Source organism: Pandoraea commovens, assembly GCF_024704525.1.
Lineage (GTDB): Bacteria > Pseudomonadota > Gammaproteobacteria > Burkholderiales > Burkholderiaceae > Pandoraea > Pandoraea commovens.
This window is the reverse complement of the sequence record NZ_CP102780.1, coordinates 2933123-2987651: the sequence shown is the minus strand read 5'-3', so window position 1 is coordinate 2987651 and position 54529 is coordinate 2933123. Positions and strand designations below refer to the sequence as shown.

At 60.3% G+C, this 54529-nt stretch carries 63 protein-coding genes and 1 pseudogene (2 of these 64 cut by a window edge); 29 read left to right on the top strand and 35 right to left on the bottom strand.

Annotated features, from left to right (window positions below):
* Positions 1-773, bottom strand: the 5' portion of a protein-coding gene (locus NTU39_RS13755) for an IclR family transcriptional regulator (RefSeq protein WP_246184381.1). It extends 49 nt beyond the left edge of the window; 773 of the gene's 822 nt are visible here — the first part of the coding sequence; it begins with the start codon at positions 771-773; its stop codon lies beyond the left edge, outside the window.
* A gap of 271 nt (positions 774-1044) precedes the next feature.
* Between NTU39_RS13755 and NTU39_RS13750 the strand changes: the two genes are divergently transcribed.
* Positions 1045-2538 (top strand): lyase family protein, encoded by a 1494-nt coding sequence (locus NTU39_RS13750; RefSeq protein ID WP_150662640.1) that lies wholly within the window; start codon positions 1045-1047, stop codon positions 2536-2538.
* An 89-nt stretch (positions 2539-2627) separates the two neighbouring features.
* Here NTU39_RS13750 and NTU39_RS13745 read toward each other — a convergent pair whose 3' ends face one another.
* Positions 2628-3344, bottom strand: coding sequence for an SDR family oxidoreductase (locus tag NTU39_RS13745; RefSeq protein ID WP_150662639.1), 717 nt, complete (start codon positions 3342-3344; stop codon positions 2628-2630).
* A 129-nt stretch (positions 3345-3473) separates the two neighbouring features.
* On the opposite strand from NTU39_RS13745, the gene NTU39_RS13740 reads away from it, so the two are divergent.
* Positions 3474-4400 carry a LysR family transcriptional regulator gene (locus tag NTU39_RS13740; RefSeq protein WP_150662638.1) on the top strand — a complete coding sequence of 309 codons (927 nt, stop codon included), beginning with the start codon at positions 3474-3476 and terminating at the stop codon, positions 4398-4400.
* A gap of 237 nt (positions 4401-4637) precedes the next feature.
* Here NTU39_RS13740 and NTU39_RS13735 read toward each other — a convergent pair whose 3' ends face one another.
* Entirely contained in the window at positions 4638-5975 is a 1338-nt protein-coding gene (locus NTU39_RS13735) for an MFS transporter (RefSeq protein WP_150662637.1), read from the bottom strand.
* A gap of 76 nt (positions 5976-6051) precedes the next feature.
* Complete coding sequence (locus NTU39_RS13730; protein ID WP_257960027.1) at positions 6052-6747, bottom strand: DJ-1/PfpI family protein; 696 nt, start codon at positions 6745-6747, stop codon at positions 6052-6054.
* A gap of 50 nt (positions 6748-6797) precedes the next feature.
* Here NTU39_RS13730 and NTU39_RS13725 point away from each other — a divergent pair, with 50 nt between their 5' ends.
* Both NTU39_RS13725 and NTU39_RS13720 read left to right on the top strand, forming a co-directional pair.
* Complete coding sequence (locus NTU39_RS13725) at positions 6798-7799, top strand: GlxA family transcriptional regulator (protein WP_257960026.1); 1002 nt, start codon at positions 6798-6800, stop codon at positions 7797-7799.
* 289 nt (positions 7800-8088) lie between these two features.
* The gene (locus NTU39_RS13720) at positions 8089-8346 is read left to right on the top strand and encodes a hypothetical protein (RefSeq protein WP_257960025.1); all 258 of its coding nucleotides are present in this window, start codon (positions 8089-8091) and stop codon (positions 8344-8346) included.
* Between the two features lie 7 nt (positions 8347-8353).
* On the opposite strand, the gene NTU39_RS13715 is transcribed toward NTU39_RS13720, so the two are convergent.
* Complete coding sequence (locus tag NTU39_RS13715; protein ID WP_150662633.1) at positions 8354-9181, bottom strand: MBL fold metallo-hydrolase; 828 nt, start codon at positions 9179-9181, stop codon at positions 8354-8356.
* A 143-nt stretch (positions 9182-9324) separates the two neighbouring features.
* On the opposite strand from NTU39_RS13715, the gene NTU39_RS13710 reads away from it, so the two are divergent.
* Complete coding sequence (locus NTU39_RS13710) at positions 9325-9834, top strand: DUF4822 domain-containing protein (RefSeq protein WP_257960024.1); 510 nt, start codon at positions 9325-9327, stop codon at positions 9832-9834.
* 127 nt (positions 9835-9961) lie between these two features.
* On the opposite strand, the gene NTU39_RS13705 is transcribed toward NTU39_RS13710, so the two are convergent.
* From NTU39_RS13705 to NTU39_RS13695, 3 genes are all read right to left on the bottom strand, one after another.
* A complete protein-coding gene (locus NTU39_RS13705; RefSeq protein WP_150662631.1) occupies positions 9962-10669 on the bottom strand; it encodes a cysteine hydrolase family protein in 708 nt (235 codons plus the stop codon).
* 253 nt (positions 10670-10922) lie between these two features.
* The gene (locus NTU39_RS13700) at positions 10923-11216 is read right to left on the bottom strand and encodes a DUF1488 family protein (protein ID WP_150662630.1); all 294 of its coding nucleotides are present in this window, start codon (positions 11214-11216) and stop codon (positions 10923-10925) included.
* Positions 11206-12621: an MBL fold metallo-hydrolase RNA specificity domain-containing protein gene (locus tag NTU39_RS13695; protein ID WP_257960023.1), complete on the bottom strand. Its 1416-nt coding sequence runs from the start codon at positions 12619-12621 to the stop codon at positions 11206-11208. Before NTU39_RS13695 ends, NTU39_RS13700 begins: the two co-directional genes overlap by 11 nt.
* A gap of 240 nt (positions 12622-12861) precedes the next feature.
* Between NTU39_RS13695 and NTU39_RS13690 the strand changes: the two genes are divergently transcribed.
* The 5 genes from NTU39_RS13690 to NTU39_RS13670 all read left to right on the top strand — a co-directional run bounded on the left by NTU39_RS13690 (position 12862) and on the right by NTU39_RS13670 (position 16545).
* Positions 12862-13365, top strand: a complete 504-nt coding sequence (locus tag NTU39_RS13690; protein ID WP_150662628.1) for a universal stress protein — start codon at positions 12862-12864, stop codon at positions 13363-13365.
* A gap of 4 nt (positions 13366-13369) precedes the next feature.
* A complete protein-coding gene (locus tag NTU39_RS13685; protein WP_257960022.1) occupies positions 13370-13837 on the top strand; it encodes a universal stress protein in 468 nt (155 codons plus the stop codon).
* Between the two features lie 113 nt (positions 13838-13950).
* The gene (locus NTU39_RS13680; RefSeq protein ID WP_150662626.1) at positions 13951-14595 is read left to right on the top strand and encodes a response regulator; all 645 of its coding nucleotides are present in this window, start codon (positions 13951-13953) and stop codon (positions 14593-14595) included.
* A gap of 254 nt (positions 14596-14849) precedes the next feature.
* Positions 14850-15521: a cyclic nucleotide-binding domain-containing protein gene (locus tag NTU39_RS13675; RefSeq protein ID WP_257960021.1), complete on the top strand. Its 672-nt coding sequence runs from the start codon at positions 14850-14852 to the stop codon at positions 15519-15521.
* Between the two features lie 28 nt (positions 15522-15549).
* A complete protein-coding gene (locus NTU39_RS13670) occupies positions 15550-16545 on the top strand; it encodes a zinc-dependent alcohol dehydrogenase family protein (protein ID WP_257960020.1) in 996 nt (331 codons plus the stop codon).
* Positions 16546-16559: 14 nt separating this feature from the next.
* Here NTU39_RS13670 and NTU39_RS13665 read toward each other — a convergent pair whose 3' ends face one another.
* Positions 16560-18488 (bottom strand): PAS domain-containing sensor histidine kinase, encoded by a 1929-nt coding sequence (locus tag NTU39_RS13665; protein ID WP_257960019.1) that lies wholly within the window; start codon positions 18486-18488, stop codon positions 16560-16562.
* Positions 18489-18760: 272 nt separating this feature from the next.
* On the opposite strand from NTU39_RS13665, the gene NTU39_RS13660 reads away from it, so the two are divergent.
* On the top strand, positions 18761-19603 hold the full coding sequence (locus NTU39_RS13660; RefSeq protein WP_174984189.1) for a universal stress protein: 843 nt from the start codon (positions 18761-18763) through the stop codon (positions 19601-19603).
* Between the two features lie 24 nt (positions 19604-19627).
* Positions 19628-20671, top strand: coding sequence for a zinc-dependent alcohol dehydrogenase family protein (locus NTU39_RS13655; protein ID WP_150663438.1), 1044 nt, complete (start codon positions 19628-19630; stop codon positions 20669-20671).
* 49 nt (positions 20672-20720) lie between these two features.
* Here NTU39_RS13655 and NTU39_RS13650 read toward each other — a convergent pair whose 3' ends face one another.
* Both NTU39_RS13650 and NTU39_RS13645 read right to left on the bottom strand, forming a co-directional pair.
* The gene (locus NTU39_RS13650) at positions 20721-21605 is read right to left on the bottom strand and encodes a ribose-phosphate diphosphokinase (RefSeq protein ID WP_246184380.1); all 885 of its coding nucleotides are present in this window, start codon (positions 21603-21605) and stop codon (positions 20721-20723) included.
* 23 nt (positions 21606-21628) lie between these two features.
* Complete coding sequence (locus tag NTU39_RS13645) at positions 21629-23167, bottom strand: thymidine phosphorylase family protein (protein ID WP_257960018.1); 1539 nt, start codon at positions 23165-23167, stop codon at positions 21629-21631.
* 597 nt (positions 23168-23764) lie between these two features.
* Here NTU39_RS13645 and NTU39_RS13640 point away from each other — a divergent pair.
* From NTU39_RS13640 to NTU39_RS13630, 3 genes are all read left to right on the top strand, one after another.
* Entirely contained in the window at positions 23765-24280 is a 516-nt protein-coding gene (locus tag NTU39_RS13640) for a hypothetical protein (RefSeq protein ID WP_150662620.1), read from the top strand.
* A gap of 67 nt (positions 24281-24347) precedes the next feature.
* A complete protein-coding gene (locus NTU39_RS13635; RefSeq protein ID WP_246184379.1) occupies positions 24348-25379 on the top strand; it encodes an Acg family FMN-binding oxidoreductase in 1032 nt (343 codons plus the stop codon).
* A gap of 39 nt (positions 25380-25418) precedes the next feature.
* Positions 25419-26726 (top strand): NRAMP family divalent metal transporter, encoded by a 1308-nt coding sequence (locus NTU39_RS13630; protein ID WP_150662618.1) that lies wholly within the window; start codon positions 25419-25421, stop codon positions 26724-26726.
* A gap of 51 nt (positions 26727-26777) precedes the next feature.
* Here the strand turns inward: NTU39_RS13630 and NTU39_RS13625 are convergent, their stop codons facing one another.
* Positions 26778-27605 carry a universal stress protein gene (locus tag NTU39_RS13625; RefSeq protein WP_150662617.1) on the bottom strand — a complete coding sequence of 276 codons (828 nt, stop codon included), beginning with the start codon at positions 27603-27605 and terminating at the stop codon, positions 26778-26780.
* Positions 27606-27838: 233 nt separating this feature from the next.
* Here NTU39_RS13625 and NTU39_RS13620 point away from each other — a divergent pair, with 233 nt between their 5' ends.
* Genes NTU39_RS13620 through NTU39_RS13610 form a run of 3 tightly spaced genes read left to right on the top strand, consistent with a single transcriptional unit; the run spans position 27839 to position 29532 of the window.
* Positions 27839-28492, top strand: coding sequence for a BON domain-containing protein (locus NTU39_RS13620; RefSeq protein WP_257960017.1), 654 nt, complete (start codon positions 27839-27841; stop codon positions 28490-28492).
* A gap of 58 nt (positions 28493-28550) precedes the next feature.
* Positions 28551-29024, top strand: a complete 474-nt coding sequence (locus NTU39_RS13615; RefSeq protein WP_150662615.1) for a pyridoxamine 5'-phosphate oxidase family protein — start codon at positions 28551-28553, stop codon at positions 29022-29024.
* Between the two features lie 46 nt (positions 29025-29070).
* Positions 29071-29532 (top strand): universal stress protein, encoded by a 462-nt coding sequence (locus NTU39_RS13610; RefSeq protein ID WP_174984183.1) that lies wholly within the window; start codon positions 29071-29073, stop codon positions 29530-29532.
* Between the two features lie 28 nt (positions 29533-29560).
* Here the strand turns inward: NTU39_RS13610 and NTU39_RS13605 are convergent, their stop codons facing one another.
* A complete protein-coding gene (locus tag NTU39_RS13605) occupies positions 29561-30520 on the bottom strand; it encodes a universal stress protein (RefSeq protein WP_257960016.1) in 960 nt (319 codons plus the stop codon).
* Positions 30521-30698: 178 nt separating this feature from the next.
* Between NTU39_RS13605 and NTU39_RS13600 the strand changes: the two genes are divergently transcribed.
* The 6 genes from NTU39_RS13600 (at position 30699) to NTU39_RS13575 (ending at position 36164) form a co-directional block, all read left to right on the top strand.
* The gene (locus NTU39_RS13600; RefSeq protein ID WP_257960015.1) at positions 30699-31955 is read left to right on the top strand and encodes an MgtC/SapB family protein; all 1257 of its coding nucleotides are present in this window, start codon (positions 30699-30701) and stop codon (positions 31953-31955) included.
* A 118-nt stretch (positions 31956-32073) separates the two neighbouring features.
* Entirely contained in the window at positions 32074-32502 is a 429-nt protein-coding gene (locus NTU39_RS13595; protein ID WP_257960014.1) for an Hsp20/alpha crystallin family protein, read from the top strand.
* 139 nt (positions 32503-32641) lie between these two features.
* Positions 32642-33493: a polysaccharide deacetylase family protein gene (locus NTU39_RS13590; RefSeq protein ID WP_257960013.1), complete on the top strand. Its 852-nt coding sequence runs from the start codon at positions 32642-32644 to the stop codon at positions 33491-33493.
* On the top strand, positions 33486-34763 hold the full coding sequence (locus NTU39_RS13585) for a putative glycoside hydrolase (RefSeq protein ID WP_257960012.1): 1278 nt from the start codon (positions 33486-33488) through the stop codon (positions 34761-34763). The genes NTU39_RS13590 and NTU39_RS13585 overlap by 8 nt, the downstream gene beginning before the upstream one ends.
* 187 nt (positions 34764-34950) lie before the next feature.
* The gene (locus tag NTU39_RS13580; RefSeq protein WP_308340666.1) at positions 34951-35457 is read left to right on the top strand and encodes a BCAM0308 family protein; all 507 of its coding nucleotides are present in this window, start codon (positions 34951-34953) and stop codon (positions 35455-35457) included.
* Between the two features lie 53 nt (positions 35458-35510).
* Positions 35511-36164 (top strand): nitroreductase family protein, encoded by a 654-nt coding sequence (locus tag NTU39_RS13575; RefSeq protein ID WP_257960011.1) that lies wholly within the window; start codon positions 35511-35513, stop codon positions 36162-36164.
* Between the two features lie 2 nt (positions 36165-36166).
* Here NTU39_RS13575 and NTU39_RS13570 read toward each other — a convergent pair whose 3' ends face one another.
* From NTU39_RS13570 to NTU39_RS13545, 6 genes are all read right to left on the bottom strand, one after another.
* Positions 36167-36574, bottom strand: coding sequence for a universal stress protein (locus NTU39_RS13570; RefSeq protein ID WP_373275384.1), 408 nt, complete (start codon positions 36572-36574; stop codon positions 36167-36169).
* On the bottom strand, positions 36504-37055 hold the full coding sequence (locus tag NTU39_RS13565; protein ID WP_373275383.1) for a rhomboid family intramembrane serine protease: 552 nt from the start codon (positions 37053-37055) through the stop codon (positions 36504-36506). The genes NTU39_RS13570 and NTU39_RS13565 overlap by 71 nt, the downstream gene beginning before the upstream one ends.
* Positions 37056-37073: 18 nt before the next feature.
* Positions 37074-37427 (bottom strand): hypothetical protein, encoded by a 354-nt coding sequence (locus NTU39_RS13560; protein ID WP_150662607.1) that lies wholly within the window; start codon positions 37425-37427, stop codon positions 37074-37076.
* A 126-nt stretch (positions 37428-37553) separates the two neighbouring features.
* Positions 37554-38027, bottom strand: coding sequence for a carboxypeptidase-like regulatory domain-containing protein (locus tag NTU39_RS13555; protein ID WP_150662606.1), 474 nt, complete (start codon positions 38025-38027; stop codon positions 37554-37556).
* 47 nt (positions 38028-38074) lie between these two features.
* The gene (locus NTU39_RS13550) at positions 38075-38731 is read right to left on the bottom strand and encodes a BON domain-containing protein (RefSeq protein WP_150663435.1); all 657 of its coding nucleotides are present in this window, start codon (positions 38729-38731) and stop codon (positions 38075-38077) included.
* 139 nt (positions 38732-38870) lie between these two features.
* Complete coding sequence (locus tag NTU39_RS13545) at positions 38871-39821, bottom strand: universal stress protein (protein ID WP_150662605.1); 951 nt, start codon at positions 39819-39821, stop codon at positions 38871-38873.
* A gap of 337 nt (positions 39822-40158) precedes the next feature.
* Between NTU39_RS13545 and NTU39_RS13540 the strand changes: the two genes are divergently transcribed.
* On the top strand, positions 40159-40596 hold the full coding sequence (locus tag NTU39_RS13540) for a hypothetical protein (RefSeq protein WP_257960009.1): 438 nt from the start codon (positions 40159-40161) through the stop codon (positions 40594-40596).
* Positions 40597-40607: 11 nt separating this feature from the next.
* Here the strand turns inward: NTU39_RS13540 and NTU39_RS13535 are convergent, their stop codons facing one another.
* A complete protein-coding gene (locus NTU39_RS13535; RefSeq protein ID WP_150662603.1) occupies positions 40608-41501 on the bottom strand; it encodes a sulfurtransferase in 894 nt (297 codons plus the stop codon).
* 136 nt (positions 41502-41637) lie between these two features.
* Complete coding sequence (locus tag NTU39_RS13530; protein ID WP_174984181.1) at positions 41638-41865, bottom strand: hypothetical protein; 228 nt, start codon at positions 41863-41865, stop codon at positions 41638-41640.
* Positions 41866-42084: 219 nt separating this feature from the next.
* Here NTU39_RS13530 and NTU39_RS13525 point away from each other — a divergent pair, with 219 nt between their 5' ends.
* Entirely contained in the window at positions 42085-42459 is a 375-nt protein-coding gene (locus tag NTU39_RS13525) for an ElaB/YgaM/YqjD family protein (protein WP_257960008.1), read from the top strand.
* Positions 42460-42608: 149 nt separating this feature from the next.
* On the opposite strand, the gene NTU39_RS13520 is transcribed toward NTU39_RS13525, so the two are convergent.
* Entirely contained in the window at positions 42609-43127 is a 519-nt protein-coding gene (locus NTU39_RS13520; RefSeq protein WP_257960007.1) for an aspartate carbamoyltransferase, read from the bottom strand.
* Positions 43128-43336: 209 nt separating this feature from the next.
* On the opposite strand from NTU39_RS13520, the gene NTU39_RS13515 reads away from it, so the two are divergent.
* The gene (locus NTU39_RS13515; RefSeq protein WP_150662599.1) at positions 43337-43876 is read left to right on the top strand and encodes a cytochrome b; all 540 of its coding nucleotides are present in this window, start codon (positions 43337-43339) and stop codon (positions 43874-43876) included.
* Between the two features lie 79 nt (positions 43877-43955).
* Here the strand turns inward: NTU39_RS13515 and NTU39_RS13510 are convergent, their stop codons facing one another.
* Together NTU39_RS13510 and NTU39_RS13505 are read right to left on the bottom strand one after the other, a co-directional pair.
* Positions 43956-44435 carry a nuclear transport factor 2 family protein gene (locus NTU39_RS13510; RefSeq protein WP_150662598.1) on the bottom strand — a complete coding sequence of 160 codons (480 nt, stop codon included), beginning with the start codon at positions 44433-44435 and terminating at the stop codon, positions 43956-43958.
* A gap of 23 nt (positions 44436-44458) precedes the next feature.
* Positions 44459-45037 carry a TetR/AcrR family transcriptional regulator gene (locus NTU39_RS13505; protein WP_150662597.1) on the bottom strand — a complete coding sequence of 193 codons (579 nt, stop codon included), beginning with the start codon at positions 45035-45037 and terminating at the stop codon, positions 44459-44461.
* 241 nt (positions 45038-45278) lie between these two features.
* Here NTU39_RS13505 and NTU39_RS13500 point away from each other — a divergent pair, with 241 nt between their 5' ends.
* Positions 45279-45473: a YqaE/Pmp3 family membrane protein gene (locus tag NTU39_RS13500; protein WP_150662596.1), complete on the top strand. Its 195-nt coding sequence runs from the start codon at positions 45279-45281 to the stop codon at positions 45471-45473.
* A gap of 334 nt (positions 45474-45807) precedes the next feature.
* Here NTU39_RS13500 and NTU39_RS13495 read toward each other — a convergent pair whose 3' ends face one another.
* Both NTU39_RS13495 and NTU39_RS13490 read right to left on the bottom strand, forming a co-directional pair.
* Positions 45808-46101: a DUF1488 family protein gene (locus NTU39_RS13495; protein WP_107337584.1), complete on the bottom strand. Its 294-nt coding sequence runs from the start codon at positions 46099-46101 to the stop codon at positions 45808-45810.
* Positions 46091-47047, bottom strand: a complete 957-nt coding sequence (locus tag NTU39_RS13490) for an MBL fold metallo-hydrolase (protein ID WP_246183946.1) — start codon at positions 47045-47047, stop codon at positions 46091-46093. The genes NTU39_RS13495 and NTU39_RS13490 overlap by 11 nt, the downstream gene beginning before the upstream one ends.
* Before the next feature lie 164 nt (positions 47048-47211).
* Here NTU39_RS13490 and NTU39_RS13485 point away from each other — a divergent pair, with 164 nt between their 5' ends.
* On the top strand, positions 47212-47742 hold the full coding sequence (locus NTU39_RS13485) for a hypothetical protein (RefSeq protein ID WP_257960005.1): 531 nt from the start codon (positions 47212-47214) through the stop codon (positions 47740-47742).
* Positions 47743-48623: 881 nt separating this feature from the next.
* Here NTU39_RS13485 and NTU39_RS13480 read toward each other — a convergent pair.
* The 9 genes and pseudogenes from NTU39_RS13480 to NTU39_RS13435 all read right to left on the bottom strand — a co-directional run.
* Positions 48624-48805, bottom strand: a pseudogene (locus tag NTU39_RS13480) (integrase); the annotation flags it as partial.
* Positions 48806-49058: 253 nt separating this feature from the next.
* Positions 49059-49397, bottom strand: coding sequence for a rhodanese-like domain-containing protein (locus NTU39_RS13470; protein WP_107338532.1), 339 nt, complete (start codon positions 49395-49397; stop codon positions 49059-49061).
* A 524-nt stretch (positions 49398-49921) separates the two neighbouring features.
* A complete protein-coding gene (locus NTU39_RS13465; RefSeq protein ID WP_150669392.1) occupies positions 49922-50254 on the bottom strand; it encodes a hypothetical protein in 333 nt (110 codons plus the stop codon).
* A gap of 200 nt (positions 50255-50454) precedes the next feature.
* Entirely contained in the window at positions 50455-50652 is a 198-nt protein-coding gene (locus NTU39_RS13460) for a hypothetical protein (protein WP_107338534.1), read from the bottom strand.
* Positions 50653-51260: 608 nt separating this feature from the next.
* Positions 51261-51473, bottom strand: a complete 213-nt coding sequence (locus NTU39_RS13455) for a cold-shock protein (protein ID WP_107338536.1) — start codon at positions 51471-51473, stop codon at positions 51261-51263.
* A 511-nt stretch (positions 51474-51984) separates the two neighbouring features.
* On the bottom strand, positions 51985-52215 hold the full coding sequence (locus tag NTU39_RS13450) for a hypothetical protein (protein WP_107338537.1): 231 nt from the start codon (positions 52213-52215) through the stop codon (positions 51985-51987).
* A gap of 193 nt (positions 52216-52408) precedes the next feature.
* A complete protein-coding gene (locus tag NTU39_RS13445) occupies positions 52409-52612 on the bottom strand; it encodes a cold-shock protein (protein WP_107338538.1) in 204 nt (67 codons plus the stop codon).
* A gap of 760 nt (positions 52613-53372) precedes the next feature.
* Complete coding sequence (locus tag NTU39_RS13440) at positions 53373-54176, bottom strand: transglutaminase-like domain-containing protein (RefSeq protein ID WP_150669391.1); 804 nt, start codon at positions 54174-54176, stop codon at positions 53373-53375.
* Positions 54177-54481: 305 nt separating this feature from the next.
* On the bottom strand, positions 54482-54529 hold the final stretch of the coding sequence (locus tag NTU39_RS13435; protein WP_107338539.1) for a hypothetical protein. It continues 192 nt past the right edge of the window; the window shows 48 of its 240 coding nt (coding positions 193-240); its start codon lies off the right edge, out of view; the stop codon is at positions 54482-54484.

Here is a 54529-nt window from a genome sequence, read left to right as displayed (position 1 = left end):
ACTTCTTTTTGCAGGAGTCTGGCCATCTCGATGCGTCGCGCGCCGGAAAGCCGCGATTCGATAGCCGCAATGCTGATCGCCGCATACGGTGCACCCTGACGCGGACGGATCGACAACCCGATGGCCGACACGCCCGGCAGCACATCTTCCTCGTTGATTGCATAGCCGGCGTCCGTCGATGCTGCAATCGCCTTTTCCAGTCGTGACTGAGTGAAATTGCCAAACGTATTGAGACGTCCTGCATTGGTCGACATGACACGCTCGCGTTCGTCGGGCGGCAGCGAGATGAGCAGGGCCAGACTGCCCGCACCGACACCCAGCGGGCGTCGACCGCCAATTTCCAGCGTGCGCGTCTGAATCGGGTAGCTGCCTTCGAGCAGATCGATGCAGACGGCGTCGAGGCCGCTACGCACCATCAGGAAGACGGAATCGCCCGACTTGTCGGCCAGTGTTTGCAGTGTGGGCTGACAAAGCTCGCGCAAGCTGAAATGCGGCGACGCAGCGAGTCCCAGTTCGTAGACGACGTGGCCGAGATGATAGTGCCGCGTCTCCCGGTTCTGCATCAGCATGCCCTGCGCGACAAGTCCTTTGACGATACGGTGGGCGGTCGGACGTTCGAGCGAGAGCGCGTCGGCAATGTCGGACAGGCGCAAGCCCTTCATGCCGTGCGCGGCGATTTCTCGCAGAACGGTCACGGCCCGATGGACGCTCTGAGTGCCGAGCGGCGGTGCGTTGCCGACGGGCTTCCCAGTGACCTTGTTGGCAGCTTTCACGGGTTGACCGGAGGCGCCCGCCTTGGCTTTCGCATTGGCGGACTTGGGCGCTATTTCGACGCTTTTCGTGGGCACGATGAAATGGGGCAGGGGAGTGAGCGCAATATTGAGATCCTACTATATCGGCGCAGCCGAATGTGGCGCGCAAACGTCGACCAGAGTATCGTGGTCGACTGCACAAAACATCGGCGCCGATCCCCCTTCGGACGCCGTCAGGATCAGGAGACACGCAGTGCGCAAGACAAGAATTGCCGGACTAGGAGTGTGCCTTATGACGATGCTTTGCGCGCCGGGCATGGCGCAGACCTCAACCGATACCACGGCGGCGACGGCGCCTCAGCGAGACGCGTTTTTCTGGCTGGGCGAAATCAACAAGGCGTCGCTCGTCATCAACACTCGCCAGGGGTTGCTGGATGCGAAGCTGGCGCCGCACATCGCTCAGGGACTCGATACGGTGCTGCGCGCGGGCGATCAGCCGGGCGGCGCGCGTCCGGATCTGGTGATCACGTTCGAACCGTTGCTGATCAAGGCGGCGGGCGTCGAAGCGACACTGCTGCATGCCGGACGCTCCAGCCAGGACATGCTCGCGACAGTGCGCGCTGCAATGTATCGCGACCGGTTGCTCGTCCTCGCCGCCCAATTGCGTACGACGACCGCCACGCTGCGCCGGCTCGCGCAACAGTACGAATCGACCGTCGTGCCCAACTATACGAATGGCGTCGCAGCGCAGCCGAACAGCTACGGGCACTATTTGTTGGGTCATGTGGCCGGATTGCAGCGAGACGCTCAACGTCTGCATGAGCTGTATGCACGGGTGGATCTGTCGCCGATGGGCACCACCGTGCTCAATGGCACCAGTTGGCCGCTCGATCGCGACAAGATGGCGCACGCACTCGGCTTCGCCGACAAGGTCGACAACGCGTACGATGCCGCCCAGATCGCGGCGACGGACTTGCCGGTGGAGATTGGCGCACTGTCGACAAGCATTGCGCTGCATACCTCCGCGTTTGTGCAGGATGTGATGGTGCAGTACGCGCAGCCACGTCCGTGGATCTTGCTGCGCGAAGGCGGTGGCAACACCTACGTCTCCAGCGCCATGCCGCAAAAGCGTAACCCTGGGCTGCTCAACGACACCCGAACGGCGGCGTCGATGGTCGTGACGCTCGGCGTCGGGCGTGCGATCACCGCGCACAACATCCCGCCCGGGATGAGCGATGCAAAGCACATCGACGAAAACATGGCGGTACTCGACAAAACGACGGCGCTGCTCAAGCGCTGGGATCGTGTGCTCAACGCACTGGTGATCGATCCGCAGCGCGCGCTCGACGAACTCGACAGCGACTGGACGGCGTCGCAGGAAGTCGCCGACGTGCTGATGCGCGACTACGGACTGCCATTCCGCGTGGGGCATCACTTTGCGTCGGAGATCGTCGATTACGCCAAGGCCAACGACCTGCGTCCAAGCCAGTTTCCCTACGTCGAGGCGCAGCGCATCTTCAAGCAGACGCTCAGTGAGATGAAGGTGAGCGGGGGAGACCTACCGATGAGCGAGGCGCAATTCCGCGCGGCGCTCGATCCGGTCGCCATCGTCAAACATCGTGCAACGTCCGGTGGCCCGCAACCGGCCGAAATGAAGCGCATGCTGGCGCGCACGGATAGCGAACTTAGCGCCGACGGCAAGTGGATCGATACCCATCGTCAGACGATCGACCGGTCGCTCGCGTCGCTGGACGGGGATTTTCGGAAGTATTTGACGGCGAATTAAGGCTTGAGAAGCCGTCGCCATTGCCGGACGATCGCCGCGTCGTCCGGCATATCATTTAGACGCATGCGACTCGGGTGCGGAGGTCGCTATCACCAGCGAACCGTCTGCCCCCGGTAATCCCGATACTCCAGCCCCGGTCGCCCACGTTTCGCGAGAAGCACGTCCACGACACCGGGGACACTTTCGTCAATCGACAGTCGCCCCTCGGGGCCGCCCAACTCGGTACGCACCCAGCCCGGTGCGACGAGCAACATGGCGCGCTGCGTGGCCGCTGCCTGACGTGCCGCAAAGCTGCGCATGAACTGGTTCAACGCAGCCTTGGTGCCGCGATAGAGTTCGCGCTGGCCGGATTCGTTATCCGCGATGCTGCCTTGCCCCGACGACATGATGCCGATGAGACCATCCGTGGGCACAAGGTCGCACAGTCGTTCTACGACCCGCATCGGACTTAACGCATTGGTGATCATGAGGTCCACGAAGTCCTCGGTCGACACCTCACCGATGGTCTGCGTCGGATCGGGGTTCGTCGTTCCCGCATTGACGAAGAGAATGTCGAATTTCCGTTGATCAAGCCGCTCACGCAGAGCCGTGATCTGCTCCGGGCGCGTGATATCGAGCGTCTCGATGTCGACTTGTTCGGGGTGCGCGGCGGCCAGATCGTGGAGGCGCGTGCCGTGGCTGCCCGCTCGTACCGTCCCCACAACGCGCCAGCCGCGCTCGACGAATTCGACGGCCATCGCATGCCCGAGGCCGCGCGACGCGCCAACGAGCAAAATGGTGGGTACGGAGTCGATGGATTTATGCATGGTGTTCTTCCTTGACGGGTTGACCTGGTGAATTTTCCAGCGCTCCCTTCGGTTGCACAAGACGCCTCACCTGCAATCATCGTTTGCGTCTGACGCCATCCGTCGCGGATTTTGGCTTATCCTGAGCGAATGTCACGTATCGACCTCAACCTTCTGACTGCGCTGGATGCCCTGCTGAGCGAACGTAGCGTTACGAAAGCGGCTGAGCGCATGAAAATCAGTGTGTCCGCCATGAGCCGGACGCTCACACGCTTGCGCGCGACGACCGGCGACCGCCTCTTGTTGCAGGCAGGGAGAACGCTCGTGCTGACGCCGTACGCGGAGCGTTTGAGTCAACGCATCCCGGCACTGGCCCGCGAAGCCGAAGCAGTACTGAGTCGGGCCGAATATCGATTTGATCCGGCCACGCTCGAACAGCGCTTTACGTTGCGAGCGGGGGAAGGGTTCATCGACTTGCTTGGCGCGGCGTTGGTGGAACGGATTCATCGTGCAGCGCCGGGCGTGCAGTTGCGCTTCGCGCCCAAGCCGGACTGGAACGCGCAGCCGTTGCGGGAGGGTTTGATCGATCTGGAAATTGGCGTCGTCAAAGTGTCGGCACCGGAGGTGCGCGCGCGTCGGCTCTTCCGCGACCGATATGTCGGCGTGTGCCGCAAGGGGCATCCGTTGCGGGGCAAGAAGCCGATCACCATCGAGCGATGGCTGGCGTATGGCCATGCGATGGTTTCACGCACCGGCGACGCTGAAAATCCGGTCGACGCGGCATTGGAACTTGGTGGGCGGAGGAGGGCGCTGCCTATCGTCGTGCCGTCCTACACGAGTGCGATGCAACTGGTGCGCCAGTCGGACCTGCTCACAGTCATTCCCCATTCCTGTCTGGGCCATTCGCGTTCGCCAGACTATGCGGCGGAACAAGGCTTGCAGTCATTTGTTCTGCCAATCGAAGCACCGGAATTCAACGTCTCGGCAATCTGGCACCCCCGCCTCGATCATGACCCCGCGCAGTGCTGGCTTCGCGCGCAGGTCATGGCGGTGTGCGCTGCGCTTTATCCGGAGTGAGGAAGGAGCGAGGAGGAGTCAGTGGAGCAAACGAATGATGTCGTTGGCGATTGATCCTGCAAGACCATAGAGGGCAGCGGCAATGACGATCGGGTTCATGATGTCTTCTCCTTGATCCGTGATTCGGTGGGTGTGTCGACTTTCGACGTGTCGCGTCAGTCGGTGAATGAAGTATCGGCATTCGCCTTAACATCCGAAACTGAGACAAATACAAGTGCGTGCTCAGCCGCATTGCGCTTAGGTCAGGGTCGCCTTGCCACCACCATTCCGCCGTTTCGCCACAAGAATCGCGACGACCGAAACCACACCGACGACCGATACCGCAGCGATGAAAATGCCCGGCGCGGCGTGGTCTTGTGTGAGGCCGGTCAGCAATGAAGTCACCAGCGGCGTAAATCCCCCGAGCAGCGCCGCAGCGGCGTTGTAGGCAATGGCAAGTCCGCTGAACCGCAGGTTCGTTGGAAACAGGTCGGCAGCCAGCGAACCGAACGTTCCTGCAATCAGCGATACGATCAGTGCCGCCACGCCAAACAGCAGATATGGACTGATGGCACCGTTCGCTACCGTGACATAGAACGGATAGCCGCCCGCCGAAATCATCACGGCCCCGATCAGGTAAAGCGTCGGCTTACCAAGGAAATCGCTGAGATACCCCACGATCACGATGAAGATCGACAAGGTGGCAATGGAGAACATGACAAGTTTGCTTGCCACGTCGGGCGAATACATTGCGACTTGCGTCAGATATGGGACCATCGCGACGCTCAGCAGTGCGATGAGGGCTTGATTGAGCCCGACGATGCCAATCGTGGCGATGACCTGAAACCAGTGACGCTGCAAGACCTCGACCGCCGGAAGCTTCGTGCGCTTGTGCTGTCTGATCGACAAGAAGAGTGCCGTCTCCTTGAGTCCGCTACGCATCAACGCACCGGCAGCCCCGAGTGCGCCGCCCACGAGAAATGCCGTCCGCCATCCGTAGGCCAGCATTTCCGCGTCCGTCAGCCAGGCGTGCAAACCGATACTGACGATGGCCGCCAGCAGGCTCCCCGAGTTCACACAAGCAAACATGACCCCGCATGCCAATCCGCTTTTCCTGGGGGCCGACTCGACAACATAGGCAATCGCGCCAGGCAACTCTCCGCCAATACACGCGCCCTGTAGAAAACGTAACGCCACGAACGCGATGCTCGCCGTCACGCCAATCGACTGATAAGACGGCATGAGGGCCATGCCCGCCGTGGTCGCGGTCATCAGCACGAGCGAAAGCTGGAAGGCCATCCGACGTCCGAACTTGTCCCCAATGTGACCGAGAATGATCCCGCCAAGCGGGCGCGCTAGATAGCCCACGGCAAAGGCAGCAAACGTCGCGATCATCGACGTCGCCCCGTTGCCCGTCGGGAAAAAGGACTTCGCCACATAAGGGGCAAAAATGCCGTACACGATGAAGTCGTAGAACTCCAGTCCACCGCCAACACTAGCCAGGAAAATCGTTCGCCAGTCGACCGGCTTTTCGGACACCCCTTCCGCGCCGTGCGGAAATGTCTGATCGTCTAACACCATGTCATTTGCTTTCATTTGACGCTTCCTGTCTGCCGTGTCGTATGCGCTTCGGTGCGCTTGTCGTTATCAGCCATCAAATCCTGCATTGCCGTTATGCGAACCCGGCAGCTTTCGATGCGCTTAGTACGGCTTGCAATCGACGCTCCCGACGCGCCGTGGTGGCCGCCTTAAGTCGCTCGACGACAGCAGCAGGGGCTGTCTCGGGAACGCCCGCCTGAAACGGCGGCTCCGGGTCGTATTCGATGAGCAGTTGAATGCCCTGTGCGACGTCAACGCCCGCCAGTTCGCCGACGACTTTGAGGGCCATGTCGATGCCCGCAGTCACACCGCCGGAGGTAAAGAAACGACCGTCGATCGTCATTCGATCCCGGCTCGGGATCACACCGAAGTACGTCAGGAATTCGACGGCTTGCCAATGACAACTGGCGCGACGCCCGGTCAGGCATCCGGCGGCCGCGAGGAGCAGGGAACCGGTACAAATGCCGAACACGTAACTGCTGTGGGCGGCCTGCGTCTGCACGAACGCGACGATGGACGGGTCAAGCATCGCGTCGTCTACGCCGGGACCGCCGGGCACAACAAGCAGGTCGTACTGGGGAGCGTTCTCGAAGTCGACAGTCGGCGTGAACGCAAACCCTCTGCCACAGAGTACCGGCGACATCGTCGAGGCGACGAGATCGACCGTCCAGCCGGGCACGGCGCTCAGGACCTCCAAAGGCCCGGTCATATCGAGCTGGGTCATGCCCGCAAACATCACCACACCCACACGGAGTTGCGCATTCGTCATAACATCGGTCTCTCGTCGAAAGTGAACGATCCGATTCTAGGTAGCGAGGAATGGAAAAAAACTCAAAAACCCCGCCTTTTCCGTCACCGCCGACGCGTCGCGTCGTTTTTCTTGTCTACGACGGCTACCAGCCACTCGATCTGGTCGGTCCGATGCAGGTCTTCGCGCTGGCGAACCGGGACGTTCTCCATCCGCCTTACGAACTGACGACGATCACGGCGACACCCGGCCGGGTGCATGCCAGCGCAGGACCGGACATTCTGGTGGAGGAAGGGCTGGAGAGGCTCTCGCAAGCAGATACCGTCATCATTCCGGGCGGCCCCGGCGTCGACGCGGCTTGTACCGACATTGGCATCACCGACGCGATTTCCCTCGCGCAACCCACTGTCCGGCGGCTCTGCTCTGTGTGCACCGGTGCCTTTCTGCTGGCGGCCACCGGGGTGCTGGACGGACGTCGCGCGACGACCCACTGGGGGCGTTGCGATGCACTTCAGGCCGCCTATCCAAACATCGACGTTCAAACGACACCGATCTTCGTCAATGACGGCAACGTCTGGACATCGGCGGGGGTCACGGCGGGCATCGATCTCGCGCTGGCGCTGGTGGAGCAGGACTGCGGCTACGGCGTTGCTGCGTCGATTGCCAGAAAGCTGGTCGTCTATCTGAGACGCCCGGGAGGGCAGGCGCAATTCAGCGAAACACTGTTGATGCAGGAAAGCGCCGGTGCACAGGAGTTCTCCGCGTTGATGACAAAGGTCTCCGTAAGCCCGAATAAGCGCTGGAGTGTGGAGGAGCTAGCCGCCGAGATGGGCCAGACACCGCAAACATTTCAGCGACGCTTTAAGCTTGCCACGGGATGTTCACCATACGCTGCCGTACAGGATGTACGGCTTGCGCGGGCCAGATTGATGCTCGAGACGACAACCAGCGGTATTTCACTCATCGCTGACCGGTGTGGGTTCGCGTCGGAAGAGCAAATGCGTCGGGCATTCCAACGGAAATTCGGATTGCCACCTGCGGCGTTTCGAAGTCATTTTGGGATTGAGGGGTGAATCATGCGACTTTCATTACACTTAGTGCTTGCGACGACTTTGATGACTATGGTCACGAGCAGCTTTGCCGTTCTCCCACCCAAATACCTTGGGATTAAGGATTTCGACAAGTGCCTGACTGACAGGCAAGTCGACACATACAGGGCGCTGTGCATACCGGCCAGCAAACCCAAAGCCTGTCCGAGATTAAGCTGGAAACAACTACGTTCATTGAAGGGCCAGGACCGCATCCCCCGATGTTCGGAAAAGTGATTGCTATATTGAGTACGTTTTTAGATAGGAAAGCACCATGGCCAAGAAGAGCGATGGCGAAGTACAGGCTGAAATCAACGCGCTGACGGAGTTGCTACCGAAACTTCCGCAGCGCGCCCGGCAGGCAGTCGAAGCCGCCATTGAAGTTCTGCGAGACGACTTGTCGAACGACGCGATCCACGAGAAGTTCGAGGAGGGCACCGAGGAATTTGAGGACGCATTGACGGCATGCCTGTGGCGCAACGGCGTCGCGGGTAGCGACGCGCTTTCGGCGTGGTATCGGGAACTGATGTGATCATGAATTACGGCGAGGGCACGGTGCCGCACCCGGCGACAGCGTGAAACGCAAATGCCCCATCGCGTTCGGTGACGCGTCCGATGCCGGGAAAGTCCAGGTGCGCACCGGCCACATATAGATTCGGTTGCGTCTGACGCTGAAGCAGCGATTTACGCGATGCCACTGCCGTGGTCGGGTCATCGTCGTATTCCCAGGCGATGTCCGGATGAAAAAACTGCACGGACGGCACATGAACGAGATCGCCCCAAGCCAGCAATCGGCCCGCGCTGCTTGTCGCTTCGTAAGCGGTGTGACCGGGGGAATGGCCGACCGCACGGATTGCCGAAACGCGATCCGTAATACGCGCGCCATCTTCAACCACGCACACGCGGCTGCGTAGCGGCGCAAGCCGTCCGGTGAAGACGGATATCTCCTCCTTGGCGACGAACACCTGCTTTAGCCTCGGAAAGGCTTCCGAGCCGTCGGGCGCGATCAGTCCATTGACATGGTCTTCATGGGTATGAGTCAACGCCACGTACGACACCGAGTCTCGTTCCACACCGGCCTCTTTCAGACCTTCCAGAAGTGTGCCCGTCGTGTCGTGCCAAGTATTCGATGCGCCGGTATCCACGAGGACCGAGACGTCCTTGTCGATAATCAGAAACGCATTGACCGACAAGCGCAGATGTCCGTCGACTAGCTTCAGGCCAACGGGCGACGTACTCAGAAGAGCACCTGAACCAGTGCGCAAGCGAGTCGGCGGCAAGTCGGCATATCCGTCGCGAAGCGCAATGATCTGCAGCTCACCGAAGTCGAACGACGCGTGGTTCTTTCCCTGAGATTTGAGCTTCATTTGTTTTGTGTGCACACAAGAGGAGGGCGCCCCGATGATGGCCTCGCGGCCACCGTCACAAAAGGGCTATGGGCCGACGCTCTTGATGCGCAGAAAAGTGGTGTATAGATGTCGATCCGAAATCGGCAGACAGACAACTATCCATGAAGCGCATATCGACGTACGGCTTGTTGCTATGGTTTGCGACCGTTATGTTACCGGCTGCCCACGCCGAACGTGCGGCAGACATCGATCCTGCCGCGTTGACCTCGACAGTCTGGCAAACCACAGCGGTGTATGAAGGGGAAGATCGATCTCGGAACGTGATGGACCGTTACCCGGGCGTCGTGGGGATTTCGATCTGGGATGCGAGCAGCAACCGATTTGAATACTTTGATCCGGCGACAGGGCTATCGAGGCGCACTCAGGGCGGCGAGGGCTACTTTCTCATCACTGGCGACCGACGCCATCAGATCAACGCCTTCGACGCTGGGGGCAAGCCGCTGGTGCGCCGCCTGGAAGTGCTGAACGAGCACGAGTTTACCTATTCCAGAGTCGTGCCACGGAACATGGTCGACGGGAATCCGAATGTCACGATTCGTGTCGTCCATACCCCGTATGTCGGCTCGTTTAGCATTCACTTCAGCGAGCGAGAGTCCACGTCCACGCGTTGATGCGTGATGACATCGACACAATGCCGGTGATAACGCTCACCGGCATTGGTCAAGGCGAAAGGCGTGTGCTGCGGTTGACCAGCGCCACGCCCGGCGTCGCCTCCGTCCGCTTGAGGCGAGACGTATTTCAGCGCTGCGGCAACTTCAGGATCTGGGCCGTCGTCAGCACATCGCCGAAGGTGTCTTCGATCTCCGAGAGGGCCGCCTGATGAAGCGCGGCGCTCTTGACGCGGGTGCCGTCGAGGCGCTGAATGTCACGGGTCGCGGACGCGTCCGATGCCACCACGACGCGATAGCCCAGCGGTGCGGCGTCACGGGCGGCACCGGCGACGCAGGCGTGCGTCATCAGGCCTGCGATCACCACCGTATCGATGCCCTTGGCCTTGAGGCGTTTGTCAAGGTCGGTGCTCGCGAATACGCTCACGGTCGTCTTCTGCAAAACGGTGTCGCGAGCACGCGGTTCGGCACCGGGTGCGAAGTCGACGGTCTTGCCGCCCAACGCAAAGACGGCGGAACCGGCGGGGGCCACGTGCTGAACCTGATAGACCTCGATACCGGCACGGTCGGCCATGTCGATCAGCTTCTTCGTATTGGCCAGTGCCTGTGCACGATCCGGGATCGGCATACGACCGGTGAAGTACTCGTTCTGGAAATCAATCACGATCAGGGCCGTACGCTTCGGGTCCAGATGGTCGATCGGTGTCGCGCCCGACATGGCACGGATGGTGGGCGCAGCGGCGGCCTTGTCTGCTGCGTGTGCAGTGGCGGACACGGCGGCGGACAGCGAGAGACCGAACGTTACGAGTTTTAAAGTCTTGAGTAGCAAATGCGTCATGATGAGGCTCCTGGGTTGTCGGTTCAAAGGAGCGCCCAGTCTAGGGACGTGCGCCCATACCGACCAGATGTCGCCGCACACATCATATGTGCATCCGCTGCACAAATGGATTTGGGGAATCGGGCGCTCATGGCGACTTGTGATGCGCCCTGAGACTGAATGTACAACCCGGTCGGACGCGGATTTCCGACGCACCCAAACTCGTTGGGGCGAAGGTATTGCGCGCGATATCCTCACACAGACGCTCCGGCTTCTATTCACCGGGCCTGCGACCTGACTTCCATCGAAAGTGCCCACTACGCAGCAGAACCGGGGCGCCGTGACACAACAGCAGATAGCGTTCAGCGGTCTTTTCGATGGAAGCTCTGTGCGCTTTGAAGGCAACCATCAGATCATCGACATGGCACGACTTTGCGTCGAAATGATCTTCCAGTGCTTCCGCTGAGATCGCACACACAATTCGCTTACGCTCACAGTCCGCAGCAAATTCGATCGTCATGTCGTCTGCGTTATACGCGGGCGCGACGTGCGGGAATTCAATCTTCACGGTGTTCGCCATCGAAATAGGAATCGCCAGTCGGAGCGACGGTGCTGTCATCCAGGCAAACGCTTTGCATCGGCTCTACCACCTGACAGGGCCATCCAAAGCGATCGGCAATACGCCTGCGCAAGCTGTCGGCTGCGGCAGGCTCGCCATGATTCAGGAAGATGCCGCCCACCGGTTTGCGAAACTTCGAAAGCCAGTTCAAAGTTTCGACGTAGTCTGCGTGAGCAGATAGCGTGTCGAGTTGAACGACTTCCGCATTGACGTGAACGTAATCACCAAATATTTTGACTTCGCTGCCGCCGTTCACCATGGTCGAGCCGCGCGTACCCGGCGCCTGAAACCCGGTGAAGAGCACCGTGTTTCGCCAATTGCCGCTCATCACCTTGAGATGGTGCAGGACACGTCCGCCCGTGGCCATGCCGCTTCCCGCGATGATGACGGAAGGCATCGCGCGCGTGTCCAGCCATTTGGACTGATCGACGCTGGTGACGAACGTGGCTGCGCCGCACATTTGCGCGCACTCCGACGCACTCAAGCGCTGGTCGGCAAGATGTGAAGAGTAGGTTTTCGTCACATTGATCGCCATTGGGCTGTCCAGATAGACGGGCACATCGGGCATCTCTCCGGCCGATTTCAGCCGGGCAATCCAGTAAAGCAGGCTTTGCACCCGTCCAACGGCAAACGCGGGGACGATGACACTCCCTCCGCGTGCAAACGTCCGATGCAGTATCTCCGCCAACTGAGCCCCGGGATCGGTGCGGTCATGCAGACGATCCCCGTATGTGGACTCAAGGACGAGGAAATCCGGCGTTTCGGGATTGGCCGGTGCGGGCATGATCGGATCGTCGGTGCGACCAAGATCGCCCGAGAAGAGAATCCTCCTCCCGTTGGCATCCACCTGAGCCATCGCGGCCCCAAGGATGTGCCCCGCATGCCAAAAGGTCACTTGAACTTCCGGGCAGACCTCAAACGGGGTGTCGAACGCTCGCGGCGTCAATCGCTCAATGGCTCGCCGGGCATCGCCCGTCGTGAAAAGCGGCAGTGCAGGGTGGTGTTTCGACTTGCCGTGACGGTTCAGGAAGTCGGCTTCCTCCTCTTCAAGATGCGCACTATCGAGCAACAGAATCTCGCATAAATCTCGTGTCGCGGACGTGCAATAGATCGGCCCGGCATACCCTTGGCGAACGAGCACCGGAAGATAGCCACTGTGGTCGATATGGGCGTGTGTCAGCACAACCGCATCCAGACCCCGGACATTGAACGGCGGGGGCGCCCAATTGCGGTTGCGTAGATTCTTGACACCCTGAAACAGGCCGCAATCCACCAGCACATTCCTGTCCGCGACGCGAAGTAGCGTCTTCGATCCGGTTACCGTGCCCGCAGCACCGAGGAAACTCAATTCCATGAAGGCACCTCTCGCGTCGACTCGGCAACGGAATGTCGCCGGGCAATCACAGCATAGTCGTCCGGTACCTGGAGACACGATTTCAGAACCTGCCACGTTGATGTGCGTCAAGGAGGTGGCTCATGCCAGCGCACGCTCAGGCGACGTTGGGCTACCGTCTAATCGCAACATTGACCGTCGCCGCGTAGATCGACATCTGCGGCACAGTCCGAACGCGTCAAACTCAGCGAGGACGACACAATGTCTCATCGAATCCTGCTCGCCATCGACGGCAGCGAAACCTCATGGCACGCCTTGCGCGAAACGATCCGATTCGCCATGCCGGACGACGTCGTCCGAGTCGTCAACGTCATCGACGATCCGTTCGCCCACTATCAATCTGCGTTTTCTTCGTACATCGACCTCGAAGCCGTAAGAGAGTCTTTGATTGCGGAGAGCCAGGAGATATTGAGCACCGCTTACAAGCGGCTGCATGAAGAAGGTATTCAAACGGATACCCGCTCCATCGACCTACGGACGTGGGGCGGCACCATCGCTGGCGCCATTATTCGTGAAGCCCGGCGTTGGCAAACCGACCTTCTGGTCCTTGGCACGCATGGACGCAAGGGCGTTCGCCGCATGCTGCTCGGCAGTGTGGCTGAGCAAGTCTTGCGGCACTCGCATCGCCCCGTCATGCTGGTCAAAGAATCTACGACGCTGCCTACGGGGGCGGCCAGCGTACCGACTGCTGTCGCGGAGAACTGACACCATGTATGAACGAATCCTGGTTGCCATCGATGGCAGCCCCACGGCGGACACCGCCTTCGACTATGCGCTGTCGCTTGCCAAAGCGCGTAAGGCGAAATTGCATGTGTTGTTTGTCGTCGATATTCCCGTGGCCTACATCAGCGACGCGGATCCGTTTCCCTTCATCGAAGCTTTGCGAATTCAGGGGAACAGCATCCGGGAGCAAGCCACGAAGCGCCTGAAGGACGAGAAGGTCGCGGGCGACGTGGAGATCCGTGAACTCCTGCCGCTCGGCGGCGATGTCGCGTTTCAGATCAACGCCGCAGCGCAAGAATGTCAGGCCGACCTGATCGTGATCGGGACCCACGGTCGGCGCGGCGTGCGACGTCTGACGCTGGGCAGCGTGGCGGAAAACTGCGCCCGGCAGGCGCAGCGGCCCGTCATTCTTATCCCGCCGCCAGGAACCGAGGGATTCGCCGAAGTGTTGTAATCCGCCAGTGCGCGAAGACTTGCGCCGCCCGGGAGTCGCGCGTGTAGAATCGATTTCATGGATGTCCGGGCATGGACATCCCGAAACGACGTACACGATCCAAAGGCGGACGCATGATTCGCATCATCGTGACAGACGACCACACGTTGGTACGTGCCGGATTGCAACGCATTCTGGCAGGCACCGGCGATATCGAAATCGTTGGGGAAGCCTCGAACGGCGCGCAAGCGCTGGCGCTGCTCGCGGATACGCCGTGCGATGTCTTGTTGCTCGATCTGTCGATGCCCGGGCGTAGCGGCGTCGACCTCATCGCGCAGATCAAGGCGTCGTTTCCCCACCTGACCATTCTTGTCCTCACGATGCACGGCGAAGAGCAGTACGCCGTGAGAGCGCTCAAGGCCGGGGCGGCAGGCTATCTGACGAAAGAGAGTGCGCCGAACGAACTGGTGAGCGCCGTACGCAAGGTCAATGACGGTGGGGTTTACCTGAGTCCCTCGATGGCGGAGCGAATCGCCCGGGATCTCTCATCTGCCGCCATCGAAGGCCCAAGTTTTCGTCAACTGTCCGACCGTGAGTTCGATGTTTTTCTGATGCTTGCCCGTGGTCTGACATTGGGTGACATCGCTAGTCGCCTTTGCGTGAGCGCCAAAACGGTCAGCACGTACAAGGCACGCGTACTGCAGAAGCTTCAACTCAAGAACCAAACCGACCTGGCGCATTACGCGATCCGCCACGATCTGCTGCGCGATAAGCTCTGAGGCGCGTCTTGTAGTCCGTTGCCTACAGGCTGTCATACCGGCTGACATCAGATCGCGCCCGTCGCTTATTTTTTTTCCCCGCTTCGTCTCCGATACTTCAGACGTGATGACACGATGCTGAATTGCCGGAGTTTGCCATGCATGCCATTTCCCGCCAGTTGGACACCGTCCCCGTCGAAGCCCCTCAACACGTGAGGGTGCATCGCGCCTTCGACGTCGTCGAATCCGCAAGCCCAAGATGTAGCACTTGTCTGATGCGCCGGTTCTGTCTGGCCGAAGGACTCAATGATGAGTCGATCCGCCGTCTGGACGGTGTGACACGTGTTCGGCGCACGGTTCGCCGCGGCGAAGTGCTGTTCCGACCGGGGGACACGCTCGAGTACATCTACGCCGTGCGCGCCGGTTCGTTCAAGACGGTGCTGACACACCCCGACGGACGCGAGCAAGTCACAGGCTATCTGCTTGGCGGAGAGCTACTGGGTCTGGGAGGCATTGCCAGCGGCCGATATGTCTCCGAAGCCGTGGCCCTCGAAGACAGTCAGGTCTGCGCAATCCAGTTCGCAGAACTGGAGGCCGTTGCCGCGAAGGTGCCGGTCGTGCAGCATCAGCTTCATCGGCTGATCGCCGCGGGCATCGTGCGTGAACAACAACAATTACTTCGTCTGGGAACGGCTCGCGGGGAGGCCCGACTGGCGAGTTTTCTGCTGGACGTGTCATCGCGGCTGGCCGCGCGGGGATACTCACCGAACGCGTTCCTGCTTCGCATGACGCGCGAGGAAATCGGCAGTTTTCTTGGACTACAACTTGAAACTGTCAGTCGCATGTTCTCCCGCATGCAGGCACAGGAAGCGTTGCGGGTACGCCAACGCGAAATCACGCTGCTCGATACGCAGCGACTGAGTCAAATGGCGAACGCCGTTCAGTAATCGCGTTACATTCACGGAGCACGACGGCATGCGAGCGATGCAACTCTCCAAGTCTGACGGCACGCTCAGACTCGTCGACATTCCTGTGCCGACGCCAACCCCCACACAAGTGCTGATACGTGTCAGTGTGTGCGGGGTTTGCCGCACCGACCTGCATGTCGTGGATGACGAATTGCCCGGCGTGCCCGACGGCATTGTTCCCGGCCACGAAATCGTGGGGATCGTCACGGCCACAGGGGCGAGTGTAGGGGATTTACACATTGGCGACCGTGTCGGTGTGCCGTGGCTGGGATCGACCTGTGGCCGCTGCCGTTTTTGCCTGAACCACAAAGAAAATCTCTGCGAAGCGGCGCAATTTACCGGGTATACGCTCAACGGTGGTTACGCCGAATATGTCGTCGCCGAAGCGCAGTTCACCTTCAGGCTCCCTGATGCCTATGATGACGCGACTGCCGCGCCGTTGCTGTGTGCTGGCCTCATCGGCTACCGATCACTCAGCATGACCGGCGACGCGCGGCGTCTGGGGATCTACGGTTTTGGCGCTGCGGCCCATCTCATTGCGCAGATCGCGAGCGCTCAGGCGCGCGAAGTGTATGCCTTCACCCGGCCGGGCGACGACGAAGGCGCGACGTTCGCCCTCTCGCACGGCGCCCGTTGGGTTGGCCCGAGCGATGCGGATCCGCCCGTTCCGCTGGATGCCGCCATCATCTTCGCGCCGGTCGGCTCACTGGTGCCTCAGGCGCTCGCGGCCGTCGACCGGGGAGGCGTCGTCGTGTGCGCCGGCATTCATATGAGCGACATCCCGAGGTTTGCTTACCGACTGTTATGGGGCGAGCGTCAGGTGCGCTCCGTCGCGAATCTGACGCGCGCAGATGGTCTGGCATTTCTCGCCCTTGCCGAGAGGATCGCGTTGAAAGTGGCCACGACAGCGTACCCGCTCGAAAAGGCCAACGCAGCACTCGACGACCTGCGTCGCGGTGCCATCTCGGGCGCTGCTGTGCTCCGAGTGCGGGCGGCTGCCTAGATATCCGCCTGCGTTCAATGCGCTGCAGGCGGCGTCGAAGCCGAGGGTTCCAGCGGAATGATGGTGGTAACCACGGTGCCGCCCTCCAACGGGCTGCGGACTTCCAGCGTCCCACCAAGCAGGCGTGCCCGTTCCCGCATGCTGATCAGCCCCAGGGAATCCGGTTTCGGACGCGTCGGCGGCAATCCTCGCCCGTTGTCGGAAATACGAAGTCTGTACTCCCGGTCGCAGGTCAATTCGACCGTAATCGCGGTGGCATGCGCGTGTTTGGCGACGTTGTTCAGGGCCTCCTGCACGATACGGAACAAGGTCGTCGCCACTGCCGGTGCGACAGCGGGTAACCCATGGGTGCCCGTCACATCGACGGCCATGCCATAGCGACGTGAAAACTCCTGCGCATACCATTCGATCGCCGGACCGAGCCCCAGATCGTCGAGCATCGGCGGACGCAGATCCGCCGCCATCTGGCGAACTGCACTGACCATGCCGTCGATCGATTGCTCGATGCGCTTGACGTCTGCCGACACTGCGGGCTGCCCGTCCAGCGCTTGTCTGAGCATCGCCGCGTCCATTTTCAAGGCGGTGAGACGTTGGCCGAGATCGTCATGCAGCTCTCGCGCGATACGGGACTTTTCGTCTTCGCGAACCTCCTGAAGGCGCGCGTTAAGTTTCTCGAGTTCGTGGCGGGATGTTTGCAGAGCGCTCGCCATCTGACGTTGTTCCGTGACGTCACGCAACACGACCGTAAAGAACTTGCCTCCGGCGTCGGCACTCTGTGAAATGGACGCCTCCATCGGAAATTCCTCACCGTCCGCTCGCAGCCCCCAGAGCGCACGACCGCGTCCCATCAATCGCTCCGACACCCCGGTCGCACCGAAGCGTTCGATGTGCTGAAAGTGGGCGCCGCGGAATCGTTCGGGAATGAAGCGTTCGATCGGTTCGCCGATCACCTCCATGGCGCTGCACTTGAAAATGCTCTCGGCGGTCGGGTTGAAGATCTGGATTCGCTGCTGGGCGTCGATGGTGATGATCGCCTCCCGCACCGATTGGATGACGCTGAATAACCGACTTTCGGAGCGTTGCTTGTCGATGGCCTCTCGCTCGTTGACCGCCATGGCGTGCCGACGGGAGAGCAGGGCGACGACCCAGGCGAGTACCGTGATGACGCTCAGCAAGATGCCAAAGGCAAGCGCCCAATTGGCGACGCCCGCGCCGCGCAGTGCAGCAAACTCGCCCGAGGCCGTGTAGGCCAGTTCCAGCGCTGGCCGGTCCGCGTAAGTCACGTTTGCGACCGTCCGATAATCGACCGGCGGGCGCGGCTCTGCTGGCGCGCGAGGCGAGAGGCTGTCGAATATCAGTTGCCCGGGCCCTTTGTCGCCGTCCACGGTAATTGTCAATGTCAGGTCATGAAGCAGCGGTCCGATGGCCGCGTGAACCAGCGTATCGACATTGGCGATGGCATAAGTACAGTCAGGCGACGGCCCCTTGCTCGTCAGAAAGACAAGTGATGGCGGAGTACCGGACACGGTGGCGCTGGCAAACAGGCGTTCCCGAACATCAGGGCCGGAGGGAAGGCGCACGCGGTCTCGGGTGCCGAGCACTGACTCCCCGCTCGGTGAGTAGCCGGACGTTCTAACGATGTCCCCACCTGATTGCTCGCACTTGCCGAAACTTGTGAGACCGGGCAAACGTTCCGACAGCTTCATCCCTTTGACGTAATCCATCCAGCGGGCGTCGCCGGGCTTGGGCGTAGCGGACAGGAGGTCGGACGCGCCATGCAAGGCGTCCCGGTAGGCGGTCAGTGCAATCGAAAGCTTGTCGGTGGCCGCGCTCGTGCGCAAGGCAAATCGCGCATCGACATTGCTCTGAAGCGCTGTCCGGACTGAGAGCCAGTTGGCCAGCGCAACAACCACACACATCACACAGAGCATGGCGACGACCACGGCATCCGCCCGGCGGCGCGAAGGGAATTGCGTGCTGCGAAGCGTTCTGACCATCGATCGCCCCGATTCAAGAGTGATTCAATTGTTCTAGTGCGGTGAATAGCGCAGTTGTATCACCGTTCTCCCCAATTTCCCATACGCATCAATCCGCAATGTCGACGGCCGCTGGCAGGCACGTCTGACAGACCAATAGTCGTCTTGATGCTTATCAAAGGCAGCTCCAGCGTCTGCACTACTGTTCAGAGATGACCTCATAACTCGGGAGCATGGCCATGCCTTACCGCACGTTACTCGTACATGTCGACAATAGTGATCGCTGCCGCGCCCGCATTGAACTCGCGGCGGACTTCGCCTATCGATTCCCTGCCCATCTGACGGGGATCTACCTGCCATTTCATCCGCCGGGCTTTCCCGATGTGACGGCCATGGGCGGCACCGGGCTGCCGCCGCCGCCCGCGCCCGAGAGCGACCCAAAACGGCTAGCTCAGGCGGAACAGATGTTCACGGAAGTCTGTCGACGACAGGACGTTAGCCCTGAATGGATCACGCCGCCTTACGAAGACAATCCCGAAATGCGGACCCATGCCCGGTATGCGGATCTCGTGATCGTCGGACAAGAAGACCGTTCCGACCCCGAGTCCTCGCCGACGATCGGATTTGTCGCGTCGGTCGTGCTCGGCGGCGGGCGGCCAGTATTGATCATCCCGTACGCCGGGAAGCTGACCACCGACTTCAAACATGTGCTTGTGGCGTGGGATGGCGGCCGTGAAGCCGCACGTGCCGCCGCCGATGCCATGCCGTTTCTGCGCTCGGCGAAAGCGGTCGACGTGATGCATGTCAGCCGGGGCGCTCGTCCGGACGATCTGGGCCCCATTCCCGGCATGGACATCGCCATGTATTTCGCGCGGCATGGTGTCAACGTCACGGTGACACCGGAGCGAAGGACAAACGATGTCGCGATTGGCGAGGCGTTACTCTCGCGCGCCGCCGACCTCAACGCCGACCTCATTGTGATGGGCGGGTATGGGCATTCGCGCATGCAGGAGTGGGTATTGGGCGGCGTGACCCGCACCATGCTTGAAGCCATGACGGTTCCTGTGCTGATGTCGCACTGAACCTGAGCAATGTGGAGTGACGCCATGAAAGCCCTTGTATTCCACGGTCCACAGCAGATCACGCTGGAAGACCGGCCGATCCCCGAAATCCTGGCGCCGACCGATGCCATCGTGAGGATTCGCAAGACGACGATTTGCGGCACGGATCTTCACATCCTGAAGGGGGACGTTCCCACGGTGACACCGGGCCGCATTCTTGGGCACGAGGGCGTCGGGGAAGTCGTGCAAACCGGCGAGGCGGTCACGTCCTTCAAGGCCGGCGACCGGGTGTTGATCTCGTGCATTTCATCCTGCGGAAAGTGTCCCGCGTGCCGCAAGGGCATGTATTCCCATTGCGCCGTGGGTGGGTGGATTCTAGGCAACCGCATTGATGGAACACAAGCCGAATACGTCCGCGCGCCCTATGCAGACACCAGCCTCTACCACGCGCCCGCCAGCGTAGATGACGATACGCTGGTCATGCTGAGCGACATTCTGCCGACCGGCTTTGAGTGCGGCGTTCTGAATGGCAAGGTTCAACCGGGCAGCAGCGTCGCCATCGTCGGGGCGGGGCCGATCGGACTGGCGGCATTGCTCACGGCGCAGTTCTTCAGCCCGGCGCAGGTGATCGTGATCGATCCGGACATCGCGCGGCTGGAAGTGGCCTTAAGGCTCGGCGCGACGGCCGTTGTGTCTCCGGAAAAGGAGGACGCCGCTGCGTTCGTCAAAAGGCAGACAGGCGGGCAGGGCGTCGACACCGCCATTGAGGCGGTCGGCGTGCCTGCGACATTCGAACTCTGCGAAGCGATTGTGGCTGCCGGGGGCACGATTGCGAACGTCGGTGTCCACGGTCGGAAGGTGGACTTGCATCTCGAATCCCTATGGGACAGGAATATCAGCATCACGACCCGGCTGGTCGACACCGCCGCAACGCCTATGTTGCTCAAGACCGTCGAGTCGGGGCGGCTCGCGCCGGGTGTCCTGATCACTCACCACTTTTCGCTCGCCGATATTCTCGACGCCTATCGAACCTTCGGGGACGCGGCAAACACGCATGCGTTGAAAGTGATCATCACACCGAAGGCGTAGCGCCCGACTCGCCGATAGGCACTGCGCAGTGCGCCGTCGGCGAAGCAATTCACCGGCGGCTGGCCAGTTCGTCGAGCAAGTCGCCAAGCGCCTCACGCACGGCCGGTGTGACATCGATGGCGTTCGACGCGTGGGGCACGGTATTACAGGTCACGACCGATCCGGCACCTGCAGCGATCAGTTCGTCAACGCTGATCCCGTCGAACAACCCGTGCACCGCGATACACACGGGACTTCCGAAGCCGCCTTTGACCAACGCGCCAATCGTGGCGAGCATCGTTTGCCCGCTCGCGAGAATATCGTCCACGATCACCGGCTGGCGATGCGCATACGCCGCTGGCACATGTAGTTCAAGGCTGACCTGCCGGTCACCGTGTCGAGTCTTGTGAGCCACGACCGAAGGCGCGCCGATTCGCCCGGCGATCTGTGCCACCCACGCGGCGCTTTCGTCGTCCGGGCCGACAATGAGCGGATCGGGAACGTTCGCGGCAATCCACGCGGCTGTCGCCGTCGCACTATGGGGAGAGCGCACCGCAATCGTATAGACGGCGCTAAGCGATGGCAGGCGGTGTAAATGGGGTTCAACGGCAACCAGACCATTGAACCAGGTACTGAGCAACCGGCCGAAACTGTTGGCCGATACCGATTCTCCCGGACGAAAACGCGCATCCTGACGCAAATAGCACAGGTATGGCGCAACCAGGATCACCTCACGCGCGCCGAGGTCTCGTGCCGTATCTGCGGCAAAGAGGAGTGGCAACAGCTTCGCGTCGGGCCGATTCAACGAGCAGACGATAACGATCGACTTTCCGCTCAGCGGGCCGTCAAGCGTCACAAGTTGCTCGCCGTCCGGAAATCGATGGATCAGCAAGCGTTGCAGGGGACATTCGACGAGTCCGGCGAGCACCCGGGCAAATGATTCGTTTCCAGGCATAGCGTAAATGGCGACGTCTTTCATCATGCCCTCACACAGACAATGTCCGGAAAGCGGTTTGCATACTCGAATGCATATTCGAGTTCACCGGGACTTTCCGCGTAGATGGTAAAAAGCGGTTGCCCCGCGCCGACTACCGTACCGATTGGCGATTCAAACACCACTCCGGCGCGCGTCGCGAGGGGAGCGCCGGCAAGCTTCGCGACGCGCGACAGGTGACGATTGTCTACGGTGGTGACAACACCGGCGTGGCGTGCCGTTATCGGCTTGCTATGACGACCGACGACCGGCTCCAGCATGCCGCCCTGAGCCTCGCAGATGCGCTGAAACTGTTGCCAGGCAAGCCCGCTGATCAACACCCGGCGCGCCACCTGTGCCCCTTCGCCGGGTAACGCCTTGCCGCCGGCTTCCAGGATCCGCCCTGCGACTTCTACGCTCTTGGCCATCAAATCCTTCGGTGCCCGGGCGCGATTCTGCAGCACGGCCAGTACGTCGCGGGCTTCGAGACTGGGGCCGATACCACGCCCAACCGGTTCGTTGCCCTGGCAGACGTACGTGACGACGTCCAGCCCAAGCGCGCGTGCGATGGTGCGCAGTCGTTCGGAAAATAGCGTGCTGGCGTGGTCCGAGCGAATCTTGGTGGTTGGGCCGACCGGAATATCGATCAGGACGTGCGTCGCGCCGACCGCAAGCTTCTTCGACAGAATCGAGGCGATCATCTGGGCCTCGCTGTCCAGCTCCAGGGGACGCTCCACCTGTATCAAGATGTCGTCTGCCGGACTCAGGTTCGCTGCACCGCCAAAAACGACGCATCCCCCGACATCCTCGACGACACGACGCATTTCGTCTGCACTGAGATCGACGGGGGCTAACGTTGCCATCGCGTCGGCGGTGCCTGCGGGAGACGTAATCGCACGCGAAGACGTTTTTGGCATGACCAGACCTTGCGCCGTCACGATTGCCACCACGATAGGTGTCGTCCGATTGCCGGGCAGTCCACCGACGCTGTGCTTGTCCATGACCTTGTCGGCACGCCACGTCAGCGTCTTTCCCGTTGCGACCATCGCCTGCGTGAGCGAGACGATTTCGTCGTCGGACAGACGATTTCCCGTACACGCGGTCAGGAATGACGAGATATGAATGGATGAATAGCGTCCGGCAGCGATATCGCCGACCACTTCGGTTAATGCGTCGTGCGTGAAGGGTTCACCATACATGCGGCCGCGAACGTGGCGAAAGGACTCCAGAGGCGGCATGTGATGAACCCTCACCCAATCTCCCTCGGCAACGTCCAGCGCTTGCATCGCCGCCTCGCTCAAGCCGATCTCGTCGAGTTCCAGCCAATCGCCCGTAACCGTTTGCAACGTGGCCACGATAGTCGTCTGACCATAGTCGAGCTGCAAACGTGTCTGCGCGGCAAAGCCTTCGGAACGGCAGACCTGGCTGTCGTGGCGCAGGTACGCAACGGCCTCACGAAGCGTGTCGACACTGACATGACGGGCACGTAAGCATCGCCCGCAGGGCGCTGTGGCGGCGTCGGGCGTGGATTGACGGTCCGCCATCCCGGTCTCAGGATCGGGAGCCGCAATCGGGCAAGCGCTTTGGACGTTCTCCGGCACAGGGCACCTTCCTTGCAGAATGGGAAGCGGGGGCATGGCGGAAATTGCGCTCATACGGACCGACATGCTGGTGCCTCAAAGCCTAGTCGGAATCCCTCCGAAGGTAGCGATTGGTTGGCATGACGTTGATGCGGGTCAAACGGCCGGGCGTCACAGACGTCATGCAATCCGAGGGTGAGAAGACATTGAGATATGTCAACCGCATGCCTGCCGATCGGCGCTAAGGTGGGAGCGTTGTCGGTGCCAGTCGCACCGACGTCCGGATCCCCCGATGTTGCCGAGTCAATGGCACTTGCGCCCGTATACGGCCCCGTTCAGGGCGCAAGCAAGTTGGGATTACGCCCGCTTCGGCGGGCTTCTTTTTTTGCCATACGGCGGCAGCGCACGCTGCGCGCATTGACATTGACATTGACATGGCGCAAGGCGTGATTGCAGGGCGCGATTATGGTTCAAGTCAGCATGCCTCATCACGCGTGCGCGCCAGGCCCGGGTCGATACTGCCGCGGCGCGGGCACGCAATTGGTTCAAGGAGCTTCGACAATGCCCACCGAACAGAATCCGCCGCTGCACTTTTGCACAGCACCGATGCTTGCAGCGCTTGACGCGCATCGCCACTGGCTCGCCAATCTCCAATGCCTGCGACAGGTGCAATTACAGGCGGATAAGGGATTGCTTGAAGCAGACGATGCGTTGGGTACCGAACTGGCCAATGCGCCAAGCTTTAATGCTGTCTTCACCAGCCAGCTCGCGTTCATCAACCGCCAGTTAGCGGTCCAGCAGCTGATCTGGCAGGGGTGGTTACAGATGGGAGCGCGTGCGCCCGCTGCATGGGCGGAGCAATACCAGTGCGCCGAAAAGGCGTGGCAGCACATTTTCTCGGACACGCTCGATGCCTCGTCGAATCGCGGCTTGAGTGCATGGGAAGCGTGGGGAGATTTGACACGATCTGCGATGGATGCCGCCAACACCCTGTCAGGAGAAGCCGGGCGAACGCTGGCGCAGCGGCTGGCCTCGCTCCAAACGGCGCTCGTCGGCGCGGGCAGCGAAAAACCGTGAGGTCCGTGCGCAGCGTCGATCATGAATGACAACGGCCAGACGTACCGAATTATCCGAGGAGACTATCGTGACCCAAACCCAAGACGACCGGCTTCACGCGTGGTGCGTTGACGAGCAGACATTCCCAACGTCGGCCTCTGCGCACGAAAAGCTCCGGTTCTGTCTGCAATACGCGATTCTTGCCCCCTCAACCCACAATACGCAACCGTGGCGCTTCGTCCTGGGCGACGATAACGTGCTGCTGTGCGCGGATCGGTCTCGAGGACTTCCCGTGAGCGACACTTACGACCGCGAACTGGCGATCAGTTGCGGTGCGGCGTTGTTCAATCTACGCGTCGCGCTCAGTCATTTTGGTTGTGCCTATGCAATCCGGACTATGCCCGCGTCTGCCGAGCCCGATGTCATCGCCAGTGTTCAGCTCCTGGACGAAGGATTCATCGACGGTCCCGTTGCCGGGCTTTTCGCTGCGATCCCCCGGCGTGTGACGAATCGCCAGATGTACGACACTCGGCGCGTTCCCCAGGCCGTCGTCGATCAGTTGTGCGCGTGTGCCGAGTCCGAGGGCGCGCGGCTCCAGCCTGTCGCGGACGACGCGGGCCGCATGCGTCTTGGCGAACTGATCGATCGGGCAGATCGGGCGCAACTTGGCGATGCTCGCTTTCGCAGAGAGCTTGCGTTGTGGGTCAGCGCGGCGCGGCGCGACGACGGCATGGCCAGCTACTCGTCGACCGAAAGCAGTCTGCTCGACTTCGCGTCGCCGGTGCTGACGTCCGTTGTCAGAACGTTCGATATCGGCGGCGGCATCGCCGCAAGCCATCGCCGTATCGTCGAAGGCTCGCCGTTGCTCGTGTGCCTGAGCACTCCCGCCGACAATCAGGAAAACTGGATTATGGCGGGGCAGGCCATGCAGCGCGTTCTGCTCACACTGACGGACAACGGGCTGTACGCCTCGTTTCTCAACCAGCCGATCGAAGTCGAGGCATTACGCGCGGATGTCGGCGCAGGCGCTTCGGATCATCCGCAATTGCTGCTGCGCGTGGGGTATGGCGCCTCGCAAGCGCACACGCCGCGCCGCAGCCTGGCGTCGGTCGTCTCCTGACCTGTGTCGGACATCCGCCTTCGCCAAAGAGACTCGGCAATGACATCGGATCTCGCGAACGAACGCTCACCGACGCGCTTCGAGTCCCTGCGCAAACGTTTGCGCGAGCATCCGTTCGCCCATGTCGGACCGGGCCTGATCACGGGGGTGGCGGACGACGACCCCAGCGGCGTCGTCACGTATTCGCAGGCCGGCGCGCAGTTCGGCCTGAATATGCTGTGGACCATGCCATTGGCCTTTCCGCTCATGGCGGCGATACAACTCATCTGTGCTCGTATCGGTCGCGTCACCGGCAAGGGATTGGCGGCCAATATCGGCACGAGATTTCCGCCGTCGGTGCTTCGCGGCACTGTTGCGCTGCTGCTTGTAGCCAATACGCTCAATATCGCCGCAGATCTCGCCGCGATGGGGGAGGTCGCGGAGCTGATCGTCGGTGTCGAGCGGCACTGGATGACGGTCGGTTTTGCGGTGGGCACATTGTTGCTGCAGATATTCGTGCCATATCACCGGTATGTCGTCTTCCTCAAATGGCTGACGATGTCACTGCTCGCCTATGCCGCCGTGCTGTTCACAGTGCATGTGCCGTGGCATACCGTGGCGCTGAGAACCTTCCATCCCGAATTCAAGCTCGACGCGTCCGCTGCGGCAGTTGTCGTCGCCGTGTTCGGCACTACCATCAGTCCGTATCTCTTCTTCTGGCAAGCTTCGGAGGAGGTTGAAGACATGGCGCGCAATCGGGCCGCGCAGCCACTGGTCGATGACGCGGCCGCCGCCGACACCGAATTGCGCCGGATCGGGTGGGATACCTGGAGCGGCATGTTTTACTCGGATCTGACGGCCTATTTCGTGATCCTCGCGACGGCGCTCACCTTGCACGCCGCTGGCGTGACGCGCATCGACACCGCAGCGCAGGCGGCCAGCGCACTGCGCCCGCTGGCGGGAGATATGGCGTACGTGCTATTCAGCATCGGCATTGTGAGCGTCGGACTGATCGGGGTGCCGGTGCTTGCGGCGTCCGGCGCCTACGCGCTGGCCGAGTCATTGCATTGGGAGGAGGGGCTCGAGCGCAAGCTCACCGGCGCAAAGGGCTTCTACGGCATCATCGCACTGAGCATTCTGATCGCGACGGGCATGCAGTTCACAACGATAAGCCCGATGAGAGCGCTCTTCTGGAGCGCGGTGATCAACGGCGTGGTGGCGGTCCCGCTGATGGTGGTCGTGCTTTTGCTTGCCGCGAGCCGTTCGGTGATGGGCCAGTTTACGGCGCGTTGGCCGATCCTGGCGTTGGGGTGGATCGCGACAGGGGTGATGGGGGCGGCGGCGCTCGTCATGCTACTGCCCGATTGAAAACCGCCGCCATATCCGTTGCTTCAAGGCGCCGGACATGGCGGCGTCGAATCAGTGAGACAACAAGACCGGCGTGGACATGTGCTTGAGCATTGTCCGGGTGGCGCCTCCGAAGACCAGTTCCCGCGTCGGGCTGTGCCCGTAGGCGCCCATCACGATCAGATCGACCTGATAAGCCTCCGAGACCGACAGCAGTTGTACACCGTCGCTGCCTTCCGTGTCCTCCCTGACCGATACCGGCTTGGCACGCAACCCGTGCGCTTCCATCAAACGCACGATGTCGTGAAGCGAGGGATCGTCCTCACCGGGCGTGCGGTCGATGCCGACAACGAAGATGTCCTGTGCGCGTCCGAGCAATTGCCAGGCGTCGCCGATAGCGCGCCGGGCCTCGCGCGAACCGTTCCACGCTACGACAATGCGTCGGATTTCGCGCGGTAGTGTCACGTTGTGCGGGAGACCCATGACAGGCACGCCAGCCCACCGGATGACGTCACTAAGTCCATCGAGACCCAATGCGGCAACACTGCCCGGCGCATCCGGTTGACCGACGATGCAAAGGTCCGTCGCACGTGCGGCATTCGCCAGGATCGTCGGCGCTGCGCCGTAAGGCGTATGCCAATCGCCAGCGATGTCCGTCTCGGCACACAACTGGGAGAAGAGATGCTCGGCCGCCTGGAGTGCCGTGCGCGAATGCGATTCGGTCTGAAAATGCTCGCCCGACGACTGAAGCTGTCCTGAGTGAACCGCCCCGGGACGGTGAGGCAAATAGATGCCCGAGAGACGGGCTTCATGCTGTCGCGCCAACTCGGCGCTAAAGCGCAACCGCGCCGCCCCCGTCGCGGTGTCGTCCACGTGAACGCAGATTTTCCGTAGGCTCATTTAATCGCTCCTGAGATGGGTGTCTTCCTGTTCACCCGAGGGTTGGCCGTGACGTCGTATCGCCACTGTCTGCCTATTTATAGCCGCATGACCACGATTCGCGGGGGCCGCCGATGCCTCGCGTTGACGTGCGTCAAGCTGCAGCAAGCCAGATCGGCGCAACGCGATCCCGGGCCCTAAAGTTCAACCACACGACGGACTCAACGGTTCAACGCATCCCCCGGAGACATTCGATGAAGACAGATATCCAATTGCAGCGCGACGTCATGGACGAACTGGCACGTGACACGAACATCCACGCGAACGACATCGGCGTGGAAGTTCGGGACGGCATCGTCACCCTTTCCGGCGATGTCGGCAGCTTTCTCGAAAAATGCGAGGCAGAACGCGTCGCGAGCCGGGTCGCCGGCGCACGCGCGATCGTGGTGTCACTGGAAGTCAAACCCACGAACCATGACCGTCAGACCGACGCCGACATCGCGCGCGCAGCGCTCGCCATTCTCAAATGGCACGCGGGCCTCCCCCCCGAAGGCATGCACGTCAAGGTAGAGAACAGCTGGGTGACGCTGGAGGGCACCGCGCCGATGTACACGCAGCGATTGCTGGCGGAGAACGCCGTACGCGCACTGCGAGGCGTCAAAGGCGTCATCAACGACATCAAGGTCGAAGGCAGTCCCCATCGACGCGAGATCGTCGGGCACATTGCTGCGGCGCTTTCGCGCCAGGCGCAACGGGAAGCGAGCCACCTTGAGATCTCGTTGCTGGGCAACGGAGAGGTACTGCTAACGGGGACGGTGCACTCGCTGGCCGAGAAAGAGGCGATTCGCGGTGCAGCGATGAGCACCCACGGCGTCAGCGCGGTCGTGGACCGGTTGCACGTGGAATGAGAACACGGTCGATGTCGTCGCGTTGCGAGGCGCGGCGCGATACCACGGGAGACGATCAATGAATCCGAAGCTGGAGACGGTCGTGATGGAGATTCTGGACGGCTGCCGGGAGTTGTCGCTGGCCACACTGATGCATGACGGCAACCCGCAGTCCGACATCGTATGTTTCGTCCATCAGGGGCTCGACATCTATTTTGCGACAGCACGCGACAGCCGCAAGATCGCCAACATCGAGTACAACGCGCAAGTGTCCTACTGCCTTTTCAGGCCCTACGCTGGGTGGCCGGAGATCAAGGCGATCTCCGGGCATGCCTATGCCGAAATCCTGCCCGATGAATCCGCCGAGCGCTCTCTCGCCATCCGTTTGCTCGACGCCCGCTTTCCCAATGCGTGGACACGAGTCCCGGAGCACGGATCGAGCCGGACGACGATCGTGAAGCTCGAATCCTGGGCAATGAAGGTGCTCGACTACAGCCGTGGCTTCGGTCACGCCGATATCGTTTCGATTGCGTCGAAACGCAAATGCGAATGACATTGTCCGGGACTGCTCATGCCGTCTCATGAACCGGAGGTGCCACATGTATCGACACATTCTGATGGCTTTCGATGGCAGTCCTTCATCGGAGATCGCGCTTACCCATGCCGCACGCCTCACACGTGCGTTGGGTGCCAGCCTGCGTGTCGCTTATGTCGAAATCGACCCCGCGCTGTACTTTCCCCTGATGGCTGCGGCGTTGCCGTCGCTTACCGACGTTAGAGACTCGGTCGGTGCGGAAACGATGGCCGTGCGGGAGGCGGCATTGAATGTGCTGTCGCGCGAAGGGGTGGCGGCCGACTTCATCACGCTGCCGCTCGTCGACAGTCGCATGCACGTGGCCGACCGTGTGCTCGCCGAGGCGCTGCGTGCCGGATCGGATCTTGTCATCTCCGGCTCACATGGCCGCCGCGGGCTGTCTCGTCTGGCGCTCGGGAGCGAAGCGAGCCGTCTTGTGTCGCACGCGGAGATCCCGGTGCTCGTCGTAAAGTCGACTGCTCAGTGATCTCGGTGGGAAGACAGTTCAATTCGCTCTATTGCGCCACATTGACCACGAGAAGCGGGCGGTCGATTTCTCGCGCCACACGCTCGTTTTCGTGCCCTCGGAACCAGGAAAACATCCCGTTCCGATCCTCAGCGCCTACGACCACGATATCGGCCCTCCAATCGTGCGCCTCCCGTTTGATGGCGCACGCCACGTCTTCGGTCAGACGGGTGTGCGACACCAGACTCTCGATGGTAATGCCGGGGTTGCCTTCGGCCATGACAGCCTTTGCTTGCTCCACTGCGTGATCAGCCGTCCTGGAATCAAACGTCGGAGAGACGAGAAACTGACGCAGTTGAGCCAAATCGATGCCCCTGTCTTCGACGAACAACGCCAGCAACCGGGCGTGTGGCGGGGCAAGCCGCAAGCCGACGCGCACCGCGTGCAGCGCGGCATCGCTGCCGTCCACAGCAAACAAGAGGCGCTTCGCAGGGTGCAGCGTCGACTCGTCCGCATCGCCCGGCACCACGAGAATGGCGCGGTGCGTGTGCTCGGCCAATACGGCGGACACTTTGGTCGCCAGCAAGGAGATCACGCCGGCCTTGCGCTCGGCCCCGACGACGATCAGATCGGCGTCCCAGTCGCGGGCAGTGCGTGCCAATTGTGTGGATATTTCAAGGTTTCCGAGCGCCGGGCCGAGTAAGCGAAGATGGACTTGCGCACCGGTGCTGCGCAGCGTTGAGCGTGCCGTTTCGAGCGACGCCAGCTCGTCGTTTTTGAGTTCCTCGAAGGCCTCGCGAACATCGGCGGGCGTGGCGGAGTGGGGCAGGAGGTAGGCTTTCGGGTCCTCAAATATTCCCATCACCAGCACCTGCGTCTGTGCCGAGCAAAGGTGGGCCGCGTAGCCGACCGCCTTGGACGAGGCGCCGCCAGGGTCAACGGCGATGAGAATCCGCTTGAAGGGGCGATGTGCGGTCTGAGGCGACAGCAATGGCGAGTTGGGAGACATGATGGATATCACGGCAGATGCCGTGCCGAAGTGAGGTGTCGATACCAGCATAGGCACGCGAACGGTCAGGGCGATTGCGTTCGATCAATGTTGGTTCATTGCGTGGGCACCGACGCCATGCACCCACTAAGCTGGAGGCATTCTCGCGACTACGGTGGCAACTGTGCCGAATTTCCTCATGACCGGACCCATGCATGACCTGTTACCGTTCGCGACGGCACTGGCCATCGGTTTGCTGATCGGTGCCGAACGTGAGCGGCGCAAAGGCACGACACGAGAGCGTGGCGCAGCGGGTATCCGGACGTTCGCACTGACCGCCATGCTCGGCACCGTCACCATGACGGTAGGGGGCGTATGGTTCGTCGTCGCGACGGCTGTCGGTCTCAGCGCGCTTCTGGCCGTGGCCTACTTGCGACCGCACGACGACCCCGGACTGACGACGGAAGTCGCGCTACTCCTTACCCTGACGCTCGGCGCACTGGCTCAACGGGCACCGGAACTCAGCGTCGCGCTCGGTGTGGCCGTGGCATGCGTGCTACAGGTGCGATTTCACCTCCACCGTTTCGTGACAGGCGTCATTACCGAGGGCGACTTGCAGGACGCGCTATTGCTCGCCGTTGCAGCGCTCGTCATTCTTCCCATCCTTCCCGACCGGCCAATCGACGGGCTCTACGCCCTGAACCCTTACACGATCTGGCGGTTCACGGTCGTCATGTTGCTGGTCGCGCTGATCGGACATATCGCACAGCGTGTACTCGGGCTGCGGGCCGGGCTGCCCGTCACGGGCTTCGTGTCGGGTTTTGCGTCGAGCATTGCGACGATTAGTGCTATGGGGGCCATGGCAAAGCGAAATCCCGAACGGCTTCCGATGGCCGCAGCCGGTGCGGTGTTATCGACTATTGCGACGATGATACAGCTGGGAATTGTGATCGGCACGATCCATCCCGGGGTGCTGATCCAACTGGCATTTCCGCTTGGGGCCGGTGCGCTGAGCGCGCTGGCGTATGCCCTGTGGGCGCTATGGCGTGCAAGCCTTCAGAGCGAGTCCGACATGCCCGTTATCGATACGGGCATCGATCTGAAGTCGGCATTGATACTGACGCTCAGCGTCTCGCTGGTCATGCTCGCATCGGGGGCACTTTCGCAATGGTATGGGCCCGCCGGTTTACTGGTCGTGGCGATGACCGGTGGATTAGCCGATGCGCACTCGGTGGCCGCCAGCGTCAGCTCACTTGTCGAACAGGGGCGGTTGAGCATGACGAGCGCCGCGCTACCCATTCTCGCTGGCGTGTCGACGAACGCTTTGGCCAAAGGCGTCGTGGCGACGATTTCGGGTGGCCCCCGATTTGCAAAAACGGTGGTGCCCGGACTTGTCTTTGTCGTCGTCGCCATCTGGCTAGCCTACATCCTGTCATCGAAAAACGGGCCCCCCTGAATCGACACATCGGCTTGACTTCGGTCAATGGAGGCACGCGACGCGCTAATACAGTAGAAGGGGTGCGAGCCGGGGGGAACGGCGCGCGCCACCGCATCAATCACCTTTGGAGTCAGTCATGGCAAACCTTACCCGATTCGATCCGTTGGGCATCGATGAACCTTTCGAGAATTTCTTTCGCAACGCTTTCTGGCGGCCGCTAGCGCTGGAGAGCAGCAAGCGCATGCAGATCAAGCTCGATGTCGAGGAGGACGACAAGCAGTTCACGGTTCGCGCCGACATGCCCGGCGTGAGCAAGGAAAACATCAAAGTGGCGCTTGATGGCAATCAAGTTTCTATCAGCGCCCACTTCAGCGATTCGACGGAAAAGAAGGACAACGGCAACTTCGTACATCGCGAGCGTTACGAAGGCGATATGTATCGCAGCTTTTCGCTGTCGCAAAGTGTCGACAAAGAGAAGGCGCAAGCGAATTACCGCGACGGCGTGCTGGAACTGGTATTGCCGAAACGCGCCGATGCGGGCGAGCGTCAACTGACGATTCAGTGAACTTCACCGTGCAGGCGGTTCCCCCTTGATTGGGGCGGAGGGCGGCGCAGGCCCCCTCCGGCACGCCGTAGCACGCTGGGCGCTCACACGCGTGCAGCCATGAGGCATCGTCGCGATACTAACGACCATGAGCGGAAATATGAGTGTCGATGCAGCAAGCGGACAAACGGTTGCCGCATTTGTGCGTCTGAGCGCTCGCTGGCTCGCCTTGTCGTTGTCGGCGGTGGCGTTGCTCCTCGGGGTGCCGACGGGGGCGAGCGCCGAGCAGATGCAGCATGACGTGCTCATCCTCGTCTACCACCGCTTCACGGACGGTGAGTTGGTGCGCGAGCCGGACTCGACGACCGTCAGCATGCGCATGTTCCGCACACAACTGAAATTCTTCACGGATAACGGCTACCGCATCGTGCCGATGGCGGACGTGCTTGCGTGGCTCACAGGGTCTCAGGACACGTTACCGCCGCGCGCCTTGGTGTTGACGATGGACGACGGTCACCGATCCATTTTCGAGATCGCCTGGCCGATGCTCAAGGCGGCGTCCGTTCCCGTCACACTTTTCCTCTATCCGTCAGCGATCTCCAACGCAGCGTATGCGATGACGTGGGCGCAGGTGCGCGAACTCGCGCTTTCGACGCAGGTCGACGTAGGATCTCACACCTATTGGCACCCAAACTTCAAAACGGAGCGCGCCCGACGCCCCCCCGCCGACTATGAACGCTTCGTCCACGATCAGCTCCGGCGTTCGCGGGTGTCTCTCGAAGCCGCAACCGGCAAACCCGTGCAATGGCTGGCATGGCCCTTTGGCATCTACGATACACAGCTCGAAAGCATCGCGCGCGACGAGGGATATCGATACGCGTTCTCAATTGACGCGAAGCCCGTCACCCGCAACACCGATTCGATGGCTATCCCGAGATACCTGATGACGCAGGATTGCGCCGCGGCCTGCCTAAGACGCATGCTCGCGCAAGCGCAGACACTCCATGACTAGTCAGGTGAAACGCGTCGGCGCAATACTGATCTGCCTGCTGGCGCAGGCGCTGCCGTCGCTCGCCGCAAACGCTGCGTCGGGCATGGTGGTGGACGCCATGACACGGCAACCCATACCGGGCGCAATCGTCGTTGCGGGAGAGCACATGGCGATGACCGCGAAGGACGGATCGTTCACGATCTCCGACGTCGGTGCCGAGGTCGCGACGCTAACGGTAAAGGCGCCGGGTTTTTTGCGCGTAGCGGTGCCAATGGCGAAGCCGGGGGAGGGCGGCATGGTCGTGACAATGACGGCTTTTCGTCCGAAGGCCGTCTATCTATCGGCCTACGGCGTCTCGAGCCGGACGCTGCTGGCGGCAGCGCTTGCACTCACGGACACCACGGTCGTTAACGCTTTGGTGATCGATCTGAAAGGAGATCGTGGCGTCACGCCATACCAAAGTCCTGCGCGCGAACACATCGGCGCTCAGACGTACATCCCGAGGAACGCGCCGCACGTCGCGGACCTTCCCGGTCTGGTGAAGGTGCTGCATGCGCGCGGACTCTACCTCATCGCGCGAATCGTCGTCTTCAAGGACGATCCTTTGGCGCAGGTACGCCCGGAGTGGGCCGTGCGCAACGCTCACGGCGATGTCTGGCGCGACCACGAACAACTGCGATGGCTTGATCCAACGTTACCGGTCGTCTGGTCACACAATCTCGATCTAGCGGAAGAGGCGGCGCGCATGGGATTCGATGAGATCCAGTTCGACTATCTGAGATTCCCCGATGCGGCGGGGCTGCAATTTCACGAACCCAACACCGAGGCCCACCGGGTGGCCGCCATTACGGGCTTTCTCGATGCGGCGCAAGAACGCCTCACGCGCTATGGCGTGTACACGTCCGTCGACATCTTCGGCTACGTGTGCTGGAACCTGAACGACACCGACATCGGCCAGCAACTTGAGACATTCGGTAGTCGCGTGGATTACATCTCCCCCATGCTTTACCCCTCGGGGTTCACATGGGGACTTCCCGGTTGCCGCAAGCCGACCGAGCATCCCGGCGAAATCGTCTCGCGCTCGCTCAGTGAAGCTATCCGGCGCTCCGGACTGCCAGGCGTGAGATTCCGGCCGTGGTTGCAGGCGTTCCGTGATTACGCCTTCGATCGCAAAGCGTTCGGCCCGTTGGAGATTCAGGCGCAGATCAAGGCTGCCGAGTCTGAGCAGACGGACGGTTGGATGCTGTGGAACCCCAGAAATCAATACGACCGTGACGCATTACCTCGGTAGCGCGAAAGCGCATGTTCGATGAAGGTCCGGACGGCGTGCACAGAGTTTGATTCAGGCCAAGGCGCGAGCGCAATGAACAGCTACCGTTGACATATTGATCGTCTCTGCGGGGCTTCCGGCAGCGGCCTCTCTACTCACCGGACGTGGGCCCACAGCGCGCCCCACGGCCGGTATTTTCAGGAGTTGCATGATGAAATTCAGAGCCCGTTCGACCACGGTTCGACCTGTGACTTGGGACCATTTTCCCGAAGCGAATCTCCCGGACAGCTACCAGCAACCCGACGCGGCGCCCGCCCTGGCGGTTTGCCCCGGCTGTCACGCCGTCTATATGCGGGGGCGTTGGCAATGGCGTGCCATACCACCGGGGACGACGTCGCTGACATGTTCCGCATGCCATCGTATCGCTGATGGCGTTCCTGCCGCACGCCTCATGCTCGAAGGCGATTTCGAGGTGACGCACCGTGCCGAAATTCTCGGCCTTGTCGCGCATCGGGCGCAACGATTGCAGCGTGAGCATGCCATGGAGCGTGTGATGAAGATCGCGTCGGATGAATCGGGGACCGCCATTACCACGACCGGCGTGCATGCCGCGCGTGATATCGCCACGGCGATTCACCGTGCCTACGGAGGCAAGCTCCATTTCGACTATGGTCACGGCCAGTCCGAGTTACGTGTGCGTTGGCATCGTCCGTAAATTTCAGGCGCCCGCGCGCGCACCCGGACGCCATCCATCGACGGATTCAGATCATGAACGACCTTCATCGCTTTCCCTACGAAATCGTCCCCGCCCCGACTGTACCGACTTCGGTGACCGGATCCCCGGACATCATCGATCTTCCCTCACCGGACCTTGGCGATGGGGCATCTCTGATGGTCGCGCTGGCACGGCGCAGAACGACACGCGAATTCTCGCAGGCTTCGCTTTCGCCACAGCAACTCGGCGACCTCTTGTGGGCCGCCAATGGGATCAATCGCGCGGATACCGGTGGACGCACGGCACCCTCTGCTCGTGGCGTGCATGAAATCGACATTTATGCAGCGTTGCCGGAAGGGGTCTACCGGTACGACCCCATGTCGCACGAGCTACGGCTCAAGCGTGCGGTGGATGCCCGAAATCTGACCGGGTATCAGGACTTCGTCGGGGACGCCCCGTTGGACCTCGTCTACGTCGTCAACCATTTCCGTGCAGATCAGTTTCCTGCCGAGCAACGCGACACGTTCGCTGGTGTGGCGATCGGTGCGATTTCGCAGAACGTCTCGCTGTACTGCGCGGCTGTCGGGCTGGCTTGTGTCGTCAGGGGCTGGCTGAACCCGCGTCTGCTCGCTGGCGCCATGTCGCTGAATGAAAGCGAAATCCCGGTGCTCGCCCAGACGATCGGGCACGCGGGCGCGACTGTCTGAGCTCAGACCTGATCTTCCTCGCCGCTACGCATGAGCAATACCGGCTTTGTGCTGGCGCTCACGACGCCCTGGGCGACACTGCCCACGACCAGCCGCGCCAGACCTCGGCGTCCGTGAGTCCCCAGCGCGATTAGGTCCGCATGCCAGCCGGCGGCCTGAGCAAGAATGGTCTGCGCAATGCGGCCTTTCATCACGGGCTTTCCGACGATCTCCGTCACGCAAGGCACCCCTGCGGAATCGCACAGCTGACGACATGTGTCCAGGACGTCCTGACCATACGCCGTCATGCTCCGCAACAGGCCCGCACGATCGATATACACGTTATCCATCAGCGTATCGCTATCGTCGACGATAAAGATGGCCTTGATTTCCGCATGACTGAGCTGCGCGATTTCGATAGCCTCCAACATGGCCAGACGCGACGCATGACTCCCATCGACCGACACCAGAATCTTCTTTAGCACGATGACACCTCAGTTGCAGAAGAGGGTATAAGCCGCGTCGTGCGGGCGACTTCACCCGCGGGCGCGCTGCTCTCGGTTGTATTGCCGCCAGTACAGCATCAACAGCGCACTTCCCAGCATTCCCCCCACGTGAGCAAAGTGCGCAACGCCGTTGAGCGTCCCGGAAACGCCCAGGGCCAACTCGGCGATTCCAATAAAGCCCCCACATGTTGAACGCGAGATGGACCCATCCCGAGTGAAGCAGGCTGTAAGTCAGGAGCTGCCACACGTGAAATGGAGCTACTGCGTATGGGGCGCCGGGGGCATGCGCAATACTCGACGAGGCGGCCCTCAATGGCCAAAGCCCAAGCGCATCGATGGCGGGATCACCCACGGCCAGCTGGAGCAAAAATGCCACGACATTGATCAGGATGATGAGTTGGGTCATGGCATTTCTTCACGTCCATCAATGAAGCACGCGGGGCATCGGGATGGGGACTGGTGCCATGAATGCCATGTCGAATTCAGTCGCAGGCATCGCATCGATCACGCCACGCGCATAGGCAACAGCGACCTGAATCGCTCGAAAGGGATCGGTATCCAAGCGCTTGCTCAGCCGGATGTGTATGACGACGCCTTCCGACACGACAGCATCGCGGTGCTGGCTCTGAGCGTTGCCGCCCTCGACGCCGATACCACGCAATACGGCGACGGGCATATAGCGGCGCTCCGTGCTTGGAACGGTATAACCGCCCGGGCCGACGAGTTTGGCCTGCGCTTCAATCTCGAAACCTTTGTATCGCTGCTGAATGGACGACATGGAATCTCCGGAAGGTGTTGTGCGCCTTGCAACGAAATGCATTGCGCCTTGGGTTATCTGACATGTATAGATCCCGCGTACGCCCCTCGCCATGACCCACATCAAAACGACATGCTTCGCCTGCCATCAGCGTTTCAACGGCTTCGGGCAGTTCGCGCAAAGGTGCAAATCACCGAGATAGTCAGGGATATCCCAATGGAAATTCAATTCCACGCTCCCCCGGGTGGGAACACGAACGTTGCGGTGCTCGGTCATTTGCGGCACTTGGGCCGCAACGCCGTAACGCCCAGGTGGCAATTTGACGAACAGGAACGGGCCTTCGGTTCTCACGGTGAGTATCGAGTGCCCAGCGGCATCGGAGATCATGACATCCACATCCGACAGATAGCTGCCGGAGGTCGTTGCGAACGTCATCCGTAGGTTGTACCCGGCGGCCGCCTCGCGGAATTGTCTGACTTCGTCCTCACCGATACCGCCGGTGATATAGGTGACATCCGACGATTTCTCTTGTGTCGCGATGGGGGCCGATACGGCATTGTCTGCCATCCATAAGCCCGGAAGCCAGGACAGCAAAAACATGAGGGCAACAAATCTGATCATCGCAATTCTCCTTGGAAGCGTGACGATGCAACCGGCTGAAGCCGCGCCTATGGGCGGCCAACGGACAATTTGTCGATCACGTGTCGCACGCCGGGGGCGGACCATGCAGCGTTACACGCCATCGTCTTCTCGTCCAAAGAGCTGACATTCCCGCACAAGGTGACGGTGCCGTCGGCGACCTGAACGGAGATGTGTCGTGCATCTTCTTCGGCGTGCCGCCTGAGCGCCGATTCGATTTTGCTTGTGATGTCGGTCGGTGCCGTACGGCGCTTGATGCGGATATCGTTGAAGACAGTGTTGACACCGCGAAGGTGCGCGACGACCTTTTCCGCCGCCAGCATCTGATAGCCCCAGTCGACTTCCCCTGTGAGCGTGACGCACCCTTTTTCGACCGTGACCTGTACGGCACGCTCGGACAGGCCTGCGCTCCAAAGCAATACGGTGCGCGCGGCGCTCGCGATGTCCGCGTCGGTGCGTCGGTGTTCGTTGGGTACCGCTACCACCAATTCGACGACCACGGCCCGCACGCCTTCGACACGCTGCGTCGCCCGCTTTGTCGCGAGTTTTTCTGCGTAGCTTCGCAGATGGCCCGACAGCGTGACGATACCGTCGTGGACTTCTACACCGATGTCCGCTGCGTTGATGGCAGGATCCCATTCCAGTTCCTGCTCCACGTCCTTCTTCAATTGAAGATCGCCTTTCATCCCAACCTCCTGGTTTTGACCGGAGGTGGCGCGACCCACATCGGTGACACCACCTCCCCACGATTCAAGCTAATCCATCGGGGCTCGGCGGGATTGACGCTCGTCAATGATCGTGTCGTAGGGAGCGATGTCGGAGGCGTCACACGTGTGGCGCACGTACGAGCAGAACAGGTGTCCGGGCAATCTGCGCAACGCGTCCGGCGACTGTGCCAAGCATCCAGCGGACGATGCCGCGTCGCCCATGCGTACCCATCACGATCAGGTCGGCATGCCAGCGCTCTGCCTCCCGGACGATCGCGTGCGCAACGTCGTCCCGTGTGCGGTCTGTTCTGATGAGAGCGGTGCCAGGTCTGGCTACCGTTCCTGCGAGCCTCGACTTCGCCGCCTCAAGCGCGCGAGTCCCTTCTTCCACGAATGCGTTTTCGAGAATATCGATAGGAGCAAGATCGCTCAGGCGCACCGCACAATCCACCACATAGATTGCGCGGGCATGTGTGGTGCTCGTGGCAAACCGCAGGCCAAAGCGCATTGCCTGCGCAGCCTGATCGCTGCCGTCCACGGCGAAAAGCAAGCGATTGAGCGAATGGCCAGCCTTATCCGAACAGTTTTCGGGGACGACGAGGACTGGGCACTCGGCAAGTCGCGCCAGCGGTTCCGAAACGGCGCCCTCGATCCAGCGCACCAAACCATGGTGCTGGCGCGCACCAAGCACGATCAGTTCCGCGTGCCACGCTCGCGCGTCCTCGACCAGTGCATGCGCGACATCGCCACCGTGCTGAGACAGGTCGATGGTCTGCGTTTCGACATGCACGTCGCGTTGAGCAAAAACGCCGCTGGCGGCGACAACCGCTTCGTGCGCCTTCTCCGACAGTTCTGCGCGCGCAGCATTCAGCGCGTCGCCCACGAGCGATCCTGCAGGCACATGTGTGAGTGGGTTCTCCGCGACACTCACGAGACGAACCGCGCCCGAGGTCGCGATAACCCGTCTCGCAACGGCAACGGCATGTTCCGACGCGCCATACGGGTCGATGGCGACGTACACGCGGGCGGGCAAGTGCAGGGGTGATTTCGGGGAAGTCGGTCCATTCATTGTTCACCGCCGTTACGAAGTAGGTTGTGCCAGGGCGAACGATCAAGGCTGAAAGCGGCGCATGAAGCGCGCTCACGAACGTCACCGTCCCGCGATCCGGCCACTGACTTCAGCATGGACGAAACGAGTCCTCGCAGGTTGATTGAGGTCAACCGTCGAGCATGCCGCAACGGACGACGCACCAGCGACGAGCATGCGGTACGACGACGCCGACTCGCCTTGTTGATATGCCTCAATCCACGCGCCGTCCCGGGAACTAGCGTTAAGACGGACTCCCGGGAAGGGGCGTGCAACGGCATCGCCAGTCCGGGCCTGTAACGTTGAGGAGATAAACACCATGCGAAGCGAGATGAGGCACGGGCGCATTTGCGTTTTAATTTCTGCAGTATTTGCCATGCTGGCAGGGGCCGTAGGCGCACAACCGACGGACGGAAACTGGGGGTGTGCGCAGGGATACGGTCCCGGCATGATGCGCGACGGGTATGCCGGCCGAATGATGGGACAGGGCATGATGGATGGGCCTGGAGGATGCGGTCCGTGTGCCGATCCGGACCGCATCCCGCAGCGCGAGAAGCTCAATCTGAGCGTCGATCAGGTGCGCAGCAATATGGAACAGTGGCTCAAACGATCGGGCAACCCGCGTCTGAAGGTTGGCAAGGTGGCTGAACGGGACGCCGATACGGTTACTGTCGAGGTCGTAACGGCCGAAAAGAATGTGCTCGTGCAACGCTACGACGTGAACCGGCACTCCGGCTGCATCCGACCGGCACGGTGAGGCGCGCGGCGTCACCCCCGGATGGGAGGTGACGCCGCCGACACCTTGTACGGGAGGCCTTCCTCGATGGGGAGTGCAGGATCCCGCGACCACTCGTTCCACGAGCCAAAGTACAGACGAACGTCCTTCAGTCCCGCCTCCTCGAGCGCGACGAAGGTATTCGACGCCCTCGCACCTTTGAAGCAAAAGACAATCACTGGGGTCTCCCGGGAGATGCCCACCGTTGCGCACTCCGCCAGAATCTCGCTCGGGCTCTTGAACATTTTTCCCGTCGGAGTCGGCTTCATCATTCGATACCATTCGATCCAAACGGAGCCTGGAATACGCCCCTTGCGCGGGCAAAAATCGCGTCCGTAAGGCGACGAACTCTCCGCGATCCATTCGTCCACGTCGCGTACGTCGAGCTTGACGATGTGCCGGTCGGCAACCGCCGTCTTCATCGCTGCGAGGTCGACGAGAATGTCGCGGGCGCGTGTCGTGACCGGAAAGACCACAGGCTTCGGGTGCGGAACGTCCGTCGCGCTGGGTAAACCCGCCGCGCGCCAGGCGGAAAATCCACCGTGGAGGACCTTGATCTTGTCTCGCGGATAACCGAGATACCGAAGCAGCACGTAACCCCGGCAAGATTGTCCGAACCCCGTCTCCATGGATTGCTCATAAATGACGGCCGTCTCCTTGCCCGACAAGCCCGCGTTGCCGAAAGCGGTCGCAAAGGTCTCGCGCAGTGCGCTCAGGCCTTCCGGCGTCGAAGTCGCCAGATAGGTGAATATCTCGTGGATATTGACGGCGCCCGGAATGTGGGCTTCGGCGTAATTGGCGGCATCGCGGGTGTCGATGACGACGGTGGGCGCCGTTGTCCGCATGGCGGCCAGCGCCATCGGCGAAATAAGAACGCGATCGTTCATGGCATGCTCCTGCACAGTCAAACGCCGGGGTCACTGCCATCGGCCGCTGTTCGCTTCTGGCGTACCGGCGTCACGTATCTATTTCCCCGTGAAAAGCGACAAGCGTGTCTGGAACGGCCCGACACAATCTCCCGCTTCAGCAGGATTTTGATGCTCGTTCCTTTTTCTGCTTCTTTCGCGACATGTCGGAAATGAGCCACCGCGCGACGGCCTCGGGGCCGTTGATATCGCAGGAGGCAAGACGGCAATCATCGCCAAGGTACGCAATCACCGATCCATTGACGACGCGATAGTGCCCCACGTACTGGCGACCGTTGATTTCGACTTCCACCGGCGTGCGACTCTCGGCATTGAATGGCGACATGATCAGCCTCGTTCTGATGTTTTTTACCGCTTCACGATAGTCACAACGACGCTTGGGTTTGTACAGAAGTGGGGGGGAACTTGATTTACGTCATCATCGCCCGAAGTGCCTGGGCGTTGACCTGAGACAAAGTCGGCGGACGAATCGGTGCCACTATCCAAAAGGTGCCAGACAGGCCAGCAGCGGCAAATGCCGTGCCGAAACTCACAGGAGTCGGACATGAACGACATTTCGATGGACCATCAGAATCAACGACAGACCCTCATCAACGATGCAGATGCGCTGCTCGCGGACGTCAAAGCGCTTTTGAAAGACCTTGCCGACGAAGCAAATCTGGAGGTGGAAGCAGCCAATCCGGCACTCGGCGTGCGACTGGAGAATCTGAGCGCGCATCTCGACGATTTGCGCAAAGCAAGCCGTCAAACAATGTCCGAATGGGCGAAAGCAACCGATGACTATGTGCACGCGCATCCATGGAAAAGTCTCGCGGCGACGGCCTCGGTCGCAGCAGTGGCGGCAGCAGCGGGAGCGATCGCGGTGCCCAGGATCGTGCGACGTCGGGCACGTGAAAACAATGGCGACCTCCACTTGTAACGCGCTAGCGCGCGAAGCGATCAATTGCGCGCTGCATGACACGGTGCGCGTCAAGCGCCCGGAGTACGCAGAGGAAGCTGAATTTGCGCATAACGTTGCCTGATTGTCGTCGGCGGACGCCATTGTAACGACGTCGCAACCACGCGCCGTCAATGGTCCATGCCGGGATGGACGTGTCCCTCCATCGCATGCGCGCCGTGATCGGACAACTGGGCATCGAACCACTGGTGTAGCGCCTCGACCCAATGATCGTTCTTCGTCGAATACCGAATCTCGCCACCGCTAGGAATATCTTGATAGCTGACGTCGATCTCTCCGGATCTGGCGCTTTTCAGTTCAGCCAGCCCCGGCATTGCCGCCCCGTGAATGTCGGTCGGCCCAGAGAAGTCTCCTCGACGAAACTGTGCGGCGATGCCCTTGAGATGCGTTCGGGTCAGACGAATCTGTTTTGTGTCCGCCGGGTTCCTGACTGTCACTTGCTGGACACCGCCGTACGACGTCTTGGTAAAGACGTGTGTGGTAGCCGCGAGATCGAAGGGCATGACCTGCGCGCCTCGCGTTGCGACTTCGGCTTGACGGGTTGCGTCTGCGGCCATTGCTGCGGGAAGCGCAGTGATCGCCAGCAGGCTGAAAAGGGTGGCCGAAAGGAGGAGGGGAGTGGCTCGCATTGGGGGCCTCGATCAAGATGTTTCCTTCATGCTAGGCGTTTTTCGGCCGACGTCCAATAGGACGCGCCTGCCCGGTCACCATTCTGTGGAATGGGGAACTTGCTAAGTCTTTGCTAAGTTTCGTGCGTCAAAATTTGCCGTAATGGGCCACGACATTGAGCGATAGTGCGGGCCGAATGCAGCTCTTAACTGACGGACAAGAGGTTCAGATGAAACAAAGCATCACGCGCTACGATACGGCGTCCCGCTATTTGCACTGGTTCACTGCGGCGCTCTTAGCGGTTCAATTTGGTGTCGCCTGGGCGATGCCGGATATCACGAGGCAAACACCTGCCATCGGTCTCGTCGCGTGGCATCTCTCGTTAGGCGCGACGATTCTCGGGCTTACGGCAATACGGATGCTATGGACGCGTTACCGGATCAAGCCGGAAAGCAGGCAGAAGTCGCTGGTGCATGCGTTCGTCGCTACTGCACACAAGGGGCTCTACGCACTTCTGGTGATCGTGCCGGTGCTGGGCTGGATCAATGCGTCGGCCCGAGGTTACGGGGTCAAGCTCCTTGGCGTGATTTCTTTGCCTGCTTTATCGGCGCAGGGGTCATCGTTCGGTCACGCAATGGGTGACGTCCATTCGCTGCTGGCCTATGTGCTGCTGGGTGCAGTAGCGCTGCACGTTTGTGCTGCGCTTTACCATCACTGGGTACTTCGGGACGGGACGTTGCACAAGATGCTTCCTCTTTCGAGGACTTAACGGCGCCTTGTTGCGGGGCGCCGCCAACCGAGCGCGACGCCGCTGGTGCGGCGTGCCCGGTTGCGGGTCGAACATGCGATCAGAGTCCGAGATCGGACAGCCCCGGATGATCGTCCGGCCGCCGCCCAAGCGGCCAGTGGAACTTGCGTTCGGATTCCTTGATCGGCAGGTCGTTAATACAGGAATAGCGATTCGCCATCAGCCCGTCCGGTCCGAACTCCCAGTTCTCGTTACCGTACGAGCGGAACCAGTTACCGGAATCATCTCGCCATTCGTAGGCGTAGCGCACTGCGATACGGTTATCGGTAAATGCCCACAGTTCCTTGATCAGACGATAGTCGAGTTCCTTGGCCCACTTGCGCTCGAGGAAGGCCTGCGCTTCGGCACGGTTGTTCACGAATTCGGCGCGGTTGCGCCATTTCGTATCGACGGTGTACGCGAGGGCGACCTTGGCAGCATCTCGGCTGTTCCATCCGTCCTCGGCAAGGCGGATTTTCTGAATCGCGGTCTCACGCGTGAACGGCGGAAGCGGCGGACGGCTTTCGTTGGTGGATGACACGTTGGATTACCTCACGGGTTAGGTTAAGACACGGCAAGAAGTCGACGCGCTACACGCGCGGCAGTGTCGGCGGCTTCGGTTCCGCCGAAAACGAGCGCGACCGAAATCGCGCCGTCAATCAGGATCAACAACTCTCCGGCGAGCGCATCCGGCTGAGGCAATCCGCTCGCGGTAGTGAGTTCACTCAGGTAGTCGAGAAGCCGTTGTTTATGCAGTTTCGATACCGACCGTATGCCGCTGGCCGGGTCGCCAATCTCGCCCGCTGCGTTCAGGAACGCGCAACCGTGAAAGCCGTCGGAGGCAAACCACGTACGAAGGGCGTCGAAGCACGATTGCAGGCGCTCGACGGGATCGTTGGTTTGGGATGTCGACGCGACGAACCATTGCATCCAACGCTCGTCGCGACGCAGGAGCGCAGCTTCCACCAACGCTTCCTTCGTCGGATAGTGACGGTAAAGCGTTTTGCGGACGACGCCCGACTCCCTGACGATGGCATCGACGCCAGTGGCGTGAATACCCCCTGCGTAGACCAGTCGCTCGGTGGTGTCGAGCAGCGCGAGTTGAGGTGCAGAGAGATCCGCGGGTTGAGAAGAGGAGGCCATTAGGAAACGCGAGAATGATCGTTCTCCGCAGTGTAGAACGATCATTCTCCAAAGTCAAAGTGATTTCAAAGGGCGCATCGACTGTCTCGGAATGGAGATATGCGAAGACGTTAAGAAATTGCGTTTATGCTGATGGCTTATGAGGTGGGGGGAGAACCGGATCGTTTCGATCTTAGATGAAAGGTTTACCCACCATGACCGTGCCGACCGGACGCCGGCGAATTCCTTAACGAGGATGGACATGCGTTTGCTGCTTGCTTTGATTCTTCCCTGGCTGCAATTTTTTACGATCGGACGACCGTTTGCAGGGATCATCTGTTTGCTGCTTCAACTCACGGTGATCGGATGGATTCCGGCTGCTATCTGGTCGGTGTACGCGTTGAGCCAGTACAAGACGGACAAGAAGATCGAGCGAGCGCTCTCGGGTCGCGGCTGAGCGACGGGAAAAGACGCACGCGTGTGGTGCCGATGCGTTTGTTTCCTTGGACGACTTCGCAATAAGAGTTGGCGGACGCAATTTAGGATACTCACAGAGAAATCGCTGCATCCTACAAATCAAATACTTAGCGCTTTACCCGCGACGTCGGCACCCTAATTTCTGTCCATGGACTTGGACATAATTTAGGTACTTTTCTGCGACGAGACAAAATATAGGTGCAAAACTGTTGCACGTCCTAACGTGGACAGAATAAGGGGCCAATTCTGTTGCCGCAGTCAAGCTTGACTGACGGCCAACGCTCTGACGCGGAGTCTTTCGGTCCACCGAGATTCTATTCGCCAGGCTGGTGTGCCGACGTCCACCGAAAGTGCCCACTACGCAGCAGAACCGGGGCGCCATGACACAGGAGCAGATAGCGTTCAGCGGTCTTTTCGATGGAAGCCCTATGCGTTTTGAAGGCAACCACCAAATCATCGACATGGCACGACTTTGCCTCGAAATGATCTTCCAGCGCTTCCGCTGAGATCGCACACACAATTCGCTTACGCTCACAGTCCGCGGCAAATTCGATCGTCATGTCGTCTGCGTTATACGCGGGCGCGACGTGCGGGAATTCAATCTTCACGGTGTTCGCCCTCGCCATAGGAATCGCCAGTCGGAGCGACGATGCTGTCATCCAGGCAAACGCTTTGCATCGGCTCTACCACCTGACAGGGCCATCCAAAGCGATCGGCAATGCGCCTGCGCAAACTGTCGGCGGCAGCAGGCTCGCCATGATTCAGAAAGATGCCGCCCACCGGTTTGTGAAACTTCGAAAGCCAGTTCAAAGTTTCGCCATAGTCTGCGTGAGCAGATAGCGTGTCGAGTTGAACAACCTCCGCGTTGACGTGAACGTAATCACCAAATATTTTGACTTCGCTCCCGCCATTCACCATCGTCGAGCCACGCGTACCCGGCGCCTGAAACCCGGTGAAGAGCACCGTGTTTCGCCAATTGCCGCTCATCGCCTTGAGATGGTGCAGGACACGTCCGCCCGTGGCCGTGCCACTTCCCGCGATGATGATGGAAGGCATCGCGCGCGTGTCCAGCCATTTGGACTGATCGACGCTCGTGACGAACGTGGCCGCGCTGCACATTTGCTCGCACTCCGAGGCACTCAACCGCTGGTCGGCAAGATGTGACGAGTAGGTTTTCGTCACGTTGATCGCCATTGGACTGTCGAGATTGACGGGCACATCGGGCATCTCTCCGACCGATTTAAGCCGGGCAATCCAGTAAAGCAGGCTTTGCACCCGTCCAACGGCAAACGCGGGGACGATCACGCTGCCCCCGCGCGCAAACGTCCGGTGCAGGATCTCTGCCAACTGAGCCCCGGGATCGGTGCGGTCGTGCAGCCGATCCCCGTATGTAGACTCAAGGACGAGGAAATCCGGCGTTTCTGGATTGGCCGGTGCGGGCATGATTGGATCGTCGGTGCGTCCAAGATCGCCCGGGAAGAGAATCCTCCTCCCGTTGGCATCCACCTGTGCCATCGCGGCCCCAAGGATGTGCCCCGCATGCCAGAAGGTCACCTGAACTTCCGGGCAGACCTCAAGCGGGGTGTCGAACGCCCTCGGAGTCAATCGCTCAATCGCTCGCCGGGCGTCGTCCGTCGTGAAAAGCGGCAGTGCAGGGTGGTGTTTCGACTTGCCGTGACGGTTCAGGAAGTCGGCTTGCCGAGCAGGGGCGCGAGTACGTGACGGTACTCGGTCCGGGCCAGCGCACACCTGCGCCATGGCTGAACATCATCGCCAATCCGGAATTTGGTTTCCAGGTCTCGGAGTCAGGGGGTGGCTATACCTGGTCGACCAATAGCCAAGCCAATCAACTGACGCCATGGTCGAACGATCCGGTCGTCGATCCGTGCAGTGAGGCGTTCTTTTTGCGCGACGACGAAACCGGGCATCTCTGGAGCCCGACCGCATCTCCAATCCGTCTGGAGAACACTCGCTATATTGCCTCTCACGGTTTTGGATACAGTCGTTTCGAACATGCCGTGTATGGCATCAAGACCGAACTCGTGCAATTCGTGAGTTGGCACGATCCTGTCAAGCTCTCCGTACTCACCATCGAAAACCGTTCGAAGCGCCCGCGCAGACTCTCTGCTGCAGCATACGTCGAATGGGCGCTATGCGGAAGGCCCATGACAGGCACGCCAGCCCACCGGATGACGTCGCTGAGTCCATCGAGACCCAATGCGGCAACACTGCCCGGCGCATCCGGTTGACCGACGATGCAAAGGTCCGTCGCACGTGCGGCATTCGCCAGGATCGCCGGTGCCGCACCGTAGGGTGTGTGCCAATCGCCAGCGATGTCTCTCTCGGCACACAACTGGGCGAAGAGATGCTCAGCCGCCTGGAGTGCCGTGCGCGAATGCGACTCGGTTTGAAAATGCTCGCCCGACGACTGAAGCTGTCCTGAGTGAACCGCCCCGGGACGGTGAGGCAAATAGATGCCCGAGAGACGGGCCTAGTGTTGTCGCTCCAACTCGGCGCTAAAGCGCAGCCGCGCCGCCCCCGTCGCGGTGTCGTCCACGTGAACGCAGATTTTCCGTAGGCTCATTTGATCGCTCCTGAGATGGGTGTCTTCCTGTTCACCCAACGGTTGGCCGTGACGTCGTATCGCCACTGTCTGCCTATTTATAGCCGCGTGACCACGATTCACGACGTCTGCCGACGCCTCGCGTTGACGTGCGTCAAGCCGCAGCAAGCCAGATCGGCGCAATGCGATCCCGCGCCCTAAAGTTCAACAACAGAACGGACTCAACGGTTCAACGGATCACCTTTACGAATAGCGGCTATGTAGAGGCGCAGGGTATCAACAGCGACGCTGTCGTCTCAAACACGGCGCTTGACTTTACTGGGACTGTCGTCAACCAAGCGAGACGGACGATCCTCAGTTAGCAAAGTGGTCTTTGATATCTAGCCGCACGGGTATTCCTTAGTCATGGCAATCAAAAAGGGGCGTAGCTTGAGATGACCGTTAGCCGAAATGCCCCTGGCGACCGGATTTCAGCCCTCGCAATGCCTTGGGCTTCTTTTTGTCGTGGCGGGTTGGGTGATCTGGTTGACCACGTCTCGCCGTCTTCAGTCCCCGGGCTTTGATTCACGCTTCGAGGCTTTCCGGGGGCTGTTCTGTGATTTCATGCACTGGCCGCTGTGTCTTCTGCTGCATGACTGTTGCCCTCGACGCCGCTTACGTCCGCGACGGACATCCTGGACACGCAACCGCGTGAGGTCGCACGCCTGAGGCTTGCTATCAATCGCGAGATTGAACGTCGCGAGCTTCCGAGAGTACGAGCCTCCATCATTCCAGCTCCTCAATTCTCCAGCACGGTGGCACCAGCCTGATATTGCTCGTCGGTGACCTTTGCCAGCCAGGCAACAGGGCTGCCGTTCTGTGATTCAGCGATCGCGATGTGAGTCATCGCCGTGCTTCGCCGAGCGTGCTATGTAGATCTTTGAGTGCAAGCCCCTCATCAAGGCGCACTCGGATCGAGCACTCAAGTCCGCTCACTGCAAGGTCGAAACCTTCGTCGAACCATCAGTTAATACTGTCGATCATCAGCTTCTCTGGCCGTCCCAATTGAGTCAGCCGAATGGCACCTCGCGTTGCGCCATTGCAGTGCGGTCCCGCGCGGTAGGTGACGAAGGGCGTGTCGTGCGAATAATCGGCGAGCTTCGACGCGATGATCTTGCCGTGCATCAAGTTCACGGCGCCAGGAATGTGGCTGCATTTAAACAGCGCCGGACTTCGAACGTCGAGCAACACGAAGCCAGGCGATCTGCTATCCAGTGCACAGACAACATCGGAGCGATCGGTTTCAAATTGCAGCGACGCGCGAAAGACGGCGAGTGCCGCGGTGCTCTCGGCGACGGGGATGACAGGCTTTGCCCATTCGGACTGACCAAGCTGCGGGAAAGCTTGCTAGATACACTGACGCCGCGCACGTAGCAGGACTCGCCTGCGGACGAATCTACGATGCGCTGGCACAAAAAGATAACGAGAGTGATCGAAATGACAGAAACGCTCTGTTTAAATATCTTTTTATATGGGTCGTCGGGGAGGTGCGGCAGGAGTTTGCGACAGGTCGCCTCGTGCCCGTCGATTGTCGCCGCTCAGAAAGCGGAGTATCACTTACTCGACTCTTTAGGAAAAGCACGAGCGTGTTCAGCAATTAATCGCGCTCCTCTTATCTGGTTGCCCAATAAACCAGCAAGATGACAGCGACAGTAACTGCCGCAAAGAACCAGGATACGCTTCTCATCAGGTTTCCCCTCCTTAGACATTGGCCGAAAAAGTCCACACGATCAATGCTCCGAAGGGTCGACGTTGTTCGCACCCGTAAGAATTTTCGACAAGCGAGGTAATACTTGTCGAGTTTCGCCCACGGGGGCTCGCAGCAATTAAGAGAATGCGGGATGTCCCTCATCTAGTCCCACGACCTCATCGTAGATGTGGCCGCGCGTACGCCCGTCGACGTTTTGCCAGAGGCGCGCCAACCAATACTTCATTTTTCGTTGAGAAATGACATTCGCACTAACGACGACCGCCGGGAACTGAATATTCTCCCCAATCACTTTTCCCTGTAGATACTCGTACGCGTTGGCTCTGACGTATTCCTTGGCCTTAACCAGGTCTGTGGCGCTCGAGGAAAACGACAAATCGAGGCAAGTGAGTGTCCACGCCGCGTCCTGGCGTTCGCCATAGACGTGCAGTAGTATTCGCTCCATTTTCATGATCAACTCCTTATGGCACATGCCTAGCATATGCACTGATGCATCTTTGCCGGGGCAGGAATAACGTCAGATGTGGGCGGCGAAACCACACTAAATCGGGCCGAGCAAGAAAGTGAAAGGTCCATGCCCGGCAAGAAGATGGCGCGAGTGCCAACGAAAAGTTTTGTTGAGCCGATACTATTAAAATGACTTATGTTTTATTACCACGCAGGGCGAATGGTGTATGCGTGGCGGAAGTAGGCGCGGCCAAATTGCGTCGGCTCAAAGTGCTTGCCGACCCGATGTATCAACTCGCGTGCGAGCAACGCATTGATAACCGCATCTGATGGTTGCTTCGGGTTTTTTTCCGCAATGCGTTGAAGCGCCGCAGTGATGGCTTGTGCTGAAAGGGCGAGCATATTCGCTCCTGTAAAAGTTTTATGACCCTGTGCGCTGCGCTTCGATAGAGCCGCTCAGTTGGGGAATTTGCGTTCAGCGGCTCGCCGACGTAGCCACTTAGCGATGGGACCGTGCTGCGCATGCGCAGACGCGTCAGTCCGATTGTTCAAACAAATCGCACGGGCGATCGATCCGAAAGAAAGGAGCCGTGCCGCGTCAGCTGGCACGTAGCCGGAATACAAGAACCAGTTAGGAGATGCGCCCATGGGGTTATGCCTCCAGCGAAGCCTCGTTGATAAACCCGTCTATCAATGTGCGGCCGAACTCGTCGCCAGCGCGCCGCGCATTGCCAATTGAATCGAACAGGACCGTCTCAAGGCGAAACACTCGCGACTCTGACGGCAGAACTGAACCGATAGACGTACTCGGGGTAATGCGCACGGATACAGCCAGCAATCTTTCGTGCTTACGGCTTGCTTGGGTCGCGTCCGGGTCTAAAAACACCAGAGTTTCCAAACTGAAGCCTCTGTATGAGGGTGATGTGTGCGACATATTTCCTCCGACATGACGAGCACTGCCGCATCGCGGCGTTGATACGGCGATGCTAGCGAGCGATATAGGGAAGAAGCTACGCGGGCTTGATGTTGGATGCCTGCAAGCCTTTCGGGCCGCGCGTGACGTCGAAGGAAACGTGCTGGTTCTCTTGCAGGGTGCGAAACTCCGTGCGCCCTTGAGGTTGAATTTCTGAGAAGTGGGCGAACAAGTCATCCCCGCCATCATCCGGGGTGATGAAACCAAAGCCCTTGCTGCCGTTGAACCACTTTACAATTCCGGTGCTCATGTGAACCCCAGGTTCTCCCTGCGAATAGTCCTCGCGGAACGCGTGACTCGGCGCAAGTGGCGGACAACCAAGAAATTCAGAGATCGGAAGTGTCTCGCAATGAGATCGACGCTTGATCGATAAACGTCAGACTTGATGTTCGATATATTTGTTATACGCGCATTGCATCCAGGACTCAATGCATATTGTGTAAGTGTTACCCAGCCTGCCCTGCCTTAGTATTTCGCCGACTTCTCAAGTTGCCCCGCATTTTGAGCGGCGTACATTCCTTTCCTGGGCGACATCCGTTTTTGGGGCAGGTACATCAATTGCGTGAGGCGACATCGGGGATATCTCCTCCGTGGCGCGCCGGATTAACACGAGTTTTTGTCAACGGACCGGAGGAAAGCCTGACCCTGCGATGTGATCGCGCTGTTCCCTAAGAAAGCGTGCTGGCGCCATTATCTGACTGACGAAGAAACCAGCCGATCAACGAGCACACGTCTTGCGATGTGACCGGGTGCTACTCAGATCAACCGCGATTGTCGATCCAGTCGCGTGCCCATGCGCTCGCGTGCCCCAGCGCTTGCAGTTCGGTGTCGAAATAGTCCAGTGCATGGAATGTGTATGCGGCGGGCGCCGCATGGGCGGCATCGCCCCGCTCGAGCAGGAGGTTGGCCGCAAACCAGCCGTCCGGAAGCAGGTACGCGGAGGGGGAGACCAGATACCCGTTGTAATGGTGGTTATGGTTATTATTTTTCATAAATGGAAAGCGAGTGACCGTTGCATGGCATTCGGGCCATACAAGTCGGAAACTTCGAAAGTGGGAGCGAGACAGATCGTGTCGGAAAGACAAATGATGCACACCTCGAAATGGTGCGATCAAGTCGGGAGCGCAATGGCTCCGCTCGGATGCTATACAAGCGAAGGGCCGGTTGACCGGCCCTTGAACGACGTTACTGCGGGGTGATATTCGATGCCTGCAGGCCCTTGGGGCCGCGCTTGGTCTCGTAGCTAACCTTTTGATTCTCTGCGAGCGACTTGAAGCCTTCGCCTCGCACTTCGGAGAAGTGGGCGAACAGATCGTCGCCGCCAGCATCTGGCGTAATGAAGCCGAAGCCCTTGCTATCGTTGAACCACTTAACGGTACCGGTTTCCATGATGAATCCTTGAAATAATCGAATTAACTCCGTTGCGGAGCGAGAAAAACTTCAAGGAGGGAGAGAGGACAGCGAGTACCGCGCAGAAAACGCAGAAAAATGATGATCAGCAATCGAGCTTCTTGAATGTTTCTTCGGACACAGTACGTTGAGGGTTCGGCACTGTCAAGGTATTTCGTGAGGCGAGGACGCTTTCGGTCAAATTGCGATAAAGAATAATCGGCTGCATTTATTTGCAGGGGCATCACTCGCTAACGATGCGCTTCCGAAGACTGTGGAGCGAAAAACGATCGGCGATCGTCACCGGCTCAGACGATTGTAGCGAGTGATTGGGATTCTTGTTCGCTCGACGAAGCGCGGTCGTTCGTGACGCAGCCTGATGCTCACACAATGAATGCGTCACCCGCACCAAAGGCCGGTGTGTGAGTCGGCGCCGTCGGCATAGATATTAGGCAATCGCCTAATATTCTGCTCGGAGAGAGAAGTTTGGAACCTCCTAACACATGCACCCCATGCAGGTGTGCGCCTAAACGGAAATTCGTCGTGCCGACTGACGGCTTGCGACCCACAACTGACATTCAACCTTCTCCAACGCGGCCGCTGGAAGAGACCTCATGCGTTGGCTAACCTTACGCCGTCGTGCCACGAACGCTAAGCAATTCTGCAATGCATCGCTCGACTCGAACGACGACATTGCAACGCGAACGCGTCCTATCCGTACATTTCCGCGCCGACTCGGCGTTGGCGGACTGTGGCTCGGTCATTCCCGGTCGCAGTGCACCTTGAAGTGCGTTAGGACGGCGGGCCCGAATGCATTGCTAACTGCGACATCGGCAGCATCACGTCCGTATGCCATCAAAACACGCCCAATGCGCGGCGCGTTGTTTCTCGGATCGAAGGTCTGCCAGCTACCGCCCACATAGGCTTCGAACCACCCCGCGAAATCCATCGGTGCCGCGACGGGCGGCAAGCCCACATCGCTGATATAGCCGGTGCAGTAGCGCGCCGGAATATTCATCGCCCGGCATAGGGTGACGCCCAGATGAGCGAAATCTCGGCAGACGCCTTTGCGTTCACGGTACGCGTCCCACGCCGTTTTGGTCGGCCGCGCATGCCCGTAATCAAATTCGATATGCCGGTGCACGAAGTCGCAGATTGCTAGGGCAGTCTCGCGACCCGGCGTGCACTGGCCGAAAAGCTGCCACGCGACTTCGACCAACAGATCGGTTTCGCAATAACGGCTGCCTAATAGAAAAATCAGCGTGTCGTCGGGCAACTGCTCAACGGGATGGCCCCTCCCCTCGATGGGCCGCGTTTCCATGGCACTTGGCACATTCAGCAGCGCTCTCGTGCTCAATTTCACACGCCCGACAGGCGCGACGATTCGACTGCACAGATTGCCGAACAAATCGCGGTACTGCCGTATTGGCACCGGCGGATCGGTAACGAGCAGATCCGCTATGGCAATATCCTTTGCATGCGAAAAATGCGTGTTCAACATCAGCATCATCGGCGTAGGCTGTGGGCACTCGTACGACAGTTCGTATCCGACGCGAAGTTTCATGGATCCTCCCCGATTCGGCTGATTGCGGGTGACATCGAGCGTGGCATTCCAAAGGCGCATTGCTGGACACGGCACCAAGAGATGTTTCCCCAGTGGGCTCATCCTCGCATATAAAAAATAATCGCGTGCTGTTGTTCCTGAGCGGAACGCTGGGGCGAACGCTTACCTGCTAGTTTGATCTTGGGGCTGACCAGAGCCCAATGCCGTAGACGGGTGTCGTCAACTCTTTAACCGTACCGCATAACCGGCCGGGGGCGTCCCCTTGTGCGTCACGGAGCGCATTGCGTCGGGGAAAAAACATGGAATCAGTTGCCGGGACCGAGTAACACGTCGATTGCAGCTTGACCGGCGAT

Bases quoted from the DNA above. Each gene is read 5' to 3' on its own strand.
- NTU39_RS13750 (WP_150662640.1), top strand. From the start codon at position 1,045: ATGACGATGCTTTGCGCGCCGGGCATGGCGCAGACCTCAACCGATACC.
- NTU39_RS13745 (WP_150662639.1), bottom strand. From the start codon at position 3,344: ATGCATAAATCCATCGACTCCGTACCCACCATTTTGCTCGTTGGCGCG.
- NTU39_RS13740 (WP_150662638.1), top strand. From the start codon at position 3,474: ATGTCACGTATCGACCTCAACCTTCTGACTGCGCTGGATGCCCTGCTG.
- NTU39_RS13735 (WP_150662637.1), bottom strand. From the start codon at position 5,975: ATGAAAGCAAATGACATGGTGTTAGACGATCAGACATTTCCGCACGGC.
- NTU39_RS13730 (WP_257960027.1), bottom strand. From the start codon at position 6,747: ATGACGAATGCGCAACTCCGTGTGGGTGTGGTGATGTTTGCGGGCATG.
- NTU39_RS13725 (WP_257960026.1), top strand. From the start codon at position 6,798: ATGGAAAAAAACTCAAAAACCCCGCCTTTTCCGTCACCGCCGACGCGT.
- NTU39_RS13720 (WP_257960025.1), top strand. From the start codon at position 8,089: ATGGCCAAGAAGAGCGATGGCGAAGTACAGGCTGAAATCAACGCGCTG.
- NTU39_RS13715 (WP_150662633.1), bottom strand. From the start codon at position 9,181: ATGAAGCTCAAATCTCAGGGAAAGAACCACGCGTCGTTCGACTTCGGT.
- NTU39_RS13710 (WP_257960024.1), top strand. From the start codon at position 9,325: ATGAAGCGCATATCGACGTACGGCTTGTTGCTATGGTTTGCGACCGTT.
- NTU39_RS13705 (WP_150662631.1), bottom strand. From the start codon at position 10,669: ATGACGCATTTGCTACTCAAGACTTTAAAACTCGTAACGTTCGGTCTC.
- NTU39_RS13695 (WP_257960023.1), bottom strand. From the start codon at position 12,621: ATGGAATTGAGTTTCCTCGGTGCTGCGGGCACGGTAACCGGATCGAAG.
- NTU39_RS13690 (WP_150662628.1), top strand. From the start codon at position 12,862: ATGTCTCATCGAATCCTGCTCGCCATCGACGGCAGCGAAACCTCATGG.
- NTU39_RS13685 (WP_257960022.1), top strand. From the start codon at position 13,370: ATGTATGAACGAATCCTGGTTGCCATCGATGGCAGCCCCACGGCGGAC.
- NTU39_RS13680 (WP_150662626.1), top strand. From the start codon at position 13,951: ATGATTCGCATCATCGTGACAGACGACCACACGTTGGTACGTGCCGGA.
- NTU39_RS13675 (WP_257960021.1), top strand. From the start codon at position 14,850: ATGCGCCGGTTCTGTCTGGCCGAAGGACTCAATGATGAGTCGATCCGC.
- NTU39_RS13670 (WP_257960020.1), top strand. From the start codon at position 15,550: ATGCGAGCGATGCAACTCTCCAAGTCTGACGGCACGCTCAGACTCGTC.
- NTU39_RS13660 (WP_174984189.1), top strand. From the start codon at position 18,761: ATGCCTTACCGCACGTTACTCGTACATGTCGACAATAGTGATCGCTGC.
- NTU39_RS13655 (WP_150663438.1), top strand. From the start codon at position 19,628: ATGAAAGCCCTTGTATTCCACGGTCCACAGCAGATCACGCTGGAAGAC.
- NTU39_RS13650 (WP_246184380.1), bottom strand. From the start codon at position 21,605: ATGCCTGGAAACGAATCATTTGCCCGGGTGCTCGCCGGACTCGTCGAA.
- NTU39_RS13645 (WP_257960018.1), bottom strand. From the start codon at position 23,167: ATGGCGGACCGTCAATCCACGCCCGACGCCGCCACAGCGCCCTGCGGG.
- NTU39_RS13640 (WP_150662620.1), top strand. From the start codon at position 23,765: ATGCCCACCGAACAGAATCCGCCGCTGCACTTTTGCACAGCACCGATG.
- NTU39_RS13630 (WP_150662618.1), top strand. From the start codon at position 25,419: ATGACATCGGATCTCGCGAACGAACGCTCACCGACGCGCTTCGAGTCC.
- NTU39_RS13625 (WP_150662617.1), bottom strand. From the start codon at position 27,605: ATGAGCCTACGGAAAATCTGCGTTCACGTGGACGACACCGCGACGGGG.
- NTU39_RS13620 (WP_257960017.1), top strand. From the start codon at position 27,839: ATGAAGACAGATATCCAATTGCAGCGCGACGTCATGGACGAACTGGCA.
- NTU39_RS13615 (WP_150662615.1), top strand. From the start codon at position 28,551: ATGAATCCGAAGCTGGAGACGGTCGTGATGGAGATTCTGGACGGCTGC.
- NTU39_RS13610 (WP_174984183.1), top strand. From the start codon at position 29,071: ATGTATCGACACATTCTGATGGCTTTCGATGGCAGTCCTTCATCGGAG.
- NTU39_RS13605 (WP_257960016.1), bottom strand. From the start codon at position 30,520: ATGTCTCCCAACTCGCCATTGCTGTCGCCTCAGACCGCACATCGCCCC.
- NTU39_RS13600 (WP_257960015.1), top strand. From the start codon at position 30,699: ATGACCGGACCCATGCATGACCTGTTACCGTTCGCGACGGCACTGGCC.
- NTU39_RS13595 (WP_257960014.1), top strand. From the start codon at position 32,074: ATGGCAAACCTTACCCGATTCGATCCGTTGGGCATCGATGAACCTTTC.
- NTU39_RS13590 (WP_257960013.1), top strand. From the start codon at position 32,642: ATGAGTGTCGATGCAGCAAGCGGACAAACGGTTGCCGCATTTGTGCGT.
- NTU39_RS13585 (WP_257960012.1), top strand. From the start codon at position 33,486: ATGACTAGTCAGGTGAAACGCGTCGGCGCAATACTGATCTGCCTGCTG.
- NTU39_RS13580 (WP_308340666.1), top strand. From the start codon at position 34,951: ATGATGAAATTCAGAGCCCGTTCGACCACGGTTCGACCTGTGACTTGG.
- NTU39_RS13575 (WP_257960011.1), top strand. From the start codon at position 35,511: ATGAACGACCTTCATCGCTTTCCCTACGAAATCGTCCCCGCCCCGACT.
- NTU39_RS13570 (WP_373275384.1), bottom strand. From the start codon at position 36,574: ATGTTGGAGGCTATCGAAATCGCGCAGCTCAGTCATGCGGAAATCAAG.
- NTU39_RS13565 (WP_373275383.1), bottom strand. From the start codon at position 37,055: ATGACCCAACTCATCATCCTGATCAATGTCGTGGCATTTTTGCTCCAG.
- NTU39_RS13560 (WP_150662607.1), bottom strand. From the start codon at position 37,427: ATGTCGTCCATTCAGCAGCGATACAAAGGTTTCGAGATTGAAGCGCAG.
- NTU39_RS13555 (WP_150662606.1), bottom strand. From the start codon at position 38,027: ATGATCAGATTTGTTGCCCTCATGTTTTTGCTGTCCTGGCTTCCGGGC.
- NTU39_RS13550 (WP_150663435.1), bottom strand. From the start codon at position 38,731: ATGAAAGGCGATCTTCAATTGAAGAAGGACGTGGAGCAGGAACTGGAA.
- NTU39_RS13545 (WP_150662605.1), bottom strand. From the start codon at position 39,821: ATGAATGGACCGACTTCCCCGAAATCACCCCTGCACTTGCCCGCCCGC.
- NTU39_RS13540 (WP_257960009.1), top strand. From the start codon at position 40,159: ATGCGAAGCGAGATGAGGCACGGGCGCATTTGCGTTTTAATTTCTGCA.
- NTU39_RS13535 (WP_150662603.1), bottom strand. From the start codon at position 41,501: ATGAACGATCGCGTTCTTATTTCGCCGATGGCGCTGGCCGCCATGCGG.
- NTU39_RS13530 (WP_174984181.1), bottom strand. From the start codon at position 41,865: ATGTCGCCATTCAATGCCGAGAGTCGCACGCCGGTGGAAGTCGAAATC.
- NTU39_RS13525 (WP_257960008.1), top strand. From the start codon at position 42,085: ATGAACGACATTTCGATGGACCATCAGAATCAACGACAGACCCTCATC.
- NTU39_RS13520 (WP_257960007.1), bottom strand. From the start codon at position 43,127: ATGCGAGCCACTCCCCTCCTCCTTTCGGCCACCCTTTTCAGCCTGCTG.
- NTU39_RS13515 (WP_150662599.1), top strand. From the start codon at position 43,337: ATGAAACAAAGCATCACGCGCTACGATACGGCGTCCCGCTATTTGCAC.
- NTU39_RS13505 (WP_150662597.1), bottom strand. From the start codon at position 45,037: ATGGCCTCCTCTTCTCAACCCGCGGATCTCTCTGCACCTCAACTCGCG.
- NTU39_RS13500 (WP_150662596.1), top strand. From the start codon at position 45,279: ATGCGTTTGCTGCTTGCTTTGATTCTTCCCTGGCTGCAATTTTTTACG.
- NTU39_RS13465 (WP_150669392.1), bottom strand. From the start codon at position 50,254: ATGAAAATGGAGCGAATACTACTGCACGTCTATGGCGAACGCCAGGAC.
- NTU39_RS13460 (WP_107338534.1), bottom strand. From the start codon at position 50,652: ATGCTCGCCCTTTCAGCACAAGCCATCACTGCGGCGCTTCAACGCATT.
- NTU39_RS13455 (WP_107338536.1), bottom strand. From the start codon at position 51,473: ATGAGCACCGGAATTGTAAAGTGGTTCAACGGCAGCAAGGGCTTTGGT.
- NTU39_RS13450 (WP_107338537.1), bottom strand. From the start codon at position 52,215: ATGAAAAATAATAACCATAACCACCATTACAACGGGTATCTGGTCTCC.
- NTU39_RS13445 (WP_107338538.1), bottom strand. From the start codon at position 52,612: ATGGAAACCGGTACCGTTAAGTGGTTCAACGATAGCAAGGGCTTCGGC.
- NTU39_RS13440 (WP_150669391.1), bottom strand. From the start codon at position 54,176: ATGAAACTTCGCGTCGGATACGAACTGTCGTACGAGTGCCCACAGCCT.